The following is a 57,671-nucleotide window of genomic DNA, read 5'->3' as shown; positions in this document are numbered from 1 at the left end:
GGCAGGCGGGCGGAGACTGCGGCCACGGCGGGGTGCTCACTTTCTCGTACGGGCAGAAAAGCACATCGGTCCTGTACGGCGGGCGCGCCGTACAGGACCGGGTTGCCGGATCAGTGACCGGCGTTGATGTCGGCCGGAAGGCCGGCGACGAACGGGTGGTCGCGCTCGATCAGACCGAGCTTGGAAGCACCACCGGGCGAGCCGAGCTCGTCGAAGAACTCGACGTTCGCCTTGTAGTAGTCCTTCCACTCCTCCGGAGTGTCGTCCTCGTAGAAGATCGCCTCGACGGGGCAGACCGGCTCACAGGCACCGCAGTCGACGCATTCGTCCGGGTGGATGTACAGCGACCGCTGACCCTCGTAGATGCAGTCGACGGGGCACTCTTCGATACAGGCCTTGTCCTTGACGTCGACACAAGGCTCCGCGATGACGTAGGTCACGCTCTCGTTCCTCCTCGGTAGGGCTGTCCATATCGCGCGGGAGCGCGGCGTCGTCGATGCCCGCACCTAGTATCTCCGTTCCCGGGCACGATCCGAACAGGAGGGGCGCACAGAGCTGTGGAAATCACTGCCGGCGGACGGTTTGAAGTACGTATCACCCCGGCTGACGTGGGAAAACGCGTATCGGTTCGACGCCTCAGCCCCGAGCGGGACGGCACCGGTACCTTTACTGACACGGTCGGGGTTCTCGCATCCTGGGACGAAGGTGTGCTCGTGATCACACGACGAACCGGGGAAACCGTCCACATCGCGGAATCGACGCTGGTAGCGGGCAAGATTGTGCCCCCTGCCCCGGCCCGGCGGCGCGGTCCGGCAGCGACTTTCGAGGAACTCGCGAGGGCCTCTGCGCGCGCCTGGCAGCCCGTGGAGGCCGAACCGCTGGGCGAGTGGCAACTGCGCGCCGCCGCCGGATTCACCCGCCGGGCCAACTCCGTCCTGCCGCTCGGCGATCCGGGGATACCCCTCGACGATGCACTCGCGCGGGTGACGGCCTGGTACGCGGAACGAGGGCTTCCGGCGTACGTGCAGGCGGCGACCGGCGCCGCGGGCACCCAGGAGGTGCTGTGCGCAGAGCTGGAGCGGCGCGGCTGGGTCCGGGAGGTGTCGGCGGAGGTGCGGATCGCGGCGCTGGCGCCGATCGCGGACGTGGCGGCGGACCTCTCCGCGGTGCGGCTGTCGCGGACCGCGGACGCGTCCTGGATGGGCCGCTACCAGCGGTCCGGCGAGCCGGCGCCCGAGGTGGCGCAGGTGCTCGCGGCCGGTCCGTCGGTGTGGTTCGCGTCGGTGGTCGAAGGCGGCGAGGGCGGCGGGGCCGGTGAGGTGCTGGCCATCGGGCGGTGCGTGGTGGACGGCCGCTGGGCCGGGTTCATGGCCGTGGAGGTGGCGCCCGAGCAGCGGCGGCGCGGGCTGGCGACCGCGGTGATGGCAGCGCTGTCCCGGCAGGCGCTGGCGGAGGGCGCGTCGGCCGCCTGGCTGCAGGTCGAGACCGACAACGGCGGCGCGCAGGGCCTCTACGAGGGCCTCGGCTTCGCCGCGCACCACGCCTACCACCACTTCCGGGCACCGTCCGGCGACGCCTCCGGGACCGCGCCGTGAGCCGGTGGCGGGAGGAGTTCGCCTCAGCGGCCCGCGAGGAGCGGCCCGACCTCGCACGGCTGTGCCTGCTGCTGGCCGCGGAGCTGGACCCGGGCGACCCCGGTCTGGACGAGCGGGGCATCGACGAGGCCGAGATCGAGCTCGACCGGCTCGCCGGGGAGCTCCCGTACGGCACGCACGACGCCCGTGGCTGGGCCTCGGCGCTGGCGGAGCTGCTCGGCGGCCGGTACGGCTTCCAGGGCGTGCCGGTGGACTACCAGCGGCTGGAGTCCTCGCTGCTGCACGAGGTGCTGCGGCGCCGCCGCGGGCTGCCGATCATGCTCTCGGTGGTGTGGATGGAGGTGGCCCGGCGGGCGGGCGCGCCGGTGTACGGCGTGGCGCTGCCCGGGCACTTCGTGGTCGGCTTCGGGGACCCTGCGGAGCGGGTGCTGGCCGACCCGTTCGCCGGCGGGCGGCCGCTGACCGGTACGGACGCCGAGCTGCTGGTGGTCGGCGCCACGGGCAGCCCGCTGGACCCCTCGCACCTCGAGCCGGCCCCGCCGCTGGCGATCGTGCAGCGGATCCTGGGCAACATCCGCGCCTGGGCCGCGGCCCGGCCTGAGCAGTCGGGGGTCCAGCTGGCGGCGCTGGAGCTGGCGCTGCGGATGCCCTCGCACCCGGCCCGGCTGCGGTACGAGAGGGCGCAGCTCCTGGTGCAGCGGGGCGAGTTCCTGCGCGGGGCCGCGGAGCTGGATTCCTACGCCGCGATCGTGACGGCGTACGACCCGCCGGGCGCGGACCGCATCCGCGCGGAGGCGGCGGCGGCGCGGGCGATGCTGAACTGAGGGTGGGTGGGGGCCGGGTCGGGGACCGGCGCGGCCCCCACCCACCCCCTAGCCCGCGTCCATGGGGCACTTGTGCTTGCTGGTGGGACCGCCGCCCCAGGTGGCGGGGTTGTTCAGGCCGGTCGGCCGGTCGGGCAGCAGGCCGCACGCGAGCAGTGTCCGCACGCTCCCGTCCGTCTGCGGCTCCATGACGTAGACCGCCTTGTTCGGCGGGTACCTGTGGCCGCTGTCCAGCGACAGCATGCCCGAGGTGCCGGAGAAGTTCCGGACGCCGTTCGACAGCTGCTGGAGAACGTCCCCCGGCCGGACGCTCGCACCGCCACCCTGCGACGACTTGTTCAGCCCGTAGATCGAGGTGATCGACTCGGACGTCAGTCGGAGCGCGTCGTAGGCCCCCGCCGCGTTCCCCTCCGGCACCGGGACGGGCCCGAAGACCTTCCGGAAGCGGGAGATGAATTCGGAATACCGGCTGCCGGGCCTCGTCGCGCCGTTCGAGTTGTTCAGCGTGACGTAGAACGGCTTCAGATGGGGGTGCTCCCGGAGCGTGCCCGCAGGGTCCTGCAGGTACCTCGCGGCCACGCTTTCGGCGAAGACGGCGACCGGTTTCCCGTCCTCCTTGTTGCAGTCCGGGCCCTTGTCGAGCGTGTCGAACAGCTCCGGCATCTCGCCCGAGCGGCCGGCATACAGGATGAACCCCCCGGAGGCCCGGACCTTGCCGCAGATCTCCTGTGCCACGGCCTTGACGTCCTGGTTGCGGTGCTCGTAGTAGGAGACGGTCACCACCTTGCCGCCCTTGTAGTACTCGGCGAACTTGCTCCGGAGGTCGGAGCTGAAGAACTCGTCGTAGGGGTCGTAGACCACCACGGCCGTCCGGCCGCCGTCCTTCGGCGTCGTCAACTCGGCGAGCTCCTCGGACTGCGCGGCGAACTCGGCCATCACCTGGCCGATCCGGTCGTTCGAGGGGGACACCTGGAAGTAGGTGGGCGGGTGCCGCTCGTCCACCATCCTGCTGCCCGTGACCGAATTGCCGATCACGGGGATGTTCGCGTCCGAGAGTTCCTCCACGGCGGCGAGCGAGGCCGGGCGGCTCTGGGTGATGCCCACCACGGCCACGATGCCGTCCCGGTCCTGCCGTTCGATGATCTGCCGCGCGACGTCGGGTCCCCGGTCGTTGCGCGATCCGTAGGCGAAGTACTGCCCCGCGTTGGCGATCAGCAGGCGGATCTGGACGACGTCGCCCTCGCGGCTGTTGATCTCGGCCTGCGCGGCGAGTGCGCCGCGCAGGCTCTGGATGCTGACCGGGGTGGAGTCGCCGACCTCGGCCGTCAGCGGGGCGAAGAACACCACGGTCCGGTACGGGCGCCCGCTGTGCACCGCCGCGTCGTTCTGCCGTGCCGCGATCTCCTCCAGGGCGAGCAGGTCGGTGTCCCGGCCCGGGACGCCGAAGCGGCATTCGTGTCCGTCGGTGATGCCGACGGTCTCTCCTGTGCTCACCTTGTGGCACGACGGCGCCGTGGTGCGAGTGGAGACGTACAGCCCCCCGGCGACGAGGACGAGCACGACGGCCGGGACCGCCACTACCCACGCGTAGTCCGCCCAGCCGTTCGCTCGTACTGGAACCTTGGGGTTGGTGTCCCACCAGTGGTCGGCCGGGCCGTCGTCGTCGTGCGCGGACAGCGGGACGACGTACACGGCCGAGGAAGAGCGGGCGGTGTAAAGGCCGTGCACCCGGTCGGCGAGGGCGGTCACACTGCGGGAGTCGGCGGCGAGCGTCTGCGCGTACGAGGGCGGCTCGTCCGACAGGGCGCCCAGGATCATCAGCGGCGCGGGCCGCTCGGTCCTCGCGATGTCCGCGTACGTGTCGAGCAGCTGGCGCACGGGGGTGCCCTCCCCGCCGACGTCGGGCAGGAGCAGGACGAAGGGCCAGCGCCGACGAGCCCGATGGACCAGGGGCCAGGACGGCGCCGCGGCTCTGGACAGGTCGTTCAGCAGAGCCATGAGCAGCATGCGCTGGACCAGCGCGTGGTTGCTCCGGGAAGTACCGGTCGGGGTGATGGTCAGCGCCATCTGGAGGAAGTTGGCGCCCTTGGGACGTCGGGAGCCGACCCAGCGCAGGGCGCTCCGCCGGCTGAGCCACAGACCGTAGACACGGCGGGGCAGTCCCACGACCAGGAGCTGGACCAGAGAGCCCCAGATGGCGGCCACGAAGTTGCCGCCGGTTGCTCCCGCCAGTCCCGCCAGTGCGTTGAGCAGCGGGCGCCGGAGCAGGAGCTGGACGTAGAGCGCGTCCCGCAGCCGCCGTCGCCTGGTCGCGGTGGGCCCTGCGCCGACGGGCACGTCGAGGGCGGCGCGACAGGTGTGAAACCGCGGCAGCCTGAGCTCGCCGGTGCCGGGGGGCATGGCGTTCTCAAACTGCTCGACGATGGCGTCCAGCAGCGCGACGTGCTGTCCGGGCCCACCGCCGTCCTCCTGCCCGGGCACGGCGTCCCATGGACCGGCGTCTCCGTCCTCGATCAGTGCGTGCGGTACGAGATCGACCGCAGAGCCCTGCTCCGTATCCCGCAGGCGCTCCCGGTACTCGAGGATGACCGCGCGTCCGGTTGATGCATGGGTGCGCCAGGACTCGGCGGGGTCCCGCTTCAACAGCACCACGGGTAACCGACGACTCCTGCCCGGGTTGCCCGCGAACGTGTCGAACTGCTCGATGAGGTATTCGATCCCTTGGGGAAGCGGCCGCGCCACGCTGCTCCTCTGCTCGTCAGGGTGGCGGCCAGCGAAGCCGTCCGCCTCCGGGCACACGGCAGCACGGCAGGGCGAGGCGGGATCACGCCCGGCGGCCGCGTGCGACCGCTCGCCCCCCGGCGGCAGTGAGTTCGGTCACAGTAGCGCTACGGACGGTCATGCCAAAGGAAAATGCCCGAGATTCCGGGGCCGGACGCCCCCTAGAGAGCTTGGCGGGACTCCGGCAGGTCCCCCTTGTGGCGCTCGTAGTAGCGGGCCACGCGGGCGCGGTTGCCGCAGACGGAGGGGACGCACCAGCGGCGGCGGGGGTGGGCGGGCAGGAAGAGCAGCACGCAGTCGTGGCCCTCGCACTGGCGGACCCGGTCCAGCCGGGGGTCGGTCAGGAGGTCGGCCACGGCTTCGGCGAGTTCGGCCGCCAGCCGGTCGGCGAGCGGGGCGGGGCGCCGGACGCCGGCGGTGAAGCCGTCCTCGCCCCAGCCCAGTTCGCGGTGGGCGGGGGCGGCCGCCAGGTGGCCGTTGAGGCGGTGCAGGGCGTCCGGCGGGGGCGCCTGGCCCGCGCGGGCGGGCGCGATGAGGCGGGCGGCGGTGTCGCGCACCGCGTGCACGGCGGCCAGTTCGGGCGCGCCGACCTCCGGGACCGGGCCGGGTACGGCGGCCAGCCGGCCGGCCTGGGCCGTCAGCCAGTCCGCCAGCGCCTCGGGGGTGCCGAGGAGGTCCACCGTGCCGTCCAGGACGCGGGTGTTGACCAGGTCCAGGGCGAGGGGCTCGCCGGTGAGCGGGAACGATGCGGTCATGCCCCTAATGCTAACTCAGGCGGTTGACACGTTAGCCGTGATCGGCGAATCTAATGCCACCACACCCCAAGGAGGCATGTGATGAGCTCGGCCCTGATCACCCACCGCCACCTCGACGTCGACGGCGTCCGCGTCTTCTACCGCGAGACGGGCCCCGCGGACGCCCCCGTGCTGCTGCTCCTGCACGGCTTCCCGTCCGGCTCCCACCAGTACCGGCGGCTGATGGCGGAGCTCGGGGGCGAGTTCCGGCTCGTCGCCCCCGACTACCCCGGCTTCGGGCGCACCGAGGCGCCGGCGGACTTCACGTACACCTTCGACGCGCTGGCCGACGTCACGGAGGGCTTCGTGACCGCCCTCGGCCTCGACCGCTTCTCCCTCTACGTCTTCGACTTCGGCGCGCCCGTCGGGTTCCGGATCGCCGCCCGGCACCCGGAGTGGATCGAGGGCCTGATCGTCCAGAACGGCAACGCGTACGAGGACGGACTGTCCGACGCGGCACGGGAGTTCATCGCGCTGCGGCGCGAGAACCCGGGGGACGTCGAGCAGATCGAGGGCCTGCTCACGCTCGACGGCACGCGGTTCCAGTACGAGACCGGCGTCGCCGACCCGGCCCTGCTCGACCCCGACAGCTGGACCCTCGACCAGCACTTCCTGGACCTGCCCGGCCGCACGGCGGCCCAGGTCGACCTCGCCCTCGACTACCGCTCCAACGTGGCCCTGTACCCCGCCTGGCAGGAGTGGCTGCGCGCCCACACCCCGCCGGCGCTGGTCGTGTGGGGCACGGGTGACCCGTTCTTCACCGAGCCGGGTGCGCGGGCGTACCTGCGCGACCTCCCGGAGGCCGAGCTGCACCTGCTCCCCACCGGCCACTTCGCCCTGGAGGACCAGCTGCCGCGGATCGCCCCGCTGGTAGCGGACTTCCTGCGCGCCCGCGCCAAGGACGCCGACCGGGCCGACGCCTAGGAGGCCTCAGAGCCAGCCCTTCTCGCGGGCCATGCGCACCGCCTCGGCCCGGTTGCGCACGGCGAGCTTCTGGATCGCCGTCGACAGGTAGTTGCGCACCGTGCCCTGCGACAGGTGCAGGGCCGCGGCGAGCTCCGCGTTGCTCGCCCCGGCGCCGGCCGCCCGCAGCACCTCGCGCTCGCGGTCGGTCAGGGGGTTCGCGCCCTCCGCGAGGGCGGCCGCGGCCAGGGTCGGGTCGATGACCCGCTCCCCCGCCAGGACCTTGCGCACGGCGTCCGCGAGCTGGGCGGCCGGGGCGTCCTTGACGAGGAACGCCGAGGCCCCCGCCTCCATCGCGCCGCGCAGGTAGCCGGGGCGCCCGAAGGTCGTCAGGACCACGATCTTCAGCCCCGGCAGCGCGGCGTGCAGCTCGGCGGCCGCCTCGATGCCGGTGCGGCCCGGCATCTCGATGTCGAGCAGTGCCACGTTCACGTCGTGGCCGCGGGCCGCCGCCAGCACCTCGTCGCCGCGCGCCACCTGGGCCACGACCTCGATGTCGGGCTCCAGCCCGAGCAGGGCGGCCAGCGCCTCGCGCACCATCGACTGGTCCTCGGCCAGGAGGACGCGGATCGGGGTGGTGCCGGTCATGCGTCCGATCCTAGGGGCTGCGGCAGCGGGACCCGCGCCGAGAGGGTGAACCCACCGGCCGTCGGGCCCGCCGACAGCCGGCCTCCGACCGCCGCCAGACGCTCCGTCAGGCCGTTCAGGCCGTTGCCGGGCTGCACCGGTCCACCGCCGGCGCCGTCGTCGCGCACCGACAGCTCCACCTCGGGGCCGTCGAGGGTCTGGCGGGCGCCCAGCCCGACGGTGCAGCGGCGCGCGCCGCTGTGCCGTACGACGTTCGTGACGGCCTCCCGCAGCGCCCACGCGAGGGCCGACTCCGCCTCCTCGGGCAGCTCGGGCAGCGTCGGGTCCAGGGGCACCGCGGCCGCGATGCCGGCCGCCGTCAGTGCCGTACGGGCGCCCGCGAGCTCGGCGGTCAGGGTCGGCCGCCGGTAGCCGCTGACGGCCTCCCGCACGTCGACCAGCGCCTGCCGGCTGACCTTCTCGATGTCGGCCACCTGCTGGGCGGCCTTCTCCGGGTGGTCGGGCAGCATGCGGCCGGCCAGCTCGCTCTTGAGCGTGATGAGCGAGAGCGAGTGGCCGAGCAGGTCGTGCAGGTCGCGGGCCAGCCGCAGCCGCTCCTCGTTGGCCGCGAGCGCGGCGACCGTGGCCCGGGCCTCCCGGAGTTCGACCGTGGTCTGGATCATCTTCCGGATGCCGACCATCGCGAACCCGCCGAGCAGCGCCGGCACCACCAGTCCGACCAGGTACGCGACGCCGCCGGGCACCGCCGTCGCGGTGACGGCGAGCAGGGCGGTGGCACCGGGCACCGTCCACCGGGAGTACCGCGGGGGCAGCGCGGCGCCGGAGGCGATGGCCACGTACACGAAGAGCACCAGCCACTCACGGCCGAGGGCCAGGGACAGCACGCCGGCCTGCACGGCCATGACGGCGAGCGAGAGCAGGACCCGCCGCGGCGCGAACTGCCGCACGGTACGGAACACCAGCACCAGGTACCAGGCGACGAAGGCCGCCAGGCCGAGCGCCCCGAGCGCCACCGCCCCGGGCCCGTGGCCCCCGCTGATCAGGTCGTCGACCGGCGCGCTGAGGTACAGCAGCCAGACGCCGATCCACAGGGACTTCACGATCGTCTGCCGTCGTCCCACGGGCCGTTCTCCGATGCGGACGAGGCCGTCGCCCTCGAGGGCGCCGGCCCGGTCCCGTGCGGTGTCCACCGTCATGCCTTCAGTGTGTCCTTGCGGTAGAGCCATGCGGCGCCACCGGCGAAGAGGACGAAGTAGACGGCGAGGATCGCGACGTCCTTGGCGTGCGGGGCGTCGCCGAGCTCGATCGCCTGGCCGAGCGCGGCGTAGGCGTGCGTGGGCAGCCACTCGGCGATGTCCTGGAGCCACTGCGGGTAGACCGTGGTGGGCATCCACAGGCCGCCGAGGATCGACAGGCCGAAGTAGATGATCATCGTGACGGGGCGGGCGGTGTCGCCGCTGACCAGGTAGCCGATGGCCACGCCGAGGGCGGCGAAGACCAGGCTGCCGGCCCAGATGGCGCCGGTGAGGGCGAACCACTGCCAGGCGTCGAAGCGGACGTCCTTGACGGCGGCCGCCACGACGAAGACCACCACGATGGACGGCAGGCTCACCACGGCCGCACTGGCGATCTTCGCCAGGACGTAGCCGCGACCGGGCAGGGCGGTCAGCCGCAGCTGGCGGACCCAGCCCTTCTCGCGCTCCTTGGCGATGCGCTCGCTGTTGCCCATCAGGACCGCGGTCAGCGCGCCGAAGGAGGCCATGGCGACCATGTAGAAGGCGGCCATGGTCAGCTCGGTGCCGAAGACCGGGATCTTGCCGTTCTGGGTGCCGCCGATCATCAGGAACAGCGCCGCCGGGTAGATGACGGTGAAGAACAGGAACTTCTTGTTGCGCAGCGCCCGGGTGATCTCCAGGCGGACCAGTGCGGTGCTCATGAGCGGGCCTCCTCGGCCTCGGTGAGGGCGATGAAGGCCTGCTCCAGGCCCAGCCCGGCGACTTCCAGGTTGCGGGGGTAGAGGCCGGCCGCGTAGACCGCGTGCACGGTCGCGTCCGCGTCGGCGGACTGCAGGCGGACCGTACGGCCGTTGACCTCGAGCCGCGTGAGGAACGGCAGCCCGTGCAGGGCGTCCTCGTCGACGGGGTCGGACAGGTCGAAGGAGATCCGGCGGGCGCCGGCGCGGGCCTTGATCTCGGCGGCGGTGCCGTCCGCGAGGAGCCGACCGCGGTGCAGCACCAGGACGCGGTCGGCGATCGCGTCCGCCTCCTCGAGGTAGTGGGTGGCGAAGAGGACCGTGCGCCCCTGGTCGGCCTGCTCCCGCATGGTGGCCCAGAAGGCCTGCCGGGAGGTGACGTCCATGCCCGTGGTCGGCTCGTCGAGCACGATCAGGTCGTTGGCCCCGGCGGTGGCGAGGGCGAAGCGGACCCGCTGCTCCTGGCCGCCGGAGAGCTTGTCCACCCGGCGGTCGGCGATCTCGGTGATGCCGGCCCGGGCGAGCACCTCGTCGACCGGGTGCGCCTTCGGGTGCAGCGAGCAGCCGAGGGAGACCAGTTCGCGGACGGTGACCTCCTCCATGAGGCCGCCGCTCTGCAGCATGGCGCCGACCCGGCCGCCGGAGATGGCCTGCTGGGGGGTGCCGCCGAAGAGGCGGACGGTGCCGGAGTCGGGGGTGCGCAGGCCCAGCAGCAGGTCCAGGGTGGAGGACTTGCCCGCGCCGTTGGGGCCGAGCAGGGCGACGGTCTCCCCTGCGTGGAGTTCGAGGGAGAGGCCGTCGACCGCGCGGACGGGGCCGTAACTCTTGGTCACGTTCTCGAAGTGCACCACGGAGGTGGCGGTGCTCTTCACGGTCGTCGTCGTCATGGCCCAAGACTCGCCCGCGAGCGGGTCCCGGCGGCAGTGTCGGGCGTCGTCGGTGCGGCATGACAGATGTCATGCGGGCGGGGTGACGGCCGGCCGGGACGCACGGCGGAGCCCCCGCCGGACGGGTGCCGGCGGAGGCTCTGTCGTACGGTGCGCGGCCGTGGCCTCGGCTCACGGGTCGTGGCCGTGGGCCGTGGCCGCGGGTCAGCTCGGGTCGGTCTCGATGACGCCGACCCGCTCCGCGGTGGTCTTGCCGTGCAGGGCCTTGCGGAGCGCCATCACCACGTCCTGCGGGGTGACCGGGGTCTTCCCTTCGGCGCGGGTGACCAGGACGCCGTCGAAGGTGTCCCCGTACAGCTCCTTGAGGGCCTCGAGGTCGTACGTCTCCTCAAGGTGCCCGTCCACGACCTTGACGCCGAGGATCTTGGGCAGGGAGCGGGCGGGGCCGAACGGGATGGACTTCGGGCCCGCCTTGATGACGACCTGGGCGGACATGGCGGGCTTGGCGAACGCCTCCATCATCCGGTCCAGCTCGGCCTGGTCGACGACCGGCTCCCTGGTGGTGACGGGCAGCTCCACGGCGGGGGCCCTGCCGGTCTCCAGCTGGGTCCGGAACGCCGCCTTGACGGCCGCGGTCGACTTGTCGACGTCGAGGGTCGTGCCGGCCTTGCCGGGGACCGGCGTCACCTTGTTCGGCTCGAACTTGATCGTGCCCTCGACGACGGAACCGGCCGAGCCAGCGAGGTCGGTGAGGGCGGCCAGCAGCTTCTCGTCGTCGACCGGCAGGACCGGGTCGGACACGCGGTCGTTGCCGAACAGCGAGCCGATGACGGACAGCGGGTTGTAGTCGCTGCCCTCGGCGTTGCGGACGGTGGTCTGCGCGTCGAGCGTCAGGCCGGCCCGCTCGGGCCGGAGCTCGACCTGCTTGCCGCCGACCGTGAGCTGGATCGGGGTGGTGGCACGGGTGCCGAAGGCCTCGTCGAGACGGCCGAGCGCCTCCTCCTTGGTGCCGCCGATGTCGACGCCGAGCACCGTGGTGCCCTTGGGCACGTCGGAGTGGTTGAGCAGCAGGCCGGCGCCGTACGCGACGCCGAGCAGGGCCACCACGCCGGAGCAGATCAGCACCACCTTGGAGCCGCCCTTGCGGGCCGCCGCCGCCTTCTTGGCCTTGGGCATGGGGCGCCGGGGCGGCTGCCCGGGCGTGGTCAGCGCGGGGTTGTCCACGTCGGGACCGGACTGCGGGACCGCCTGCGGAACCCCCGGCCGGGGTGCCTGCGGTCCCGGCGGCGGGACCGTCGGGAGGGCGCTGGTGGGCGCGTCGTCGGCGAACTCCGAGCCGGGCCACTGCGAGCCGTACGCCGCGGCCTCGTCCTCGACGCGGGGAGCGACCGGCATGGTGCCGTACCCGGGGCCCGTGGTGGGGCCGACGGGTCCGGGGACGCCGTTCAGCGAGGCGCCGGCGCCGCGGGCGGGACCGAAGTCGCCGCCGGGACCGAAGTCGGCACCGGGACCGGCCGGGGCGCTCGGGGCACCCGGCATTCCCGGAGCACCGGGGCCACCGGGTACGAAGCCACCCGGACCGCCGGGGGCACCGGGGGCACCCGGACCACCCGGCATGCCCGGACCACCCGGGACCCCGGGAGCACCCGGGCCGCCGGGGCCGAAGTTGCCGCCGGGCTGGGGCATGCCCGCAGCGGGGCCGCCGGGGGCGAAGTCGTTGCCGGGAGCCGCGGGAGCGCCCGGGCCCGCCGGGGCGCCGGGACGGCCGCCCGCGCCGAGGCGTCCGGGGGCGGCGCCACCGCGCGCGCCGGGGCCCGCGGCCGGGCCGCCGGGGCCGCGGACGGGCAGTCGGCCCGCCGGCGCGCCGGGGCCGGGTGCGCCGGGACCCGGTGCGCCGGGTGCGAAGCCGTTGCCCGCGGCGCCCGCCGGGCCCGCTGCGGTGCCCGCTCCGGGGCTGCCCGCGCCGAAGCCGCCGGCCGCGCCCGCCCGGGGCGCCCCGGGCGCGCCGGTGCGCCCGACAGGGCGCTGCGGCAGGCTCGCGCGCGGGGCGCCGGGGCGTTGGCCGCCCGGTGCCGATCCGTTCATGTCCTCTCCCCCGTTGTCAGCGCCCCCCGCAGGGGGCGTGGCAGCGGGGCCGGCGCCCGGGCCCGGGAGGGCGGGGCGCCGCACCGGGGCCTGGCCCAGGTTCTTGCGCGGGGCGAACCAGCCGCTGGCCTCGGCCTTCGGCTCGGTGGCCGGGGTCGGGGCCGCGGTGGACTCCTCGGGCATGGACGCGTCAGAGGCCGCGGCCGGTTCCGGGTCCGTGGTGGAGGAATCGGACGGGACGGGCTTGCGGACCACCACGGGCGGGATCGGGCGCGAACCCGGGATGTTGATGCGGATCCGGGTGGTCAGCGTGGTCTCGGTCTTGGGCTCGTCCGCGTCCTGGGAGGACGGCGCGGGCTTCGAAGTCATCGTTTACTCCTCCGGATCGTGGAATCCGGTGTCCGTGGACGCGTACTGGCGGGATCCGTACGGCGGCGTACCCGACGGGTAGCCGGCTCCGCCACGCCCCGGGGGCCCGGAGGACGAACTGTCAGTTTCACGACTCAAGGCAGGTTCTCCCGGTTTGCTCCGCCGCCCGTCATACCGTGCGCGGGCAGCTCGGCGGCGCGGTCCACCATACTGGCCGCTGCGCGAACGCAACTGACCCCTGGGTGAAGCCCGGTTCCGCTTGGTGGCCCGCGGGGCGCACGGGGGCGCGCTCCGCAACCCCCGCACGCGGACCCGGCGTCGGCCCGAACGGCACGTCATCTGCCGGTTCGGACGGCTCAAACCCGACGGCGGACCGCACCGCGCAGGGTGGCGCAGATCACAGCGGCGACGATTCCACCCAGCATGTAGACATACGTACTGATTCCGGCGACGAACACGGCGTCACCCTCCGCGCGGGGCGCGGACAGCCACATGAACGCGATCAGCCATCCCGTGGCCGCCGCGCCGACGCCGAGCGCACCGCCGGTGGCGATCCGGGCGCCCATGAAGCAGCCGAGGCTGGCGAGCAGGGCGAGCACCAGGCCGCCGGGGGGCCAGGCCTCGACGACGAGGGCGCCGGCGATCCCGACGAGCGCGCCCAGGACGAGCAGCCCCAGGGCGAGGAGGATGCGGACGGGGCCGACGGGCGCCGCCCAGCCCTGACCGCCCGTCCGGGACCCGCCGGACGGGCCCGCGGCGCCGGCCGTGCCGCTGCCCGCCCGCGCCCGCCCGCCGCCGCTCACGCGTCCACCCCCGCGAACAGGTCGTGCTCCCGCTCGCCCGCCGGCGCGCCGGGGCGCCCGACGGCGAGCTCGTAGAACTCGGTGGTGAACAGCGGCTGGAGCAGGTCGTTGGAGAGCGCGAAGAAGGGGACGTCGACGGCGATCTGAGTGCCGTGGGCGCGCATGGCGGCCGCCTTGGCGGCACCGTACTTCTCGCCGCCGATCTCGGCCGTGATCCGGTCGTCGTCGACGACTCCCGGCACGTCCTCCACGGCCGCGATGCCCGGCACGGGGGATTCCTGGCCCTTTGCCCGCAACCGCTCGAAGCCGGCCTCGACCACGGAGCGCGGAATGCGGTTCCAGTAGATCTTGGAGATCTCGTGCGCCTCGCCCAGGTCGCGCCGGAACGCCTGCTCGGCGGCGAGTTCCGCCGCGCGCATGGCGACCCGGTGCGCCTGGATGTGGTCGGGGTGGCCGTAGCCGCCGTGGGGGTCGTACGTGACGAGCACCTGGGGGCGGATCCGGCGGATCACCTCGACGAGGTACGGGGCGGCGTCGTCCACGTCGGTGTTCCAGAACGCGCCGGAGCGCCGGTTCTGCGCGACGCCCATCATCCCGGAGTCGCGGAAGCGGCCCGGCCCGCCCAGGAAGCCGTGGTCGGTGACGCCGAGTTCGGCCATGGCCGCGGCCAGCTCGCCGACCCGGTGCGCGCCGAGCGTGTCGTCCCGGTCGGCCGCCAGGTGGGCCAGCTCGGCCGGGATGACCTCGCCCTCCTCGCCCAGGGTGCAGGTCACCAGCGCGACGTGCGCGCCTTCGGCCGCGTACTTGGCCATGGTGACGCCGTTGTTGATCGACTCGTCGTCGGGGTGCGCGTGCACCAGCAGCAAGCGCCGGGCGGGAAGACCGTTCATGGAGAACAGCCTACGAGGCGGACCTCAGAACTTCAGGCCGCTGATCATGCCCGCCACGTTCGTGGTGAGTTCACGGACGGTCGGGGCGATGGTGGAGCTGGCGAGGTAGAACCCGAGGAGCATGCAGACGAATGCGTGACCCGCCTTCAGGCCCGACTTGCGGACCAGCAGGAAGACGATGATCGCCAGCAGCACCACCGCCGAAATCGAGAGTGCCACGGCGGTTCACCTCCACATCTGTTCACGGACCCGGACAGCGTTCATGACGCGCGGCGGCTCGCCACGGGTGCACGAGCCGCCCGCGGAAGTCGCACGTGGCGGAGTCATACCCACCATGCGCTACGGATCATAGCTATCCGTGGCCGGACATCCGTCGGAGCACGGGTGCACGAGGGGGCGCATGGCGCTGGAGCGGAGGGGGCGCGCGGTTGCGGACGGCGGCGCGCGGATGGCCGACCGGGCGGTTCGCACCTCCCGGTCGGCCGACGGCACCCGCACGGCCGTACGCTGTCCAGGTTGGCCGGTCCGTATATCGGTGTTGCGACAGTCAAGTTGCCTGCGTGTTAACGAACTTCATGGGTATTTATCGCCCATGTCCGCATGGCCTGACGCCCCGTCAAGCACATTACGGCGGCGATCGGAGCACCCTTTCCTCAAGTTGTGGCGTTCGCCACACGCAACCTGTCCGTCCCCCTTGACTGGCCCGCTCCGCGTGAAGAGAGTTCCGCTCAATTCCCACACCGACCGCGGGGAGCCGCCGGCGATGTCGAGTCCTTCCCAAGCCTTACCCGGAGCGTCCTCGACGCCTCCACAGGATCCGCTCGCGCCCGTCGATCCCGCGGGGGCCCGGGAGCTCGCCGGGCGCTCGCCCGGGCAGCTCATGTGGCGGCGGTTCCGCCGCGACCGCACCGGCGTCGTCTCGGCGTACGTGGTGCTGTTCTTCTTCGCCGTCGGCCTGCTGGCGCCGGTCATCTCCGCGCTGTACGGCAAGGACCCGTACACCGTCTGGGCCGACGAGCGGATGGACCTGTTCGACAGCGCCGGCACCCCGATCGGGCCCAACGGGGGGATCAGCTCCGAGTTCTGGTTCGGGCTCGAACCCGGCAACGGCTACGACGTGTTCACCAAGCTGCTCTACGGGATCCGCACCTCGCTGATGATCTCGCTGGCGGTGACCGTGGCCACCGTGCTCACCGGCATCCTGCTCGGCGTGGCCGCCGGCTACCTCGGCGGCCGCACGGACTACTGGATCGGCCGCACGATCGACCTGCTGCTGGCCTTCCCGGCGCAGCTGTTCTTCATCGCGTCCATGCCGGTCGTGGTCTCGCTCTTCGTCGACCCGCGCGACGAGACGCCGACGTACGTGCGCGTGGTCGCGCTCATCGCCGTGCAGTGGTTCCTCGGCTGGATGGGCCTGGCCCGGCTGCTGCGGGGCACGACGCTCACCCTGCGCGAGCGGGAGTTCATCGAGGCCGCCAAGGTCAGCGGGGCCTCGCCCTGGCGGATCATCCGCAAGGAGATCCTGCCGAACCTCGTCACACCGATCCTCGTCCAGGGCACCTTCATGCTGCCCAACTTCGTCACCGCGGAGGCGGGCCTGTCCTTCCTCGGCGTCGGGGTGGTCGAACCCACCCCGGACTGGGGCGCGATGTTCGCCAAGGCGGCGTCCGTCTACGAGGTCGACCTGACGTACATGTTCTTCCCCGGCGTCGCGATGATCGTCTTCATCGTGGCCTTCAACCTGCTCGGCGACTCGGTCCGGGACGCCTTCGATCCCAAGGCCGCGCGCTAGCCGGCGCCGGGCGCCGGCCCGACCGCCGGACGGGCGTCCGCCCGCCCCGGGACCGGGTCGGCCCACGTCACACGCACACCCCTAGATCCCTCGACGACGACGGACGGACAGGTGGAACCAGTGACCCCTCAAGGTGGACGCAGGGCGTACGCCGCCCTCACGGTGATCGCCGCCGGAGCGCTCGCGCTCACGGCCTGCGGCGGCAGCGGCGGCGGGGACGACGGCGACGACGGCGCGAAGGACAAGGACAACGCGCAGCGCCAGCAGGCCCAGATCAAGTTCGGCACCGCGGCCGACTCCACGGGCCCGGCCGCCGCGGTCGCGGGCGCCAAGACGGGCGGCAAGCTGAGAGTGTTCCAGCGCGACAGCTTCGCGCACCTCGACCCGGGCCAGATCTACGTGTCCGACGAGATGGTGCTGTCCCAGCTGATCCACCGCGGTCTGACGGGCTACAAGGCCGACGCGACCGGCAAGGGCCACACCGTCGTCGGCGACCTGGCCACCGACAGCGGCACGCCCTCCGACGGCGGCCGGACGTGGAAGTACACCCTCAAGGACGGCATCAAGTTCGCCGACGGCACGCCCATCACCGCCAAGGACGTCCGCCACACCTTCGAGCGGCTGTTCTCCCAGGTCATCACCGAGGGCCCGACGTACGTCCAGCAGTGGATGGCCGACAAGCCGGGCGCCGAGTACCGCAAGCTGCTGCCGGACGGCCCGTACAAGGGGGCCCACCTGCCCGCGTCCGTCCTGGACACCCCGGACGGCAAGACGATCGTCTTCCACTTCGCCAAGCCCAAGGGCGACCTGCCGTACGCGCTGGCGATGGCCGGCTACAGCGTCGTCTCGATGAAGGGCGACACGCAGAAGGCGTACGACAAGGCCCCCGTCACCACCGGCCCGTACAAGATCAAGGAATTCAAGGCCGACAAGTCCATGACGCTCGTGCGCAACGAGAACTGGGACCCGAAGACGGACCCGATCCGCAACGCGTACGCGGACGAGTTCGACATCACCTTCAACCACCAGTACGAGGACTCCAGCCGCCGCCTCATCGCGGACACCGGCGAGAACCGCACCGCCCTCAGCTTCACCAACCAGGTGGACGCCACCAACCTGGCCAAGCTGCACGCGGACGCCAAGCTCAAGGCCCGCTCGGTGGACGGCTTCCAGCCGTACGTCGGCCAGATGAACATCAACACGAGCAAGCCGGAGCTCAAGGACGTCCGGGTGCGCAGGGCCATCGCCTACGCGCTGCCGGTCTCGCCCTTCGTCCGCGCGTACGGCGGCGAGGACGCCATGGCCATCGCGGGCGGCCTGATCTCGCCGACCGTCAGCGGGTACGCCGAGTCCGACCCGTTCGGCAAGAAGAAGAAGCCGGCCGGTGACCCGGCGAAGGCCAAGAAGCTCCTGGAGGAGGCCGGCAAGTCCGGGCTGAAGCTGACCTTCGGCTACATCAACACCCCCGAGGGCCAGCAGTACTCCAACGCGATGGCCGAGGGCCTGAAGAAGGCCGGCTTCGACGTCCAGCGCCAGGAGATCCCGAAGGACACGTACTACGACGTCATCAGCAAGGTGAACAACAAGTACGACATCTTCCACACCGCCTGGGGCGCGGACTGGCCCTCGGCCTCCACCGTCATCCCGCCGCTGTACGACGGCCGCCAGATCCAGGACGGCGCGCAGAACTACTCGCAGGTCAACGACCCCAAGGTGAACGCGGACATCGACCGGATCAACGGGATCACGGACGCCGTCCAGGCCGCCAAGGAGTGGAACAAGGTCAACGAGTACCTGCTCTCCGACGTGGTCAACGTCGTGCCGACCGGCTACTACAAGCAGGTGCAGATCGCCGGCTCGGGCGTCGGCGGCGTCGTCTACGACGACGTCATCGGCGGCATCGACCCGCGCAGGCTCTTCCTGAAGTAAGGCTCCCGGCGGGGTGGCCGCCCCGGCCACCCCGCCACCTCCTCCGCCCACCGCCGCCGCCGGGAGCTGCCGACCACCATGCTGCGCTTCCTCCTCCGCCGGACCCTCGGCTCCGTCGTGATCCTGCTGCTGATCAGCGTCTTCACCTTCTACCTCTTCTTCGCCATCCCGCACGACCCGGCCCTGCTCGCCTGCGGCAAGACCTGCACGCCGGACGCGCTGGCGGTGATCCACAAGAACCTCGGCATCGACGAGCCCGTCCCGGTCCAGTACTGGGAGTTCCTCAAGGGCCTGTTCGTCGGCCGCGACTTCGACCTCGGGCCGTGCCCCGCACCCTGTTTCGGCTACTCCTTCGCCAAGAGCGAGCCGGTCTGGGACCTGCTGCTGGACCGGTTCCCCGTCACCCTGTCGCTGACCGTGGGCTCCTCGGTGTGCTTCCTGCTCGTGGGCCTGGGCACCGGGATGGTCTCGGCCTGGCGCCGCGGCACCCTCACCGACAAGGTCTTCAGCGGCGGCTCGCTCGTCCTGAGCTCGATGCAGATCTACTTCCTCGGCCCGATGGCGCTCGCGGTCCTGGTCTTCCAGACCGAGCTGCTGCCGGAGCCCAAGTACACGGACTTCACCGAGAACCCGGTGGCCTGGTTCACCGGCCTGCTGCTGCCCTGGGTGATCCTCTCCACCATCTTCACCGGCAACTACACCCGCATGGCGCGCTCCACGATGGTCGAGCAGCTCCAGGAGGAGCACGTGAAGACCGCCCGCGCGAAGGGCATGTCCGGCCGGTACGTGTTCTTCCGCTACGCCTGGCGCGGCTCACTCGTACCGATCATCACCATCTTCGGCATCGACCTGGGCGGACTGCTCGGCGGCGCGATCATCACCGAGTACACCTTCGGCCTCACGGGCCTGGGCAACCTCTCGGTGCACGCCGTGACCGACTCCGACCTGCCGCTGCTGCTGGGCGTGATGCTCTTCGGCGCCGCCATGATCCTGCTCTTCAACATCATCGTGGACGCCCTGTACGCGTTCATCGACCCGCGCGTGCGGCTGGCCTAGGGGACGCCGAAGTGACCACTCTGACCAAGGAAGCGGGCGGCGGCGCCGCGGGAGGTACGGGCGCCTTCCTCTCGGTGCGCGACCTGTACGTGCGCTTCTCGACCGAGGACGGCGTCGTCAAGGCCGTCGACGGGCTGTCGTTCGAGCTGGAGCGCGGCCGGACCCTCGGCATCGTCGGCGAGTCCGGCTCCGGCAAGTCCGTGACGAACCTGACCGTGCTCGGGCTGCACAACCCGCAGTTCACGGAGGTCGCCGGGGAGATCGTGCTCGACGGGCAGGAGCTGACCGGCGCCCCGGAACGGACGCTGGAGAAGCTGCGCGGGAACAAGATGGCGATGATCTTCCAGGACGCGCTCACCGCCCTCTCGCCGTACTACACGATCGGCCGCCAGATCGCCGAGCCGTACATGAAGCACACCGGCGCCTCCCGCCGCGAGGCCTGGGCGCGGGCGGTGGAGATGCTCGCGAAGGTCGGCATCCCGCAGCCGGCGCTGCGGGCCAAGGACTACCCGCACCAGTTCTCCGGGGGCATGCGGCAGCGCGCGATGATCGCGATGGCCCTGGTCTGCAACCCCGACCTGCTGATCGCGGACGAGCCGACCACCGCCCTGGACGTCACCGTCCAGGCGCAGATCCTCGACCTGTTGCGCGACCTCCAGCAGGAGTTCGGCAGCGCGATCATCTTCATCACCCACGACCTCGGGGTGATCGCCAACACCGCCGACGACATCCTCGTGATGTACGGGGGCCGGGCGGTCGAGCGCGGCCCGGTGCGCGAGGTGCTGCGGGCGCCCCGGCACCCGTACACGTGGGGCCTGCTCGGTTCGATGCCCCGGCTCGGCTCGGACGTCGACACCGCGCTGAGCCCGATCCCGGGCAGTCCGCCCAGCCTGCTCGACCCGCCCCCGGGCTGCGCCTTCCACCCCCGCTGCGGCTTCACCGCGCAGGTGGGCGGGGGCCGGTGCGCGAGCGAGCGGCCGGTGCTGGCCGACGGGCGGGCGGGCGCCTGCCACCTGACCGACGAGCAGCAGCGGACCCTGTTCACCGAGCAGATCCTGCCCCGGCTCGGCCGGGCACCGAGGAGCCGGAAGCCATGAGCGAAGAGACCACCCTGCCCGCGCAGCGGGAACCGGCCGGAGCGGAGCCGGCCGCGGCGGGGGCGCCGGCCGCGCCCGCCGCGGGTGAGCCGCTGCTGGTGGCCCGGGGCCTGACCAAGCACTTCCCGATCATGGGCGGCTTCCCCTTCAAGCGCCGGATCGGCGCCGTCCGGGCCGTGGACGGGATCGACCTGACCGTGCACGCGGGCGAGAGCTTCGGCCTGGTCGGCGAGTCCGGGTGCGGGAAGTCGACGACGGGCCGGCTGCTGACCCGGCTGCTGGAGCCGACCGCCGGTTCGCTCTCGTACCGCGGCCGGGACATCACGCACGCCGGGCGCCGCCACCTGGCCCCCATCCGCTCCGAGATCCAGATGATCTTCCAGGATCCGTACTCGTCGCTGAACCCGCGCCAGACGGTCGGGACCATCATCCGCGGCCCGATGGAGATCAACGGGATCGAGCCGCCGGGCGGGCGCGAACGGCGGGTCCGGGAGCTGCTGGAGACGGTGGGGCTCAACCCCGAGCACTACAACCGTTTCCCGCACGAGTTCTCCGGCGGCCAGCGCCAGCGGATCGGGGTGGCCCGGGCCCTGGCCCTGGAACCGCGGCTGATCGTGGCCGACGAGCCGGTCTCGGCGCTCGACGTCTCCATCCAGGCGCAGGTGGTCAACCTGCTCCAGGAGCTGCGGCGGGAGCTGGGCATCGCCTTCGTGTTCATCGCCCACGACCTGGCGGTCGTACGGCACTTCTCGCAGCGGCTGGCCGTGATGTACCTCGGGAAGATCATCGAGGTGGGCGACCGGGACTCGATCTACCTGCGGCCGCGGCACCCGTACACGCACGCGCTGCTCTCGGCGGTCCCCGAGGCCGCGCTGACCGACGACGAGGAGCACGCGGCCCGGGAGCGGATCCGTCTGGCCGGGGACGTGCCCTCGCCGGTGGACCCGCCCTCGGGCTGCCGGTTCCGCACCCGCTGCTGGAAGGCGCGGGAGAAGTGCGCGGCCGAGGAACCGCCGCTGGTGCGGATCGAGGGCAACCGGGAAGGGCACCTGACGGCGTGCCACTTCCCGGAGGAACCGACGACCGCGGCCGGGGCGCGCGGCGAGGCGATCGTCCTCGACCCCGCGCTGGCCGCGCTGGAGGACTCCGCCGCGGACACCCCGTAGCGCAGCACCGCGGTGGTGCCCGTGCGTTCCGGGGAGCGCACGAGCGCGCCGCGCCGGCACCGTCGAGGAGGGCGACCTCCGCCCGGGGCCCTGTCCCTCCCCTCCGGCGGAGGCCCCCTACGCCCGGTCCGCGCCCCGGGCCAGGGCGGTGGCCGCCGTGTCGCAGCGGGCGGCGAGGGTGGTGACGCGGGCGCGGAGGGCGTCGGCGTCCGGGCCGGTCCAGGCGAGGGAGGCGACGGCCGCGCGGAGGCGGTCGGCCTGGGTCCGCAGGGACTCGGCGTGGGCGAGCAGGGAGGTGCCCGGCGGCAGGTGGCCGCCGGGGGCCGTCCCGCCCTGCGCGGTCGGGGCCCCGGTGCGCGGGCCCGGGAACGTGGTCACAGGCCCCTCCAGGGGGAGAAGGCGTTGTCGACGCCGGCCAGGGCCGGGCCGAGCTCCGGGTGGTGCCGCAGCAGGACGGTGACCATGGTGTTGCGGTCGATCCACTCCAGCCCCTCGGGGGTGTAGACCTCGGGCCGGTAGTCGGTGGTGAAGAACCGGTCGCTCTTGAGCCGGCGGCTGGCCATCAGGATGAAGATGCGGAAGAGGCTGTCGCTGAAGCCGAAGCCGGCCGGCCGTGGCTCGGCCAGGTTGCCGACCAGGGTGTCGACCCGGTCGAGCCGGCCCTCGTAGACCTCCCTCAGCAGCGGGGTGTCCCCGGGGTGTCCGCCGGTGAGCTCCTCGAAGGAGGTGACCGGCCGCTTGCGGAGCATGCGCCGGTAGGCGTTGTAGCGGGGGATGCCGCGCTCGCGGTCGCGCAGGACGTCGACCGTGGCCAGGTCGACGTGCTCGCCGGAGAGCCGGGCCAGGTTCCGCAGGGCGTCGGGGTGGTTGTGCAGGACCAGCGCGCCGGGGTGCTCGGTGCCGAAGGTGTAGAGGAGGTCGCTCGTGCCGTGGTCGTCGACGGCGGTGCGGGTGGCGGCGCCCTGCACCGCGTCGAAGCCGACGGTCTTGAGCACGCCGCCGGCCCGGTGGTCGCGGAGGGTGATCTCGTCGGGGATCAGCGGGTGCAGCCGGTAGGCGGAGACGAACTCCTCGGTCATGGAGAACGGCGCCGCGTGGTGGTCGGTCGGGGAGCCGAGGATGCCGCTGAGCATCTCCCCCGCGCCGATCCGGCCGAACTGCCGGGTGACCCAGCGGGGCAGTACGCCGTACCAGTTGGCGTTCATCGCGCGGCGCAGCACGGGCGTGTCGAGGATGCCGGGGGTCCACTCCACCGTGTGGATCTTCGCCATCAGGGCGGTGTTGACCAGTCGGGCGGTGTGGAAGGTCCGCTCGTCGTCCCAGGTGGGGTGCTGGGCGGCGAGCAGGTCGCAGATCGCGTTGTGCTCCTTGGCGAAGAGGGTGTGGAGCAGCGAGAGGCCGACCCAGTAGTCGCTGTTGAAGCCGGTGGCGTCCAGGCAGTCCAGGCCCGGGCGGGGGTCGGCCGGCAGCCGGCCGTCGACGAGGATCAGCTTGCCGCGCTCGCCGGTGCGCAGGGAGCGGCAGCGGGCCTCGTCGCTGCCGTAGACCTGGGAGCCGTCCCACCAGTGCGTGACGGTGTTCTCGTACGTCGGCGGGGCGTCGGGCGTGGTGTGGGCGACGGGGTCGGGGCGGGTGCGGCGGATCCGCATCGGGCACTCCCCCGCCCAGTCGTCGTCCGCGGCGAGCGGGACGGTGAAGGGCTCGGCCTCCTCGTTGTCGCCGTGGTTGGCCCAGCCGTGGTTCTGGAACTGGATCCAGGCGGCGGCCAGCAGGTTGAGGGTGGGCGCCGGGGTGAAGGAGCGGCGGGCGAGCAGCTGCCGGCTGATCTCGCGCGGGCTCGGGTCCATCAGGTCGCCGTCGTCGTCCGGGTGGGAGAGGGCGAGGGGGGCGTTGCGGTCCAGCCGGGTGCCTGCCCGGCCCATGTCCTCGTCGTGCGGGTCGTAGCCCGATCCGTCGTACGAGCGGTACGGGGCGAGGCGCCGGGGGGCGCGGCGGGGGCGTTCGCCGCCGGCGCCGTAGGTGTCGTACAGGTTCTCGCGGCGCAGGTCGTCGCGGAGCACGCGGAGGTTCAGCAGGGCGAGCGGGCCGGGCAGCTCCCACCACTCGCGGGTGCGGTTGACGCGGGCGAAGGCGGCGGAGCCGAACCGCTCCAGCGGGCCGGGCGGCGGGTACGGGGGCGGGGTGGGGGCACCGGAGGCCGGGGTGCGTGGGCCGGGGACGGCGGAGCGGGCGTCGGCGGCGGACCGGTCCGCGGCTTCGTCCGCGGGTGCTGCGTCGGGGGTGGCGGTCATGGGCGATGTCCTCAGCGGGTCGGGGGCGGCGGAGGGGGCGGTCGGAGGAGCGACGGAGGGGCGGTCGGGGTGGGCCCGCCGGCTCAGCGGTCGTGCAGGGTGAAGAAGCGGGCGGCGGCCGGGCGGCCGCGGTAGGCGGCGAGCTCCTTGTCGACCCGGGCGGCCACGTCGGGGACGTCGTGGCGGAGGTTGTGCGCGTACCGCTCCGCCGCGTGGCACAGCGGGAAGGCGTGGGTGTCGTCGGTCCAGGTGAACTCGGTGAAGCAGGCGGGCAGTCCGTACGGCGAGACGGCCGACCGGCCCTCCAGGCTCGGCACGATGTCGTGCTCGTTGACCAGGGAGAACACCCGGGTCGCAGGGTCGGCCGGGCGCTTGTGGTCGATCGGCGAGCCGACCGCGACCACGTGCGTGACGGTGTAGACGGCCGTGAAGTCCCGGCTGCCGGCGAGGTTCATGGCGGTGATGCCGCCCTGGCTGTGGCCGACGAGGGCGAGCTCGGCGCCGGAGGGGACGCTCTGGCGCAGCGCCTTGGTGACGGCCCGGGTGTAGGGGGTCTCGGTGGCGCCGACGGCGTCGATGGCGCCGATGAGGTCCTGGGGGCTGTCGTGGTTGGGCTTGCCGGGGGCCATGCCGGCGAGTTGGACGACGTACCGGCGCACCCCGTCGGGGCCGGTGACGGGCTGGACCAGGAGCAGCCCTCCGGTGCCGATGAGGCCGATGTTGCGGACGTAGCCGGTGATGGTGCCGGAGGTGTCGACCCGGTCGCGCAGGGCGGCGTCGGGGCGGTGCGGTTCGGCGCGGCCGGGACCGCGGTCCAGGCGGGACCAGACGGGGGCGGCCACGCCGAGCAGGGGCTCGGAGGTGAGCGGGCGGCCGGTGGCGATCTGCCAGCCGGCGCGGTCGTTGAAGGGGTTCTCGTCGGTGAGCGCGTTCCAGGCGAGCACGTCGGTGAACGACGGCGCGAGGATCGCGAGGGCGTACTCCGCCCCGCGCTCGGTCATGAGCCGGCGGAAGTGGCCGGCGGCCTCGGTCTGCCGGTCGGCCTCGATGGCGCGCAGCACCTTGGCGGCGGTGCCGTGGTCGAGGAGTTCGGGGTGCGAGACGGCCGCGGCCCGGATGCGGGCCTTGAGGCCGGTGACGGCGAGCGAGACGGCCAGCGACTCGCGGCTGGTGAGCACCCCGGCCAGCCAGCCGGCCCGGGCCAGGAGTCCGCGGCCGCGCCAGGCCCAGCCGAGCCCTTCGGGGTCGGTGAGGGCGCGCAGCAGGGCCCGGCGGGCGGGGGCGGGCAGTCGCCCGCCCCCGGCCGCCGGGCCGCCGAGGGCGAGTCCGGAGGCGTGCGCCGCGGCCTCCCCGACGGCCTCGGCGGCCTCGGCCAGGACCCGGCAGAGGTGGTGCAGGGAGGCCACGTCCGGCTCGCGGGCGGCCGCGGCGGTGGCGTCGGAGGTCACGGCTTCGGGCATGAGGGGGCGGGCTCTCCTGGTGGGGTCCGGCTGCGGGTACGGGTACGGGACGGGTTCGGGTACGGGACCGGTCGGGCGGGCCGGGGCGGGGGAACGGCCCGCCCGACCGGAGCGGAACGGCCGCCGGGACGGGCGGCGGACCGTGGGGGCCGTGGCGGACGGCCGGTGGCGGACGGCCGGTGGCGGATGGCCGGTGGTGGATGGCCGGTGGTGGATGCCGCGGCGTGCGCGGCGACGTGACCGGCGCGCCGGGCCCGGCCTCCGGTGGGGCTCGCCCGGCGGTGGGCGGCGGGGACCCTCAGCGCGGGCGGAGGGTCAGCCGGATCGCCGGGGTGTCCACCGCCCCCGGCAGCGGCCCGACCGGGTCGAGGCGCGGCCGGGCGCCGGTGATCCGGTGGTCGCGCAGCACCCGCGCGCAGACCGCGGCGGTGAGCAGCAGTCCGAGCTGGTCGCCCGGGCAGCGGCCGCCGCCGTGGCTGAACGGGGCCGTCGCGGTGTCCCGGTCGGCCTCGGGGCGCAGCCACCGACCGGGTACGAACAGGTCGGCGCCCGCGACGTGCGCGGGGTCGCGCTGGTGGAACCCGATGGGCACCAGGACCGTGGTGCCGGGCGGATGGTGCACCCCGCGCCACTCCGTCTCGGCGCGGGTGACCCGTACCAGGTCCGGGACGAGCGGGTAGAGCCGCAGGGACTCCTGGACGCAGGCCCGCAGCCGGTCCATGTCCTGCGGCTCGGCGTCGGCCGGGACCAGCGCGGCCGCCTCCTGCTCGGCCGGGTGCGCGGCCAGCAGCATCAGGGTGCGGGCTGCGACCGGGGCGCAGGCGTCGAGGGCGGCCAGCCAGTGGTGGGTCTGGGCCAGCGGGTCCGTGCCCGGCGGGTTGTCCGTCCGCAGTGCCCGGGCGGCCAGGGTGTGGGCGGGGGCGTCCGCGGCGTACTCGGCGATCCGGGCGGACGCGCGCTCGTACAGCGCACGGGTCGCGGCCCGGCGGCCCGTGCGCAGCCCCATCCAGTTGCCCTCGGCCCGCAGCGCGGTGAGCCAGCCGCCGAACTCCTCGTCGCCGGCCGCCCGGTCGCCGAGCACGAGCCGGCGGGAGATCCGGGTCAGGACCCGCTGGATGCGCCCGTACGGCAGGGTCCCGCCGTGGGTGAGGGAGGCGCACTCCTCCTCGACCACCGCGAGGTACTCCGCGCAGGACGGGTGCACCGGCTGGTCCCAGCCGAGCACCTCGTCGTTGACCCGGCGCAGCCGCTCGCGCAGTTCGCCGTGGGTGCACAGGACCCCGTCGGGCTCGAAGGCCGAGAACGCCCGCTTCTTGTCGTCGGCGTCCATGGCCAGGACGGGCACCGGCAGGGCGAAGAACGTCCGGACGTCGGCCGGGTCGAGGAGCACCAGCACCTCGCCCGACAGGCCCCGCACCCGTACGGGCGCCCCGCCGTGCCGGGCGCGCAGGGCGCGCAGGGTGGCGGCCGACCAGGCCGCCTGGTCGAGCGCGGCGTACGCGGCCAGCACCGGCGGGCGGGGGCTGACGACTCCGCGCACGAAGGCGGGCAGGGTGTGGGTGGCGACGAAGCGCAGGGTCTCGGTGCGGGAGGCCCGGGCGGTCCGCGGGATGGGGAGGCGGGCCCGGGGGGCGGTGGTCCCACCGGTGTCGGGGCCGGCGTCGGGGCCGGAGCCGGGGCCGGGGCCGGGGCCGGAGCCGGAGCCGGTGACCGGGCAGCCCGCAGGGATGGCGGCGGGGGACGCGGGTGCCGCGTCCGCGGCGGCGGGATCCGTGGAGGCGGTCACGCGAACACCACCTTGCCCGGGTTGAGCAGGTTCTTCGGGTCGAAGAGCCGCTTGAGGCCGCGCTGGAGCTCCAGCGACGCGGGGTCGAGTTCGCGGGTGAGCCAGTCGCGCTTGAGGGTGCCGATGCCGTGCTCGCCGGTGGTGGTGCCGCCCAGCGCCAGGCCGGCCGCCATGATCTCGTCGTACGCCGTCCTGGCCCGCTGCGTCTCCGCGGGGTCGGACTCGTCGAAGACGACGGTGGGGTGGAGGTTGCCGTCCCCGGCGTGTCCGAGGGTGAAGATCCGCAGCCGGTGGCGGCGGGCGATCTCCTCGATGGTGCCGATGAACTTGGCCAGTTCGGAGCGGGGCACGGCCACGTCCTCGATGAACGCGGTCGGCGTGCCGGGCAGTTCCGCCGCGCACCGGGCGAGCGCCGGGCTGACCAGCCGGCGGGCCTCGATGACGCGCCGGGACTCCTCGGGGGTGGTGGCGCTGACCACGTGGTCGGCACCGGCCTCCTTGCAGAGCAGGGCCATCGCGTCCAGGTCGGCGGCCGGTCGGGCGCTGTCGCTCTCCACGATCAGGGTGGCCGCGCTGTCGCCGCGCAGCAGCGGGTGGCCGTGGTCGGCGACGGCCCGGGTGGTGGCCCGGTCGAGGAGCTCGAGGGCGGAGGGGGTGTGGCCGGCGGCGATGACGGCGGCCACCGCGTCCCCGGCCGAGGTCAGGGTCGGGAACTGGGCGAGCAGCGAGAGGGCGGGCGGACGCAGCGGGCGCAGCGCCAGGGTCGCGCCCACGACCACGGCGAGGGTGCCCTCGGAGCCGACGACGAGGCGGGTGAGGTCGTAGCCGGCCACGCCCTTGGCGGTGTCCCGGCCCGTGCGCATGCGCCGTCCGTCGGGCAGGACGAGGTCGAGGCCGAGGACGTAGTCGGCGGTGACCCCGTACTTGACGCAGCAGATGCCGCCGGCGCCGGTGGCGATGTTGCCGCCGATGGTGCAGCGCTCCCAGGACGCGGGGTCGGGCGGATAGGTCAGGCCGTGCGAGGCGACCGCCTCGTTGAGGTGCTTGGTGACGACCCCGGGCTCGCAGCGGACGAGGCGGTTGGCGGGGTCGACGGCGAGGATGCGGTCCATGCGGGCGGTGGACAGCAGCACGCAGCCGTCGACGGCGTTGGCGGCACCGGCCAGGCCGGTGCGGGCGCCCTGGGGAACGACGGGGACGCCGAGTCCGTACGTGGTGGCGAGGATGTGCTGGACCTGCTCGGGGGTGCTGGGCAGGGCCAGGGCAGCGGGGGTGCCGCAGTCGGAGAAGGGGGCCGAGTCGCGGGCGTGGGCGGCGAGCTGGACCGGGTCGGTGATCAGGGCGTCGGCGGGGAGGTGGGCGAGGAGCTGGTCGACGAGCTCGGGGTGGGGCATGCCGGTGCCTTCCGGACGGTACGCGGGACAGGGGAGGGGCGCGCTGCGGGGGCGGGGGCTCGGGGGACTCCCGCCGAGGGCCTTCAGAGGGAGGGGAGTTCCGTCGTGACCGGTACGTCGATGAGCACGGGGCCGTCCTGCTGGGCGGCGGACTCGCGGACGAGCTTGGCGAGTTCGCCGGCGCCGGTGGCGCGGTGGGCGCGGACGCCGTAGCCGGTGGCGACGGAGGCGATGTCGAGGCCGGGGATGTCGAGGCCGGGGGCGCCGGCGGCCCGCTCGACCTGGGCGAACCAGTGGAGGATGGCGTACCGCTGGTTGCTGAGCACCACGTACGTGACCGGGATCTTGTAGGCGGCGGCGGTCCACAGGGCCTGGACGGCGTAGTGCATCGAGCCGTCGCCGATGACGGCGACCACGGGTCGGTCCGGGCGGCCGAGCTGGGCGCCGACGGCGGCGGCCGCGCCGTAGCCGAGCCCGCCGCCGGCGGTGAAGAAGAACGAGTGCGGGCGGCTGATGCGGGTCGCCTCGTGGAACTGCGGGAGGTTCGACGGCGACTCGTTGACCCAGAGCGTGTCGGCGGGGGCGCCCTGGGCGACGGCGGTGAGGGCGGCGAGCGGAGTGAGCGCGCCGTCGTCGGTCACGGCCTCGGGGGTGTCGGTGCCGGCGTTCGCCGGTGCCGCCACGCCGTCGCGCGCTTCCGCCGTGCGGCCGCCCGCTTCCGCCACGCCGTCGTCGCCCGCTTCCGCCCCGCGGCCGCCCGCCTGCCGTCCGCGCTCCCCCAGTTCCCGGACGAGCTCGCGCACCGTCGGCGCGAGGTCGGCCACGAGCGCGTCGCCGACGGGGGCCCGGGCCGCCTCGTCGGCGTCGCGGGTGAGCAGGACGAGCGCGGCGCCCTCGGGCAGGTAGTCGCCGGGCAGGTAGGGGTAGTAGCAGAAGACCGGTGCGCCGACGACGAGGACGAGGTCGTGGCCCGCCAGGCAGCGGGCGAGCGGGGCGATGGCCGGGGGCAGGGTGCCGCGGTAGCGGGGGTGGGTCTTCGGGAAGGAGACCCGGCCCTCGGTGGGCGCGGACCAGACGGGCAGGCCGGCGCGTTCGGCGAGCGCGACGACGGCGTCCCAGGCGCCGGGCGCGGCGTCCACGTCGTTGCCGACGACGAGGACGGGGTCGGCGGCGCGGGCGATCCGGTCGGCCAGGTCGCGTACGGCGTCCGGGGCGGGGCGGGTCGCGTGGCGGACCCGGCGGGCGGCGGTGGTGCGCGCGGCCCGGTCCTCGTCCTCGTCCAGGGGCGCGTCGAGGTCGTCCATGGGGAGGGAGAGGAACACCGGTCCCTGGGGCGGGGTTTCGGCGATCTGGACGGCCCGGGCCAGGGCGGTGGCCGCGTCCGCGGGGCGGGGCGGCTCGTACGCCCACTTCACGGCGGGCTGCGGCAGCAGGGTGGGCTGCGGGTTGGTGAGCAGGGCCTCCATGGTGAGCATGGGACGCACCTGCTGGCCGGCGGTGACCACCATGGGCGTGCGGTTGGCGCGGGCGTTGAGGATCGCCCCCATCGCGTTGCCGGTGCCGGGGGCGGTGTGCAGGTTGACCAGGGCGGTGGTGCCGGTGGCCATCGCGAAGCCGTCGGCCATGCCGGCGACCACGGCCTCCTGGAGGCCGAGCACGTAACGGAAGTCGTCGGGGAAGTCCTTGAGCATCGGCAGCTCGGTGGAGCCGGGGTTGCCGAAGACCGTGGTCATCCCCCGGGTCCGCAGAACGTCGAGCACGGCTTCGCGAACGGTGCGCATGTGATCCCCTCGGCGCAGGCGACACTGTCGGTGATCAATCCAGCACGCTCCGTGGATCTTGGCAAAATCCCCACGCTCTGCACTCGCGCCTGGTATATGCGCCCCCGCACCCCGTACGTCCCAAGGCGCGCGCCCCCCACCCCCGTCCACCCCCGGCCCCGCGGATCCCCCGCAGGGGTGAGCGTTCATACGAGCCCACGATCGACGGACCGCCAGGAAGGCACCGGGGCCGGCCCGGACGGCCGACGGGGCGCGCACCACCCACCGGTTCTGCGAGCTCCCCGACCCGGCGGTCCTCGACCACGTCCCGGTCGACGACGCCGAGGACCCCGCCGCCACCGTCCGCGGCGCGTGCGGACACCGCTGCCCGCAAAAGGGTTTGCCGGGGGCGGGCGGGGCCGTCGAGAGTGGGGCGATGCTGACCGTACGGCCCGCGGGGCCCAGTGACGCCGCCGACATCTGCGGCCTGATGAACGCCGTCGACGTCATCGAGCTCGGCCACCCCGAGACCGACCTGGGCGAGGTGGAGTCCGACCTCCTGCACCCCGAGATGGACCTGGCCCGCGACTCGTGGCTGGCCCTCGAGGACGGCAAGGTGGTCGCGTACGCCTGCCTGTGGTGCGACGGCGATCCCGAGCGGATCGACTCCGACCACTACGTGCTGCCGGACCACCAGGCGGCCGGCGAGCGGCTGCTCGCACTGCTGGAGGCGCGGGCGCTGGAGCGGGCCCGGGAGGGCGGCGGCGCGCGGGCCGTGGTGCACCTGCAGCTGAACTCGGCGCCGACCACCGACACCGCTGTCCTGGGCGGCCGCGGCTGGCGCACGGTCCGCCGCTACTACGTGATGACCCGCGCGGTGTCCCGTACGGCCGATCTGCCGCCCGCCCCGCCCGAGGGGCTCGCGCTGCGCGACTGCACGGACGAGGCGGACCGGCGGGTGGCGCACGCCCTCCTGATGGAGAGCTTCGCGGACCACTTCGACCACCAGCCGCGGACGTACGAGCAGTGGCTCGCCGACATAGGGGCGGTGCGCGGCGAGGTCGACTGGTCCCTGGTGTGGATCGCCCGGCTCGCGGACCACGGCGACGTCGCGGTGTGCATCAGCCGCGACAACCGGGCCGCCATGGGCTGGGTGCGCAGCCTCGGCGTGCGCAAGGACGTACGCGGCCGGGGCATCGGCGGCCACCTGCTCCGGCACGCCTTCGCCGTGTACGCCGCCCGGGGTCGGGACACGCTGGGCCTGGGCGTGGACACGCAGAACGCGAGCGGGGCCCTGGCGCTGTACGAGGCGCACGGGATGAGTCCCCGGTACTCGGTCGACACCTGGGAGGTCACCCTGTCCTGACCCGCCGCGGGAGCGAGGCCCGCCGGCCGGCCCCGCCCGGGTGACGGCCGGTCGGCTGAACGGCGGGTGACGCCCGGTCGCGGACGGGCGCGCATAATGTGCGTGACCCACCTGTTTGGGGTGATATTGGCGCCTAAGTGAGTCCTGGGAGCCAATAGGAGGCACTCCATGCGCGGAGCCACCCACGCCAAGTGGGCCGCATGTGCGGTGGCCGTAGCCCTCGCGGCGACGGCATGCGGCGGAGGAAGCGACAGCGGCGGCGGGGGCGACGGCATCGTCAGTTCCTCCTGGGGCGACCCCCAGAACCCGTTGGAGCCGGCGAACACGAACGAGGTCCAGGGCGGCAAGGTCCTCGACATGATCTTCCGGGGTCTGAAGCGGTACGACCCCAAGACCGGCGCGGCCGACAACATGGTCGCCCAGTCGATCGACACCACCGACCAGCAGAACTTCACGGTCACGCTCAAGAACGGCTGGAAGTTCAGCAACGACGAGCCGGTGACCGCGAGCTCCTTCGTCGACGCCTGGAACTACGCCGCCGACGTGCGCAACAAGCAGAACAACGCGCCGTTCTTCTCCAACATCGTCGGCTACGACGACCTCCACCCGGAGAGCGGCGAGCCCAAGGCCAAGACCATGAGCGGCCTGGTCGTGAAGAACGACACGACCTTCACCGTCGCCCTGAAGGACAAGTTCTCCACCTGGCCCGACACCCTCGGCTACCAGGCCTTCTCCCCGCTCCCGAAGGCCTTCTTCACCGACCACGCCGGCTGGCTGAACAAGCCCGTCGGCAACGGCCCGTACACCGTGGACTCGTACACCAAGGGCACCGGCATGAACCTGCGCGCGTGGACCGGCTACACCGGCCCCGACAAGGCGCAGAACGGCGGCGTGGACCTGAAGGTCTACACGGACAACAACACCGCCTACACCGACCTCCTGGCCGGCAACCTCGACCTCGTCGACGACGTGCCCGCGTCACAGCTCAAGAACGTCAAGAGCGACCTCGGCGACCGCTACATCAACCAGCCGGCGCTCATCATCCAGACCCTCACCTTCCCGCTGTACGACCCCCAGTGGGGCAAGCCGGGCATGGAGAAGGTCCGCCAGGGCATCTCCCGCGCGATCAACCGCCCGGAGATCACCAAGCAGATCTTCCAGGACACCCGCAGCCCCGCCCAGGACTGGACCTCCTCGGCCCTGGGCGAGAAGGGCGGCTTCGCGAACATCTGCGGCGACCTCTGCACGTACGACCCGGCGGCGGCCAAGCAGCTCATCCAGGAGGGCGGCGGCCTGCCCGGCGGCAAGATGACGATCACCTCGAACGTCGACACCGGCTCGCACCGCGTCTGGATGGACGCCGTCTGCAACAGCATCAACAACGTCCTCGGCCAGGGCGCGGTCTGCACCGTCAACCCGGTCGGCACCTTCGCGGACTTCCGCAACCAGCAGAGCTCCTTCAAGCTCACCGGCCCCTTCCGGTCCGGCTGGCAGGGCGACTACCCGCTGATCCAGAACTTCCTGCAGCCGCTGTACTACACCGGCGCCTCCTCCAACTACGGGAAGTTCAGCAACCCCGACTTCGACAAGCTCGTCGACCAGGCCAACCAGGAGAGCGACACCGCCGCGGCGATCGCGAAGTTCCAGGACGCCGAGAAGATCCTGGCGGCGCAGATGCCGTCGATCCCGCTCTGGTACCAGAACGGCAGCGCGGGCTACTCGGAGCGGCTGTCGAACGTCTCGCTCAACCAGTTCAGCGTCCCGGTCTACGACCAGATCAAGGTCAGCTGACCCACCCGACCCCGCACTGGGCACACCGGCGGCGGCGCGTACGCCCTCGCGCCCCGCGCCGCCGCCGGCGCACCCACCCGGACCCTGGAGCCGTCCATGGGACGCTACGTCATCCGGCGGCTGCTGCAGATGATCCCGGTCTTCATCGGCAGCACCTTCCTGATCTTCGTCATGGTGTACGCGCTGGGCGACCCGGTCGCGGCCCTCTTCGGCGACAAGGCCCCCGACCCCGCCACCGCCGCCCGCATCCGCAAGGACCTCTACCTCGACCAGCCCCTGTGGAAGCAGTACCTGCACTACATGGGCCAGATCTTCCAAGGCGACTTCGGCACCGCCTTCAACGGCCAGCCGGTCACCGAACTGATGGCCTCGGCCTTCCCCGTCACGCTGCGCCTGACGATCATCGCGATCCTCATCGAGATCATCGTCGGCATCACCTTCGGCGTGATCAGCGGCCTGCGCCGCGGGCGGGCCGTCGACACGACGCTGCTGGTCCTCACCCTCGTCGTCATCTCCGTCCCGACCTTCGTGACCGGCTACCTCCTCCAGTACGTCCTCGGCGTGAAATGGGGCTGGGTGTCGCCCACCGTCTCCTCCGACGCACCGTTCAACGAGCTGATCCTGCCCGGCATCGTGCTGGCCCTGGTGTCCCTCGCGTACGTCACCCGGCTGACCCGCACCTCCATCGCCGAGAACACCAAGGCCGACTACGTCCGCACGGCCACCGCCAAGGGCCTGCCCCGCCACCGGGTCATCACCCGGCACCTGCTGCGCAACTCCCTGATCCCGGTGGTCACCTTCATCGGCACCGACATCGGCGCCCTGATGGGCGGTGCCATCGTCACCGAGCGGATCTTCAACATCCACGGCGTCGGCTACCAGCTCTACCAGGGCATCCTGCGCAACAACTCCCCCACGGTCGTGGGCTTCGTGACCATCCTCGTCATCGTCTTCCTGCTCGCGAACCTGCTCGTCGACCTGCTCTACGCGGTCCTGGACCCGAGGATCCGTTATGCCTGAGCCCGACCCCGAGCGCCCCCCGACCGAGCCGGACGTCCCCGAACGCACCGAGCAGCCCGGCGTCCCCGGGCACTACGACCCCCTGCGACCCGGACGCCGGGAAGCGATCGCCCCCACCGGACAGGGCGGACCCATGGACCTCGCACTCGACGAGGCCGAGAGCCTGGAGAAGTCCCTCGACAACGAGGGCGGCTCCGGGCCGGCTCAGAAGCCCCGCAGCCTGTGGTCGGACGCCTGGCACCAGCTGCGCCGCAACCCGGTCTTCATCATCTCCTCACTGCTGATCCTGTTCCTGGTCGTCATCGCCATCTGGCCCCAGCTGATCGCCTCCGGCGACCCCCTCCAGTGCGACCTGTCCAAGTCCCAGCAGGGTTCCGAGCCCGGCCACCCGTTCGGGTACGACACCCAGGGCTGCGACGTGTACACCCGGACGGTCTACGGCGCGCGGGCCTCCATCACGGTCGGCATCTGCGCGACCGTCGGCGCGGCCCTGCTCGGCTCGTTCCTCGGCGGGCTGGCCGGGTTCTTCGGCGGCTGGTACGACTCGGTGCTCTCGCGGGTCGCCGACATCTTCTTCGGCATCCCCGTCGTCCTCGGCGGCCTGGTGTTCCTGTCCGTGGTCACCAGCACCACCGTGTGGCCGGTGGTCGGCTTCATCGTGCTGCTCGGCTGGCCGCAGATCGCCCGCATCGGCCGCGGCTCCGTCATCACCGCCAAGCAGAACGACTACGTGCAGGCCGCCCGCGCCCTCGGCGCCGGCAACGGGCGCATGCTGCTGCGGCACGTCGCCCCCAACGCCGTGGCCCCGGTCATCGTCGTCGCGACGATCGCCCTGGGCACGTACATCGCCCTGGAGGCCACCCTGTCCTTCCTCGGCGTCGGGCTGCGCCCGCCCACCGTCTCGTGGGGCATCGACATCTCCAACGCCGCCCCGCAGATCCGCAACGCCCCGCACATGCTGCTGTGGCCCGCGGGCGCGCTGAGCATCACGGTGCTCGCGTTCATCATGCTCGGCGACGCGGTGCGCGACGCCCTCGACCCCAAGCTGCGCTGAGGCGCGCCCTTCCAAGGAGATCCGAGGAGAGTCGGAAGATGCTGCTCGAAGTCCGCGATCTGCACGTGGAGTTCAAGACCAGGGACGGGGTCGCCAAGGCCGTCAACGGGGTCAACTACTCGGTCGAGGAGGGCGAGACCCTGGCCGTGCTGGGCGAGTCCGGCTCCGGCAAGTCCGTCACCGCGCAGGCCGTCATGGGCATCCTCGACGTGCCCCCCGGCCGGATCGCCGGCGGCGAGATCCTCTTCAAGGGCGAGGACCTCCTGAAGATGAAGGAGGACCAGCGGCGCAAGGTCCGGGGCGCCGGGATGGCGATGATCTTCCAGGACGCGCTGTCCTCCCTCAACCCCGTGCTGACCGTGGGCGCCCAGCTCGGCGAGATGTTCCAGGTGCACCGCGGGATGTCCCGCAAGGACGCCAGGGCCAGGGCCGTGGAACTGATGGACCGGGTGAAGATCCCGGCCGCCGCGCAGCGGGTGACGGACTACCCGCACCAGTTCTCCGGCGGCATGCGCCAGCGCATCATGATCGCCATGGCGCTGGCCCTGGAGCCCTCGCTGATCATCGCCGACGAGCCGACCACCGCCCTGGACGTGACCGTCCAGGCGCAGGTGATGGACCTGCTCGCGGAGCTCCAGCGGGAGCTCAACATGGGCCTGATCCTCATCACCCACGACCTCGGCGTCGTCGCCGACGTCGCCGACAAGATCGCGGTCATGTACGCCGGCCGGATCGTGGAGCAGGCGCCCGTCCACGAGATCTACAAGGCGCCGGCCCACCCGTACACGCGGGGCCTGCTGGACTCGATCCCGCGGCTGGACCAGAAGGGCCAGGAGCTGTACGCCATCAAGGGCCTGCCGCCGAACCTGCTGGCCATCCCGTCCGGCTGCGCCTTCCACCCGCGCTGCCCGATGGCCCAGCCGGTGTGCCGGACCGACGTGCCACCGCTGTACCCCGTCACCGAGTCGCCCGTACCCCGCGCGAGCGCCTGCCACTTCTGGAAGGAGTGCCTCCATGCCTGAGGCGACGACCGCGACGGCGGCGACGGCCAGGGGGACCGGAGCCCTCCTGGAGGTCCGCGACCTGGTCAAGCACTTCCCGCTGACCCAGGGCATCCTCTTCAAGAAGCAGATCGGCGCGGTCAAGGCCGTCGACGGCGTCTCGTTCGACCTGCGCGAGGGGGAGACCCTCGGCATCGTGGGCGAGTCCGGCTGCGGCAAGTCCACCGTCGCGAAGATGCTGGTCAACCTGGAGCGGCCGACGGCCGGCTCGATCTCGTACAAGGGCGAGGACATCACCAAGCTGTCCGGCCGGGCGCTGAAGGCCGTCCGCCGCAACATCCAGATGGTGTTCCAGGACCCGTACACCTCGCTCAACCCCCGCATGACGGTGGGCGACATCATCGGCGAGCCGTACGAGATCCACCCCGAGGCGGCACCCAAGGGCGACCGGCGGCGCCGGGTGCAGGACCTGCTCGACGTCGTCGGCCTGAACCCGGAGTACGTCAACCGCTACCCGCACCAGTTCTCGGGCGGCCAGCGCCAGCGCATCGGCATCGCCCGCGGCCTCGCGCTCAACCCCGAGATCATCATCTGCGACGAGCCGGTCTCCGCCCTCGACGTCTCGGTGCAGGCCCAGGTGGTCAACCTGCTGGAGCGGCTGCAGGACGAGTTCAGGCTCTCCTACGTCTTCATCGCCCACGACCTGTCGATCGTCCGGCACATCTCCGACCGGGTCGGGGTCATGTACCTCGGCCGCATCGTCGAGACCGGCACCGACGCGCAGATCTACGACCACCCCACCCACCCGTACACCCAGGCGCTGCTCTCGGCGGTGCCGGTCCCGGACCCCGCGGCGCGCGAGCACCGCGAGCGGATCATCCTCACCGGCGACGTGCCCTCCCCGGCGAACGTGCCCTCCGGCTGCCGGTTCCGCACCCGCTGCTGGAAGGCGCAGGAGCGGTGCACGATCGAAGTCCCGCTGCTGGCCGTGCCGGAGGCGTTCCGGGCCGCGGGGGGCCCGGCGGCCCACCCCTCCGCCTGTCACTTCGCCGCCGAGAAGACGGTGGTCCCGCCCGAGGGCCACCTCCCCCCGCCCCCGCCACCACCCCCGCCGACGGGCACCGACGCCTAGGGACGGTCCGGCGGACACCCCCTTCCGGTCCGGACGGGGCCGGCGGCGAGACCCGCGTCACGCCCGCCGGACCCGCGATCATGGAACCGAACGCTCCGGTCAGCCCGTCTGGGCTCACGTCCCCAAGAACCGGAGAACCCCTCGACCATGGCAACACCGCACCAACCGACCAACCCCGCTCCCGCAGCCGGTGGTTACCCGCAGCCACCCGCCAACTCCGCTCCCATGCCCGGCGGTTACGCACCCCACGCTCCCGACGGTCACGCCGCCCCGGGCGGTTACGCCGCACCGGCCCCCGGCGGTTACGCCGCCCCACCCCCCGGCGGCCACGCCGGACCCGTGCCGGCCGGGCAGGCCGGCACCGGCCCGGTCTACTTCGTGCCGCCGACCACGTGCCGCGCGTGCGGCGGCCAGGCCGTCGCGTACACCAAGGTGCGGGCCCACGTGGGCTTCCTCGTCGTCATGCGGTTCGAGCACCTGGACGGACCGTTCTGCCGGACCTGCGGCCTGTCCGTCGTCCGCCAGATGACGACCAGGGCGCTGATGCTGGGCTGGTGGGGGCCGCTCTCCCTGGTGATCTTCAACCCGTTCACGCTGCTGTGGAACCTGCGCGCCCACCTCACGTACCGCAAGCTGCCCCCGTGCCCGCCGGCCCCGGGACGCGTCCAGCTGGAGCCGGGCCTGCCCGTGCTGAAGCGGCCGCAGGCCTACGCGGCGCTCATCCCCCTGGCCTGGGCGATCTGGGTCGTGACCCAGATCGTGGCGCACGCCTGACCCCGGCCCGACCCCGGCCGGAAACGCCACAGGGCGCCCGGGCCGCTCGGAAGCGGCTCGGGCGCCCTGGGGACGTACCGGGAGGATCAGACGACGCCGAGGACGTCCTTGTCCTCCGCGAAGTGGCAGGCCGACTCGTGCGCGGCCGGGGAGTCCGAGCCCTTGAAGCGCTCGGGGATCGCCAGCACGGGCACCTCCTCGGCGCACTTGTCCTGGGCCTTCCAGCAGCGGGTGCGGAAGCGGCAGCCCGACGGCGGGTTGGCCGGCGAGGGGACGTCACCGGTGAGGATGATCCGCTCGCGGTGCTCGCGCGCGTCCGGGTCCGGGACCGGGACGGCGGAGAGCAGCGCCTGGGTGTAGGGGTGCGTCGGGTGGTCGTAGATCTGCACGTCGGTGCCGATCTCGGCCATCTTGCCGAGGTACATCACGCCCACGCGGTCCGAGATGTGCCGGACGATCGACAGGTCGTGCGCGATGAAGACGTAGGAGAGGTTGAACTCGTCCTGCAGCTTCTCCATCAGGTTGACGACCTGCGCCTGGACGGACACGTCCAGGGCGGAGACCGGCTCGTCGCAGATGATGATCTCGGGGTTGAGCGCGAGGCCGCGGGCGATGCCGATGCGCTGCCGCTGACCGCCCGAGAACTGGTGCGGGTAGCGGTTGATGTACTCCGGGTTCAGGCCGACGACGTCGAGGAGCTCCTGCACCTTGCGGCGCCGGTCGCCCTTCGGGGCCACCTCGGGGTGGATCTCGAAGGTCTCGCCGATGATGTCGCCCACCGTCATACGGGGGTTGAGCGAGGTGTACGGGTCCTGGAACACCATCTGGATGTTGCGGCGGACGGCCTTGAGGGCGCGACCCGACAGCTTGGTGATGTCCTGGCCCTTGTAGAAGACCTCGCCCGCGGTGGCGCGCTCCAGGTTCATCAGCAGCTTGGCGACCGTGGACTTGCCACAGCCGGACTCGCCGACGATGCCCAGGGTCTCGCCCTGGTACAGGTCGAACGAGACGCCGTCGACGGCCTTGACGGCGCCGACCTGCTTCTTGAACAGGATGCCCTGGGTCAGCGGGAAGTGCTTGACCAGGTTGCGCACCTGCAGGATCGGCTCGCCCTTGGCGACGGGCGCGCTGATCGCGGCCTCGACGGCCTCGGCGGAGACGGCTTCCTCGGCAGCCCCGTCGTTCTTGCTGAGCTCAGCCATGGATCGTCTCCTTCCAGAAGTGGCAGGCGCTCTTGCGGCCCGGCAGCTCGCTGCCGTCCTGCTCGGTCACCAGCTGCAGCGCCGGGACCTCGGTCCGGCACACGTCCTGGACCGCGGTGCAGCGCGGGTTGAACGAGCAACCGCTCGGGAGGTTGAGCAGGTTGGGCGGCAGGCCCTTGATCGCGAAGAGCTCCGAGCCCTTCTGGTCGAGCCGCGGGATCGAGTCCAGCAGGCCCTTGGTGTACGGGTGCGCCGGGCGCTTGTAGATCTCGTGGACCGGGGCGGTCTCGACGATCCGGCCGGCGTACATGACCGCGATCTTGTCCGCGACGTCGGCGACGACGCCGAGGTCGTGGGTGATCAGGATCAGGCCCATGTTCATCTCGCGCTGGAGCTCCGCCAGCAGGTCCATGACCTGCGCCTGGACGGTCACGTCCAGGGCGGTGGTGGGCTCGTCGGCGATGATCAGGTCCGGCTCGAGGGCCAGGGCCATGGCGATCATGATGCGCTGGCGCATACCGCCGGAGAACTGGTGCGGGTAGTCGTTGACCCGGGCCTTGGCGGCGGGGATCTTCACCCGGTCCATCAGCTCGATGGCCTTGGCCTTGGCGTCCTTGGCGGACATGCCCTCGTGGACGCGGAACATCTCGCCCAGCTGGTAGCCCACGTTGAGCACGGGGTTCAGGGAGGACAGCGCGTCCTGGAAGATCATGGCGATCTTCCGGCCACGGATCTTCCGGCGCTCCTCGTTGCTCATCTTGAGCATGTCCTGGCCGCGGAAGACGATCTCGCCCTTCGGGATGCGGCCGGGGGGCATGTCGAGGATGCCCATGATCGCCTGCGCGGTGACGGACTTGCCGGAGCCGGACTCGCCCAGCACGGCCAGCGTCTCGCCGGCGTCGACGGAGTAGTTGACGCCGTTGACGGCCTTGGCGACACCCTCACGGGTGTGGAACTCCACGTGCAGGTCTCGGACTTCGAGCAGCGAGCCCTGGTAGTCCTTCTCCCCGTTGCGCGGGGCCGGGACCGTCGCGGTCTTGTCGGTGGTGGTCACGTACGCCCTCCTCAGCGCAGCTTGGGGTCGAGGGCGTCGCGCACTGCGTCGCCGAGCATGATGAACGCCAGCACGGTGAGGCTCAGCATGCCTGCGGGGAAGAACAGCGCGTGCGGGGCCGTGCGGATCACGCGCTGGGCCGACGAGATGTCGATGCCCCAGCTGATGGTCGGGTCCTGCAGACCGATACCCAGGTAGCTCAGGGTCGCCTCGGCGCCGATGTAGCCGCCGAGCGCGATGGTCGCGACGACGATCACGGGCGCGATGGCGTTCGGCACGATGTGGCGGAGCATGATCCGCCAGGTGCCGGCGCCCAGCGCGCGGGCGGCGGTGACGTAGTCCGCCTCCTTGGCGATGATCACCGCACCGCGCATGACGCGGGTCATCTGGGTCCAGCCGAGGAACGTCATCGCGAAGACCACGGTCCAGATGGTGCGGTCGGCGAAGGCGTTCAGGATGACCAGCGAACCCAGCAGCAGCGGGATGCCGAAGAAGATGTCGGTGATGCGGGAGACGACGGTGTCGACCCAGCCGCCGAAGTAGCCGGCGATCAGACCGGTGATGCCACCGATGATCGTGACGGCGGCGGTGACGCAGATGCCGACGGTGATCGAGGCGCGGGCGCCGTAGATCATGCGGGCGTAGATGGAGCGGCCCTGGCCGTCGTAACCGAACCAGTCGGGCTGGAACAGGTGGCCCCAGCTCGGCGTGGTCAGGTAGTGGTTGCGCAGGTCGCCGGCGCGCGGGTCCACCGAGGTGAACAGGCCGGGCGCGATGGCGATGGCGATGAGCAGGACGATCAGCGCGAGCGAGAGGACGAAGACCGGGCGGCGGCGCAGGTCGCCCCACGCGTCCGACCAGAGGCTGCGGGCCTTGTCGTCCTTCTTGGCCGGCGCCGCGGCGGCGGCAGCGGTCTGCTCGGTCACGGCCTCGGCCGTCTGGATGGTGTCAGGCATACCGGATCCTCGGGTCCAGGACGGCGTAGAGCAGGTCGACGATCAGGCTGGAGAGCAGGTAGACGACGACGAGCACGGTCACGAAACCGACCACCGTCGCACCCTCCTTGCCGTTGATCGCTCGGTAGAGCGCGTTGCCCACGCCCTGCACGTTGAAGATGCCCTCGGTGACGATGGCGCCGCCCATGAGGGCGCCCAGGTCGGTACCGAGGAAGGTGACCACGGGGATCATCGAGTTGCGCAGCAGGTGGCGGCCGATGATCCGGCGGCGGGGCAGGCCCTTGGCCACCGCGGTGCGGATGTAGTCCGAGCGCATGTTCTCGACGATCGAGGTACGCGTCAGACGGGCGACGTACGCCAGGGACAGCGAGCCGAGGACGATGGCCGGCAGCATCAGCTGCTGGAGGTCCATCGAGTCCTGGACGGTCGGGGTGACCCAGCCGAGGCCGTCGGAGAAGACGGCCTGCAGGACGTACGCGAGAACGAAGATCGGCATGGAGATCACCAGCAGGGTGACGACCAGCACGAGCTTGTCCATGAGCTTGTTGCGGCGCAGACCCGCGAGAACGCCGAGCAGGATGCCCAGGACGAGCTCGATGCCGAAAGCCAGCAGGGCGAGGCGGACGGTGACGGGGAGGGCCTCACCCATCACGTCCGTGACCTCACGGCCGGACATCGTCTTGCCGAAGTCGAACTGAACCAGGTTGGTGATGTAGTCCAGGTACTGCTTCCACAGCGGCTGGTCCAGGCCCAGTTCGTGCTTGATGGACGCGAGCTGGGCGGGGTCTGCCGCCTTGTCGCCCCACATGGCTCGGACGGGGTCGCCCGGGAGGGCGTACACCATCAGGAAGATGAGCAAAGTGGTCCCGAGGAATACCGGGATCATCTGGAGCAGTCGCCTCGCGACATAGCGCCCCATGGTGCCTCCATTGGTGGTCGGCGCGACAGCGGCCGGACCGCTCCCCCAGAGTGGGGGGAGCGTCCGGCCGTGTCGTCAAACTGCCTGCTCCGCGCCTCGCGGAGCGTGAGGGGTGGGCCGGTTGCCGACCAGTTACTTCTTCTTGACCTCGACCTGGGTGAACACCGGGTCGCCGAAGGAGTCGTACGTCACGTTCTGGACGTTGTTCGACCAGCCCGCGTTCGTCTTGTAGTACCAGAGCGGGATGGAGGGCATGTCCTTGGCGAGGACGGCCTCGGCCTCCTGGTACAGCTCGGTGGTCTTGTCGACCGAGGTGGCCTTGTCGGCCTCCTTCGCGAGCTTGTCGAACTCGGGGGAGGAGTACAGCGAGTCGTTCGCGGAAGCGCCGGTGCCGTAGATGTCACGGAGGAAGTTGGCGTTCAGCGGGTAGTCCTGCTGCCAGGCCGAGCGCATGATGCTCTTGACCTTGTGGCCGTCGATGATGTCGCGGGCCGTCTTGAAGTCGGCCTTCGGCTCACCGGAGCACTCGACACCGGTGGACTGACGGATGGAGTTGCAGACCGCGTCCACCCACTCCTTGTGACCGCCATCGGCGTTGTACAGGATGGTGACCTTGTTGCCGGGGACGCCGCCGCCGGCCTTGATCAGGTCCTTGGCCTTGGTCGCGTCGAACTTGCAGGCCTCGCCGCAGGCGCCGGACTTGTAGCCGGCGACACCCGGGGCGACCCAGGAGTCGGCGGGCTGACGGGAGCCCTGGAGCACGGTCTTGGTGATCGTGTCGCGGTCGATCGCCATCGACAGACCCTTGCGGACCTGGGCCTTGTTCACGCCCTGCCAGTCCTTGTTGTACATGGCGAAGGCGATGGAGGTGATGCCACCCATGGCCTGGTCCACGGCGCGGTCGCCGAGGTCCGCCTTGTACTTGGGCAGGTCGGTCGGGTCGACCTGGTCCAGGACGTCCAGCGTGTCGGAGGTGAGCTCCTTGTACGCGGCCTCGGCCTGGGTGTAGTTCTTGAAGACGATGCCGCCGTTCTTCGGCTTGTCGTCGCCCTTGTAACCGTCGTACGCGGTCAGCGTGACGGCCTTGTTGTGCTCCCAGCTGACGAACTTGTACGGGCCGTTGCCGATGGGGGCCTGGCCGTACTTCTTCGGGTCACCGAAGAACGCCTTCGGCAGCGGCGAGAAGGCCGTGTAGCCGAGCTTGTACTGGAAGTAGGAGACCGGCTGGACCAGGTCGATGGTGAACTCGGTGTCCGAGACGACCTTCAGACCGGACATCTTCTCGGTCTTGCCGTTGCCCTTCTCCGGGTGCACGTCGGTGTAACCGACGATGTCGGAGAACCAGTTCGAGTTGATCTGGTTGTTCTTGGTGGTCGCGGACCAGTTCCACGAGTCCACGAAGGACGCAGCCGTGACGGGGGTGCCGTCGTGGAAGGTCCAGCCCTTCTTCAGGGTGACCTTGTAGTGCTGGGCGTCAGTGGTCTCGATCTTCTCGGCCATCTGGTTGCGCAGCTTGCCGGTCGCCGGGTCGTAGTCGAGCAGACCGCGGAACAGGTTCTTGATGATGCGGCCGCCACCGACCTCCATGGCGTTCGCCGGCTGGAGCGGGTTCTGCGGCTCGCTGCTCTGGTAGCTGTAGACGCCCTTCGGGTCAACGGCACCCTTGGCCGAGCCGGTGTTGCCGTCGTTGCCACCACAGGCCGTGGCCGCCAGGGCGACGACGATCGCGCCCGTTACCAGCTTGGCGCTCTTGGCACCGCGCATGGGATTCCTCCTCATGAGTCCACTGATCAACATGAGGGACACAAGTAAGCAGCCGACACCCCTGACGGCTGCGAGACAGTGCCCCGAGTGTGCTCGTGAGTCGGCGCTCCCCACAGCGCGTGACCCATTGACCCGAGCTCAATGCAGACATCCTCAAGGACAGCACTGTCCGTTAACCACACTTAAAGGGTCTCGTTTTCACAACATCAACAGCTCTCAAAACCCGAAATACGGACAAAGGGAGCACAGACAGACACGTGCGAAACGGACTGTTAGCGCACGTTCCGGAGTGTGACGGTCGGAATCCGGACACCGGAGTGCAACAATCCGGTTGACAAACCGTCGGACAACGCACACAGCCCGGCCCCCACGAGTCCGTGGGGGCCGGGCTGTCGTCATCCGTCGCGCCTGCCGCAGTGTGCGTCACGGCACACTGCGGCGGCCAGTGCGGAGCGGCCTCTTTTACCAGGCCTTGTGACTCTGCTTACTACTCGGCGGCCGTACGCCCTACTTGGCGGCCTTGGCGCGCGACGCGGTGCGCGAGCGCTCCTTCTGGTCCAGGACGACCTTGCGGATGCGCACGGCCTCCGGGGTCACCTCGACGCACTCGTCGTCGCGGCAGAACTCCAGGGACTGCTCCAGGGAGAGCTTGCGCGGCGGGACGATCGCCTCGAAGGAGTCGGCGGAGGCGGAGCGCATGTTGGTGAGCTTCTTCTCCTTGGTGATGTTCACGTCCATGTCGTCGGAGCGGGAGTTCTCGCCGACGATCATGCCCTCGTACACCTCGGTGCCGGGGTCGGTGAACAGCACGCCGCGCTCCTGGAGGTTGGTCATCGCGAACGCGGTGACCGCACCGGCGCGGTCGGCGACCAGGGAGCCGTTGTTGCGGGTCTGCAGCGCGCCGAACCACGGCTCGTGGCCCTCGTGGATGGAGTGGCCGATGCCGGTGCCGCGGGTCTGGGTCAGGAACTCCGTACGGAAGCCGATCAGGCCGCGGGACGGGACGACGAACTCCATGCGGACCCAGCCGGAGCCGTGGTTCGACATGTTGTCCATGCGGCCCTTGCGGACGCCCATGAGCTGGGTGACGGCGCCCATGTGCTCCTCGGGCACGTCGATCGTCATGCGCTCGACGGGCTCGTGGGTCTTGCCGTCGACCTCCTTGGTGACGACCTGGGGCTTGCCGATGGTCAGCTCGAAGCCCTCGCGGCGCATCTGCTCGACCAGGATGGCCAGCGCCAGCTCACCACGGCCCTGCACCTCCCAGGCGTCGGGACGCTCGGTGTCCAGGACGCGCAGCGAGACGTTACCGATCAGCTCGCGGTCCAGACGGTCCTTGACCTGGCGCGCGGTGACCTTGCGGTCCTTGACCGCGGCCTTCGCGTCCGCGCCCTTGCCGGAGCCGCCGCGGCCGACCATCGGGGAGGTGTTGGTGCCGATGACCATGGAGATGGCCGGCTCGTCCACCGTGATGAGCGGCAGCGCGATCGGGTTCTCCGGGTCGGCCAGGGTCTCACCGATCATGATCTCGGGGATACCGGCGACCGCACAGATGTCACCGGGGCCGGCGACCTCGGCGGGCTTGCGGGTGAGCGCCTCGGTCATCATCAGCTCGGTGATGCGGACGTTGGCGATCGTGCCGTCACGCTTGATCCACGCGACCGTCTGGCCCTTGCGCAGCTCGCCCTGCTCGACGCGGAGCAGCGCGATGCGGCCGAGGAAGTTGTCGGCGTCGAGGTTGGTGACGTGGGCCTGGAGCGGCGCGTCCTCCTCGAACGTCGGGGCCGGGACGTGCTCCAGGATCGTGGAGAAGAACGGCTCCAGGTTGGTGGAGTCCGCCGGGACGGTGCCGTCCTCCGGCTTGGTCAGCGAGGCGATGCCGTCACGGCCGCAGGCGTAGACGATCGGGAACTCGATCTGGTCCTCGTCGGCGTCCAGGTCCAGGAACAGGTCGTACGTCTCGTTGACGACCTCGTCGATCCGGGAGTCCGGGCGGTCCGTCTTGTTGATGCAGAGGATGACCGGCTTGCGCTGCTGGAGGGCCTTGCGGAGCACGAAGCGGGTCTGCGGCAGCGGACCCTCGGAGGCGTCCACCAGGAGGACGACGGCGTCCACCATCGACAGACCGCGCTCGACCTCGCCACCGAAGTCGGCGTGGCCGGGGGTGTCGATGATGTTGATCGTGATCGGGGCCCCGCCGTCCTTGGGGTGGTACTTCACCGCCGTGTTCTTGGCGAGGATCGTGATGCCCTTCTCACGCTCCAGGTCGTTCGAGTCCATCATGCGGTCGTCGAGCTGCTGGTGGGCCGCGAACGCGCCGGCCTGCTTGAGCATGGCGTCGACGATGGTCGTCTTGCCGTGGTCGACGTGGGCGACGATGGCGACGTTACGAATATCGTGGCGCGTGGGCATACTTCGGCGCTTCTCCCGGATCGTGGATTGGCGTCGCGTACGGTCCGGCACGCGAGCCCGCCGGGCGGAAAACCTGCCACGGCCTTACCCCATGGTACTTCGCGCAGCGCGGGGCGCATGCCGGGGGTATGTCAAGAGCCCGGAGGGAGGAGCTTTCGGGGGTGGCCGAGTCCGTACGGTCGTGGGGACCGGACTGCGGCCGGCGGGGCCGGGGCGATGGGGCACGGGGGCCGGGTCAAGGGCCGGGTCGAACGGTGCGGGGCCGGGTCAACGGGTGCGTACGACCTTGCCCGCCGGGCGCACCGGCGGGCAAGGAAATTGAGGCACATCTGAGGTTGCGGCCCCCGGTCTCCACAGGATCTCCAGGGGCCCGCCCCGCGGGCTCGGCCCCCGGGGCGGGCAGTGTTCCCGGAACCGCTACCCCTTGTTCTTCGGGGCGCCGGCCGCGCCGGCCTTCTTCCAGCCGATGTCCTGGTAGTGCGGCGCGCCGAGGCCGAAGGCGCCGGCGTTGACCACACCCGCCTTGACCGCGACCAGCTCCGGCCGCTGGAAGAGCGGGATCGATCCGGCGGCCGCCCAGATCCGGGCGTCGGCCTTCTTCATCAGCTCGCGGGCCGCGTCCTCGTCCAGCTCACCCAGGGCCTGATCGAACAACTGGTCGATGTGGTCGGTGCCGACCCGGGTGTAATTCTGTTCGATCAGCAGCGAGCCGTCCGCCGCCGGCTCCGGCTTGGCGAAGATCGGCCGGGCGTCGGTGGCGGGGAAGGCGGTCGCGGGCCACGAGTACAGGGCCAGGTCGTACTGGCCGGAGGCGACGTGGTCCTTGAAGAAGCTGTCGTCCGCCACCTTGGTCACCTCGGTGCTGATGCCGATCTTCAGCAGCATCTGCGCGATCCGGTCGCCCACCGCCCGCAGCTGCTCCGAGCCCGGGCCCGAGGGCAGGACGAACCGCAGCGAGAGGGTCCGGCCGTCCTTGGCGAGCAGGTTCCCCGAGGTACGGGCCTGATTGGCGGGGGCCGGGGCCGGAGTGCCCTGCGGGGCGTAGGCACCGGCCTGCGGCTCGCGGTCCACCACGCGGGCCCCGGCCGCGGGGTCCTTGCCGTCCGCGGGGGCGGCCGGCTCCTCCTCGGCCCGCTTCTTGCCGTCGTCGCGGACGCCGGCCGCGTCCGCCTGGGCCGCGGCCTCGGCCTGGGCGACCAGCGAGGCGCCCTGCAGGGCCGCCAGCGGGGCCGGGGCCATCAGTGCGGGGCCGCCCCGCAGCTCGCCGGCGGTGTCCGCGTCGACGACCTCGCCGTCCGGCCGGCTCCGGTAGCCGCCCTCCGGGAGCGCCGCGCGCCCCGGATCGGCCGCGCTGCCGTGGCCGGTCCCGTGGGCGAGGGCGGGAGCGCCGAAGACGCGGTACTGGGTGGCGGCGCGGGCCGGGTTCTTCGGGTCGGCGGCCTTGCCCCCGGGGTTCGTGCCGTCGGGGTTCCCGCCACCGGTGTTCTTGTCGTCGCCGACGATGTACAGCCCGTCGTTGCCGGTACCGTCACCGCGCGCGGTCTTCCCGTCGTCCTTCTTGTCGTGCTCCTCCCCCGCGGCCTGGCTGCCGGCCCGGGCGCCGTCCGTCCGGTCGCTCAGCGGGGCCCCGCGCCGCCAGCCCGCGTCGGCCAGCAGCGCCTGGGCCGCCTTGGGGTCCTGGCCGCCGAGCGCGTCGCTGTTGTCTTCGTACGCGCGCTGCCCGGCCAGCGCCAGGTGGCTGCCGACCGGCTTCGCGGGCAGCCCAAGGGGCCGCAGCACCAGGTCGGCCAGGTCCTGCCGGTCCAGGGCCCGGGCCACGGCCCGGCGCACGCGCTCGTCGGCGAGCGGGCCGGCGGAGCCGTTCAGGGCGAGCTGGGTCCAGACAGGCTCCAGGGAGCGGCGGACCCGGTACCCGGCCAGCGCCCGCCGCTGGGCGTCGTCCGGACGGGCGGCCCGCGAGGTCGTGGTCCGGGCAGCGGGCGCCCCGTGGGCGGGCGTGCCGGGCGCCCCGCCGGTGGCGTCCCCGGCGGCGAGCGTGATCCGCTCGGCCCCGGCCCGGTCGATCTCGGCGATGTCCAGCTTCCCGGCGGCCAGCGCGGCCGCCCGCTCCGCCCGCGGCACGGCGGTGAGCACGAGGGTGTCGAGCTTGGCCGGCTTGCCCCACCAGCGCGGGTTGCGGGACAGCGTGACCGTGCGGGCGCCCTTGTCGATCGCGCCGAGGGTGAAGGGGCCCGCGGTGACCTTGAGCGCGCCGCGGGCGCCCTCGTTGAAGGCGTCCGGCGTGCCGGTGACCTGCTTGGGGTAGAGCGGGGAGAACAGCGAGCGCCAGTCCGCGTACGGCTTGGCGAAGGTGACCTTGACCTCCAGGTCGTTCGCCCCGCGCTCGATCTTCTCGATGCGGTCGTAGCCGGCGTTGCGGGCGGTCCAGAAGGCGGAGTCGCGGCCGCTCAGGGCCCGCCACTGGGACACGAAGTCGGCCGCGCCGATCTCCCGCCCGTCGCTCCACACGGCCTGCTGGTTGAGCTTGTAGACCACGACCTGCTTGGGCTCGCGGCCGGTGACCTCGGCCTTCTCCAGGTAGTCCGGATTGGCCACGGGCCGGCCGCGGTCGTCGAGGGTGAAGAGGGCGGGCAGCACCGCGCCCGCGATCCGGCCGGTCGTGGCGTCCGCGTCCGCCTGGTAGGCGTTGAGGGTGTCCGGCAGGGAGTCCACCGCCCACCGCATCACGCCACCGTCCGCGACCAGGTCCCGGACGGTGGCCTGGATGTCCGGCGGGGACGCGGCCGGGCCGCCGCCGTCGGAGGCGCTGCAGCCTGCCAGCAGGGGCAGAGCGAGGACGCCCGAGGTCAGGAACGCCAAGGAGCCGCGCCTTCGCTGGGACATGGGGGTACCTCCGGAACGGGACGGAACGGGCGGGGACGGCCGTGAACGATCACTTTCGGCGGTATATGGAGCTGATCACACCGGTGTCGGAACCCACTGAAATCGACCGCCCGCCGCGACCCCCTCAGCCGGGCCCCGCCACGCCGCGAACCCCACCCGCTCGGACCAACGCGAGTTGCGGGTCGGCAGCGCCTTCCCTCCCGGGAGGGACGAGAATGGACACAGGAGGGGGCGCACAGATCGCGCCTGCGCGCCCGTAATCGCCGCACGTCCCTTCACAAGGGGGGACGGGAGGCGCGACACTCGCAGGCGCACATGAGCGTTGCCACCGCAACCTGCGGAAGTGAGGGCAAGTCATGTCCCTGCAGGACGATTTGAACGCCGTACGCCGCAACCTGGACGAGCTCACCCGGAAGGTCGAGCAACTGGAGCGGAAGGCCGCCGGGCAGCCGCCCGCCGCCGGCCGGGACACGCCGCCGGGCCCGTCGGGCATGGTCAGCATCCCGGACACGCCGTACGACTCCGCCCTGTGGTCCGACTCGGACGACGAGGGCCTCGGCGCCCGCGACCGCCGGGCCCCGTAGCTCCCCCGGCTCCCCCAGGCCCCGGGCCCCCACCGGCCACGGGCCACCGGCGCACGCTCCGGCGCCGTCCGGGCCCCCGCGTTCCCGCGGCGGCCCGGTGCGGCGCCGTCGCGTTCCCGCCCCCACGGCCGCGCCGCGCCGCACACCGGCGGCTCGGCCGCACACCCCTCGCCCACTCCACCCGGAGTCCCTCTTGGCCACAGGCACCCAACCACCGCCCCACCGGCTGACCGGCGTCCACGACCCCTCCCGGGCCGCGATCCCGGCCCGGCACCTGCGCACCGACCGCTGGTGGCTGGCCCCCGCCGCCACCGCGGCCGGCCTGCTCGCCTTCATCGCGTACTCGACCTGGCGGGCCTTCGCGAACGCCCACTACTACGCGGCGCCCTACGTCTCGCCCTTCTACTCGCCCTGCCTGGCGGAGAACTGCGCGCCCATGCACGGCGGCCCCAACTGGGCCCTGTTCGGCAGCTGGTGGGGCCTGTCCCCCGCCCTGCTGATCCTGGTCTTCCCGCTCGGCTTCCGACTGACCTGCTACTACTACCGCAAGGCCTACTACCGCGGCTTCTGGGCCTCGCCGCCCGCCTGCGCGGTGGCCGAGCCGCACGCGGGGTACACCGGGGAGACCCGCTTCCCGCTGATCCTGCAGAACCTGCACCGGTACTTCTTCTACGCGGCGCTTCCGGTCGCCGGCATCCTCACGTACGACACCGTGCTGACCTTCCGCGACGAGCACTACGCCTGGGGCCACATGGGCCTGGGCAGCCTGGTCTTCCTCGCGAACATCGTGCTGATCTGGGCGTACACGCTGTCCTGCCATTCCTGCCGGCACATCATCGGCGGCCGCCTGAAGCACTTCTCCAAGCACCCGGTGCGCTACCGGATGTGGGGCTGGGTGGGGAAGCTCAACGCCCGCCACATGCTGCTGGCCTGGTCCTCCCTGGTCAGCGTCGCCGCGTGCGACCTGTACGTGTACCTGCTGGCCACCGGCGCCTTCGAGGATCCGCGCTTCTTCTAGCTCCCCAGGGAAAGGTGCTGCACGAGATGGCTCAAGTCGACCGGCAGGAGTGGGACGTGGTCGTGGTCGGCGCCGGTGGCGCCGGGCTGCGGGCCGCGATCGAGGCCCGCGAACGGGGCGCCCGTACCGCGGTGATCTGCAAGTCCCTCTTCGGCAAGGCCCACACGGTGATGGCCGAGGGCGGCATCGCCGCCTCCATGGGCAACGTGAACGAGCACGACAATTGGCAGGTGCACTTCCGCGACACCATGCGCGGCGGGAAGTTCCTCAACCAGTGGCGGATGGCCGAACTGCACGCCAAGGAGGCCCCCGACCGGGTCTGGGAGCTGGAGACCTGGGGCGCCCTCTTCGACCGCACCCCGGACGGGCGGATCTCGCAGCGCAACTTCGGCGGCCACGAGTACCCGCGACTGGCGCACGTCGGCGACCGCACCGGCCTCGAACTGATCCGCACGCTCCAGCAGAAGATCGTCCAGCTGCAGCAGCAGGACCACGCGGAGACCGGGGACTACGAGTCCGGCCTCAAGGTCTTCCAGGAGTGCACCGTCACCCGCGTCGTGAAGGACGCCGGCGGCGCGGTCGCCGGCGTCTTCTGCTACGAGCGCGAATCCGGCCGCTTCTTCGTCCTGGAGGCCCCGGCGGTCGTCCTGGCCACGGGGGGCATCGGCAAGTCCTTCAAGACGACGTCCAACTCGTGGGAGTACACCGGCGACGGGCACGCGCTGGCCCTGCTGGCCGGGGCGCCGCTGCTGAACATGGAGTTCGTCCAGTTCCACCCCACCGGCATGGTCTGGCCGCCGTCGGTGAAGGGCATCCTCGTCACCGAGTCGGTGCGCGGCGACGGCGGGGTGCTGCGCAACTCCGAGGGAAAGCGCTTCATGTTCGACTACGTCCCGGACGTCTTCAAGGAGAAGTACGCCGAGACGGAGGAGGAGGGCGACCGCTGGTACGAGGACCCGGACCACAACCGGCGCCCGCCCGAACTGCTGCCCCGCGACGAGGTGGCCCGGGCCATCAACTCCGAGGTCAAGGCCGGGCGCGGATCCCCGCACGGCGGGGTCTTCCTGGACGTGTCCACCCGCATGCCGGCGGAGCGGATCAAGCGGCGACTGCCCTCCATGTACCACCAGTTCAAGGAACTGGCCGACGTCGACATCACCGCCGAGCCCATGGAGGTCGGCCCGACCTGCCACTACGTGATGGGCGGCATCGCCGTCGACTCCGAGACCGCCGCGACCGTGGGCGTACCCGGCCTGTACGCGGCCGGCGAGGTGGCCGGCGGCATGCACGGCTCGAACCGGCTGGGCGGCAACTCGCTGTCCGACCTGCTGGTCTTCGGCCGCCGGGCCGGCCTGCACGCATCCGAGTACGCGGCCGGGCGGATCGGGGCCGGCACGCGGCCGACGGTGGCGCAGGCCCGGATCGACGAGGCGGCGGCGGAGGCGCTGGCGCCGTTCCACGCCGACGAGGGCGCCGAGAACCCGTACACGCTCCACCAGGAGCTCCAGCAGACCATGAACGACCTGGTGGGCATCATCCGCCGGGAGGGCGAGATGCGCGAGGCCCTGGAACGGCTCTCCGCCCTGCGCGCGCGGGCGGCCCGGGCCGGGGTCGAGGGCCACCGGCAGTTCAACCCCGGCTGGCACCTGGCACTGGACCTGCGGAACATGCTGCTGGTCAGCGAGTGCGTGGCGAAGGCCGCCCTGGAGCGCACCGAGAGCCGCGGCGGGCACACCCGGGAGGACCGCCCCGCGATGGAGCGCACCTGGCGGCCGGTGAACCTGCTGTGCCGCCCCGTCGACCCCGCCCCCGCGGACCCGGCCGCCGACCGCATCGAGCTGGTCCGCACCCGCACCGACCCCATCCGCCCCGACCTGCTCGCGCTGTTCGAGAAGGAAGAGCTGGTCAAGTACCTCGCCGAAGAGGAGCTCTACGAGTGACGACCTACGACGCACGCTTCCGGGTCTGGCGGGGCGACGCGGAGGGCGGGGACCTGGCCGACTTCACCGTCGAGGTCAACGACGGGGAGGTGGTGCTGGACATCATCCACCGGCTGCAGGCCACGCAGGCCTCGGACCTGGCGGTGCGGTGGAACTGCAAGGCGGGCAAGTGCGGTTCGTGCAGCGCCGAGATCAACGGGCGGCCACGGCTGATGTGCATGACGCGCATGTCGGTCTTCGACCCCTCCGAGACCGTCACGGTCACCCCGCTGCGGGCCTTCCCCGTCATCCGCGACCTCGTCACGGACGTGGGCTTCAACTACGCGAAGGCGCGCGAGGTCCCGGCCTTCGTACCGCCGCCGGGGGTGGCCGCGGGCGAGTACCGGATGCAGCAGGTGGACGTGGACCGCTCGCAGGAGTTCCGCAAGTGCATCGAGTGCTTCCTGTGCCAGGACACGTGCCATGTGGTGCGCGACCACGAGGAGAACAAGCCCGCCTTCGCCGGGCCGCGCTTCCTGATGCGGGTCGCCGAGCTGGACATGCACCCGCTGGACGCGGCCGAGTCCCAGGGCCTCGACCGCAAGCGGACCGCCCAGGAGGACCACGGCCTGGGCTACTGCAACATCACCAAGTGCTGCACGGAGGTCTGCCCCGAGGGCATCCGCATCACGGACAACGCCCTGATCCCCCTGAAGGAACGCGCCGTCGACCGCAAGTACGACCCCTTGGTCTGGCTCGGCAACCGCATCCGCCGCCGGGGGGAGTGACCTCGGGTTCCTTCCGAGGCTCCGCCCCGGATCCCTCGCCTCGCCGGCGGGGCTGGATCTCCAGCTCCGCCGGCGATCGAGGCGAACCCGGCACGGGAGGCCATTCCAGCCCCGCCGGCGTTTGAGGCGAACCCGGCGCGGGAGGCCATTCCAGCCCCGCCGGCGTTTGAGGCGAACCCGGCGCGCAGCGCCAGGGTCTTCCGGGCGGAGCCCGGTGGAGGCGGCGTCCGTGGTCGCAAGCCACGGTTGCGGGAAGGGGCGGGGAGGGGACATCGCCCCGCAGGGCCCACCGGCCGGAGGCCGGCCCGCGGCCGCGCCGACGCACACCGGCGGCTCCGGTCGCGAGGGGGACGAACCCCCCATACGCTCCCAGATGTGACGCCGCCGAGGAGGAGACGCAGCCGCGCCGGCACGGCCGCCCGCGCATCCCTCGCGCTCGCCGCGGTCGGCCTCACGGGCTTCGCCCTGACGCAGGCCCTGTCACAGGGCCCCGGCGCCGTCGAGCCGGCCCCGTCCGCCCGGGCGGACCGTCCCGCACCGCACGCCGCCCGCCCCCCGGAGCACGCCGCCCGCGCGGCCACCGGGCACCTCGACGGCCTGGGCGCCGACCCCGCCCGCCGGACCGCGCCGGGGGCCGCCGAGGCGGACGTACCGCACGCGCAGCCGGCGGTGCCGGCGCGGGCCCCCGCCGACGAGCCCATCGCGCTGGACCGGCAGGGCCAGATCACCGACCGGGTCGGCGCCGTCACGGGCCGGCGGGCGGAGGTCGCGCGGGCCCTGGACCGGCTGTACGACAGCCGCCGCGTGCAGCTGTTCGTCGCGTACGTGGACGGCTTCTCCGGACGCTCGCCCCAGAGCTGGGCCGACGCCACCGCCGAGCGCAACGGCCTCGGCCGGGACGACGTCCTGCTCGCGATCGCCACCGGCGACCGCCAGTACGCGTACTCCGCCGCCACCGACTCCGGCTTCACCCAGCAGCAGCTGGACGACGTGGCCCGGACGGCCGTCGAGCCCGCCCTGCGGCAGAACGACTGGGCCGGCGCGGCCATCGGCGCGGCGAACGGCTACGACGCGGTGCTCGGCGGCCTGCCCGTACCGACCCCCACGATCACCCCCGGCGACCCCGACCCGGGAGGCGGCAGCCGCACGGCCGCCGAGGACGACGGGTTCAGCGCCGGGGACTACGTGCTGCCCGTCGTCGCGGTCGGTGCCGCCGGCGCCCTCGGCGTGCTCGCGTACACCCGCAGCCGCCGCCGCACGGGCGCGAAGGCCGGCACGACCACGCCCGCGCCGCCCGGCTGGGGCACCCCCGCCGCCCCGCCCGGCCAGGTCCCGCTGCCCGAGCTCGACGCCCACGCGAAGGCCCTGCTGGTCGAGACCGACGACGCCGTCCGCACCAGCACCGAGGAACTCGGCTTCGCCGCGGCCCAGTTCGGCGACGCGGCGGCCCAGCCGTTCACCGAGGCCCTGGCCCGCGCCACGGACGAGCTGACCGCCGCCTTCCGGCTGCGCCAGCAACTCGACGACGCCTACCCCGAGGACGACCCCACCCGGCGCCGCATGCTCGACGAGATCATCGCCCGCTGCACCGAGGCCAACGCCGGTCTCGACGCCGAGACGGAGGCCTTCGACCGGCTGCGCGACCTGCAGAAGAACGCCCCGCAGGCGCTGGCGGCCGTCGAGGCCCGCTTCCGCGAGCTGACCGGCCGGACCACCATCGCCCGGGCCACCCTGACCGCACTGCGCACCCGGTACGCCGACTCCGCCTCCGCCCCGGTCGCGGGCAGCGTCGAACAGGCCGAGGACCGGCTGCTGTTCGCCACCACCAGCCTGGGCGAGGCCCGCACGGCCCTCGACGCCGCGGACAACGCCCGCGCCGCCGTCCACGTCCGGGCCGCGGAGGGCGCCGTCGACCAGGCCGCCACCCTCGTGGACGCCGTGGAGCGGCGGGCCCAGGACCTCGCCGAGGCGGCCGGCCGGCTCGACGGCGCGCTCACCGAGACCGAGACCGACCTCGCCGACGCGCGCGGACTCCTCACGGGCACCACCGACGGGGTGTCCACCGCGGACCTGCGCGGCCGCATCGCCCGGGCGGAGTCGGTGGTCGCCGACGTACGGCGGGAGCAGGCCGCCGGCCGGTACGACCCGATCGACGCGCTGCGCCGGACCGAGGAGGCCGACGCAGTGCTGGACGAGGCGCTCGCCGGCGCCCGGGAGCGGGAGACCTCGAACCAGCGGGCCCGGGCCCTGCTGGACCAGGCCCTGCTGACCGCGCGCAGCACGATCGGAGCGGCCGCGGACTACGTCACGACCTCGCGCGGAGCGGTCGGCAGCCGGGCCCGCACCCGGCTGGCGGAGGCGCAGCGGCACCTGGAGCGGGCCCGGGAGCTGGCCGGCTCGGACGCGTCGGGCGCGCTGGCGGAGGCGCAGCGGGCGGACGCGCTGGCGCGCGAGGCGCAGCAGCTGGCCGAGCAGGACGTGGGGGGCTTCCTGTCCCCGTACGGCGGGGGTGGGGGCGGGGGCACGGGTTCCGGCGGGCGGGGCGGGGCCGTGCTGGGCGGGATCATCCTCGGCGAGATCCTGCGCGGGGCGGGGCGCGGGGGTGGTGGGGGTGGCAGCCGCTCCCGCGGTGGGGGCTTCGGGGGTGGGGGGTTCGGTCCCGGGCCCGGGTCGTTCGGGGGTGGGGGGACACGGGGGCGGATGGGGGGTGGTGGTCGGTTCTGAGGCGGGGGCGGGGGCCGTCGGGTGGGGCGGGGCGCCGTCGGGTGGGGCGGGGCCGTCGGGTGACACGTACGCATTGATCCGAGAGAGCGAGCACCATGACCAAGCAGACCATCCTCGGCCGGGTCGCCCAGTTGGCGAAGGCGAACATCAACGCCCTGCTGGACCAGGCGGAGGACCCGCAGAAGATGCTGGACCAGCTGATCCGCGACTACACGAACAACATCTCCGAGGCGGAGCAGGCCGTGGCGACCACGATCGGCAACCTGCGGATGCTGGAGCAGGACCACCAGGAGGACGTGGCCGCGGCGGCGGAGTGGGGCGGCAAGGCGCTGGCGGCCAGCCGGAAGGCCGACGAGCTGCGGGCGGCCGGACAGACCGCGGACGCGGACCGGTTCGACAACCTCGCCAAGGTCGCACTGGGGCGGCAGTTGCAGTCGGAGAAGGAGGCCGCGACCGCGGAGCCGACGATCGCCGCGCAGACGGAGGTCGTGGACCGGCTCAAGGCCGGGCTGGACTCCATGAAGGCCAAGCTGGGCGAACTACAGGCCAAGCGGGACGAGTTGGTGGCGCGGGCGAAGACGGCGCAGGCGCAGAACACGATGCTCGACGCGGTCAAGAGCATCGACGTCCTGGACCCGACCAGCGAGCTGAGCCGCTTCGAGGACAAGGTCCGGCGCGAGGAGGCGCGGGCGATGGGCCGGGAGGAGCTGGCCGCCTCGTCCCTGGACGCGCAGTTCGAGGCCCTCGACGACCTGGGGCGGCAGTCGGAGGTCGAGGCGCGGTTGGCTGCGCTGAAGGCCAAGGCCGCCTGAGGCGCAGGTGCTTCAGGCGCAGGTGCTCGAGGCCCGGGTGCGGAGGGCACCGTGCCCGCGTGGCCTGTGTCGGGGTGGGCTCGCTTCGAGGGCCGCCCCGTGGTGTGCGGGTCCCCCCGGCGCTTGACCCGGTAGGGCCTGCAGGCCCTGCGGCAGGCCCACCCCTGGGGCTTCGGGGGCTCCGCCCCTGGCCTGCGGCCACCCCAGGCCCGGGCC

At 72.5% G+C, this 57,671-nt stretch carries 46 protein-coding genes (1 of these 46 running past the window's edge); 21 read left to right on the top strand and 25 right to left on the bottom strand.

Annotated elements, in window-relative coordinates; translation table 11 throughout:
• Together dapC and fdxA are read right to left on the bottom strand one after the other, a co-directional pair.
• Window positions 1-26 carry the beginning of a succinyldiaminopimelate transaminase gene (gene dapC, locus ACIQCH_RS26475; RefSeq protein WP_402584799.1) on the bottom strand. 1,075 nt of this gene lie to the left of the window's left edge, so the window shows 26 of its 1,101 coding nt (coding positions 1-26); its start codon is at window positions 24-26; its stop codon lies beyond the left edge, outside the window.
• Between the two features lie 84 nt (window positions 27-110).
• Window positions 111-440, bottom strand: a complete 330-nt coding sequence (fdxA, locus tag ACIQCH_RS26470) for a ferredoxin (protein ID WP_030203941.1) — start codon at window positions 438-440, stop codon at window positions 111-113.
• 117 nt (window positions 441-557) lie between these two features.
• Between fdxA and ACIQCH_RS26465 the strand changes: the two genes are divergently transcribed.
• Both ACIQCH_RS26465 and ACIQCH_RS26460 read left to right on the top strand, forming a co-directional pair.
• A complete protein-coding gene (locus tag ACIQCH_RS26465) occupies window positions 558-1,595 on the top strand; it encodes a GNAT family N-acetyltransferase (protein ID WP_402584797.1) in 1,038 nt (345 codons plus the stop codon).
• A complete protein-coding gene (locus tag ACIQCH_RS26460; RefSeq protein WP_402584795.1) occupies window positions 1,592-2,419 on the top strand; it encodes a transglutaminase-like domain-containing protein in 828 nt (275 codons plus the stop codon). The genes ACIQCH_RS26465 and ACIQCH_RS26460 overlap by 4 nt, the downstream gene beginning before the upstream one ends.
• A gap of 48 nt (window positions 2,420-2,467) precedes the next feature.
• Here ACIQCH_RS26460 and ACIQCH_RS26455 read toward each other — a convergent pair whose 3' ends face one another.
• Entirely contained in the window at window positions 2,468-5,071 is a 2,604-nt protein-coding gene (locus ACIQCH_RS26455; protein WP_402584793.1) for an ABC transporter substrate-binding protein, read from the bottom strand.
• A 290-nt stretch (window positions 5,072-5,361) separates the two neighbouring features.
• Window positions 5,362-5,955 carry a CGNR zinc finger domain-containing protein gene (locus ACIQCH_RS26450; RefSeq protein ID WP_402584791.1) on the bottom strand — a complete coding sequence of 198 codons (594 nt, stop codon included), beginning with the start codon at window positions 5,953-5,955 and terminating at the stop codon, window positions 5,362-5,364.
• Between the two features lie 81 nt (window positions 5,956-6,036).
• On the opposite strand from ACIQCH_RS26450, the gene ACIQCH_RS26445 reads away from it, so the two are divergent.
• Window positions 6,037-6,918 carry an alpha/beta fold hydrolase gene (locus ACIQCH_RS26445; RefSeq protein WP_402584789.1) on the top strand — a complete coding sequence of 294 codons (882 nt, stop codon included), beginning with the start codon at window positions 6,037-6,039 and terminating at the stop codon, window positions 6,916-6,918.
• Between the two features lie 6 nt (window positions 6,919-6,924).
• On the opposite strand, the gene ACIQCH_RS26440 is transcribed toward ACIQCH_RS26445, so the two are convergent.
• The 8 genes from ACIQCH_RS26440 to ACIQCH_RS26405 form a co-directional block, all read right to left on the bottom strand.
• Window positions 6,925-7,545 (bottom strand): response regulator, encoded by a 621-nt coding sequence (locus ACIQCH_RS26440; RefSeq protein ID WP_402584787.1) that lies wholly within the window; start codon window positions 7,543-7,545, stop codon window positions 6,925-6,927.
• Window positions 7,542-8,741, bottom strand: a complete 1,200-nt coding sequence (locus tag ACIQCH_RS26435) for a sensor histidine kinase (protein ID WP_402584785.1) — start codon at window positions 8,739-8,741, stop codon at window positions 7,542-7,544. Before ACIQCH_RS26435 ends, ACIQCH_RS26440 begins: the two co-directional genes overlap by 4 nt.
• On the bottom strand, window positions 8,738-9,481 hold the full coding sequence (locus ACIQCH_RS26430) for an ABC transporter permease (RefSeq protein ID WP_402584783.1): 744 nt from the start codon (window positions 9,479-9,481) through the stop codon (window positions 8,738-8,740). Before ACIQCH_RS26430 ends, ACIQCH_RS26435 begins: the two co-directional genes overlap by 4 nt.
• Complete coding sequence (locus ACIQCH_RS26425) at window positions 9,478-10,404, bottom strand: ABC transporter ATP-binding protein (protein ID WP_402584782.1); 927 nt, start codon at window positions 10,402-10,404, stop codon at window positions 9,478-9,480. The genes ACIQCH_RS26430 and ACIQCH_RS26425 overlap by 4 nt, the downstream gene beginning before the upstream one ends.
• Window positions 10,405-10,608: 204 nt before the next feature.
• The gene (locus tag ACIQCH_RS26420; RefSeq protein WP_402584780.1) at window positions 10,609-12,858 is read right to left on the bottom strand and encodes a hypothetical protein; all 2,250 of its coding nucleotides are present in this window, start codon (window positions 12,856-12,858) and stop codon (window positions 10,609-10,611) included.
• 356 nt (window positions 12,859-13,214) lie between these two features.
• A complete protein-coding gene (locus tag ACIQCH_RS26415) occupies window positions 13,215-13,661 on the bottom strand; it encodes a DUF6113 family protein (protein WP_402584778.1) in 447 nt (148 codons plus the stop codon).
• Window positions 13,658-14,551: an N-acetyl-1-D-myo-inositol-2-amino-2-deoxy-alpha-D-glucopyranoside deacetylase gene (mshB, locus tag ACIQCH_RS26410; RefSeq protein ID WP_402584776.1), complete on the bottom strand. Its 894-nt coding sequence runs from the start codon at window positions 14,549-14,551 to the stop codon at window positions 13,658-13,660. The genes ACIQCH_RS26415 and mshB overlap by 4 nt, the downstream gene beginning before the upstream one ends.
• A 24-nt stretch (window positions 14,552-14,575) precedes the next feature.
• A complete protein-coding gene (locus tag ACIQCH_RS26405; protein WP_030203903.1) occupies window positions 14,576-14,770 on the bottom strand; it encodes a hypothetical protein in 195 nt (64 codons plus the stop codon).
• A 544-nt stretch (window positions 14,771-15,314) separates the two neighbouring features.
• Between ACIQCH_RS26405 and ACIQCH_RS26400 the strand changes: the two genes are divergently transcribed.
• From ACIQCH_RS26400 to ACIQCH_RS26380, 5 genes are all read left to right on the top strand, one after another.
• Window positions 15,315-16,343, top strand: a complete 1,029-nt coding sequence (locus ACIQCH_RS26400) for an ABC transporter permease (protein WP_402584774.1) — start codon at window positions 15,315-15,317, stop codon at window positions 16,341-16,343.
• 120 nt (window positions 16,344-16,463) lie between these two features.
• Window positions 16,464-18,272: an ABC transporter substrate-binding protein gene (locus tag ACIQCH_RS26395; protein WP_402584772.1), complete on the top strand. Its 1,809-nt coding sequence runs from the start codon at window positions 16,464-16,466 to the stop codon at window positions 18,270-18,272.
• Window positions 18,273-18,350: 78 nt separating this feature from the next.
• The gene (locus ACIQCH_RS26390) at window positions 18,351-19,328 is read left to right on the top strand and encodes an ABC transporter permease (RefSeq protein ID WP_402584770.1); all 978 of its coding nucleotides are present in this window, start codon (window positions 18,351-18,353) and stop codon (window positions 19,326-19,328) included.
• 11 nt (window positions 19,329-19,339) lie between these two features.
• Window positions 19,340-20,425, top strand: a complete 1,086-nt coding sequence (locus ACIQCH_RS26385; RefSeq protein ID WP_402584768.1) for an ABC transporter ATP-binding protein — start codon at window positions 19,340-19,342, stop codon at window positions 20,423-20,425.
• The gene (locus ACIQCH_RS26380; RefSeq protein WP_402584766.1) at window positions 20,422-21,591 is read left to right on the top strand and encodes an ABC transporter ATP-binding protein; all 1,170 of its coding nucleotides are present in this window, start codon (window positions 20,422-20,424) and stop codon (window positions 21,589-21,591) included. Before ACIQCH_RS26385 ends, ACIQCH_RS26380 begins: the two co-directional genes overlap by 4 nt.
• 117 nt (window positions 21,592-21,708) lie before the next feature.
• Here the strand turns inward: ACIQCH_RS26380 and ACIQCH_RS26375 are convergent, their stop codons facing one another.
• The 6 genes from ACIQCH_RS26375 to mdlC all read right to left on the bottom strand — a co-directional run bounded on the left by ACIQCH_RS26375 (window position 21,709) and on the right by mdlC (window position 30,303).
• Window positions 21,709-21,969: a hypothetical protein gene (locus ACIQCH_RS26375; RefSeq protein WP_402584764.1), complete on the bottom strand. Its 261-nt coding sequence runs from the start codon at window positions 21,967-21,969 to the stop codon at window positions 21,709-21,711.
• On the bottom strand, window positions 21,966-23,882 hold the full coding sequence (locus tag ACIQCH_RS26370; protein ID WP_402584762.1) for a peroxidase family protein: 1,917 nt from the start codon (window positions 23,880-23,882) through the stop codon (window positions 21,966-21,968). The genes ACIQCH_RS26375 and ACIQCH_RS26370 overlap by 4 nt, the downstream gene beginning before the upstream one ends.
• Before the next feature lie 83 nt (window positions 23,883-23,965).
• On the bottom strand, window positions 23,966-25,342 hold the full coding sequence (locus ACIQCH_RS26365; RefSeq protein ID WP_402584760.1) for a hypothetical protein: 1,377 nt from the start codon (window positions 25,340-25,342) through the stop codon (window positions 23,966-23,968).
• Window positions 25,343-25,640: 298 nt separating this feature from the next.
• Complete coding sequence (locus tag ACIQCH_RS26360) at window positions 25,641-27,128, bottom strand: cytochrome P450 (protein WP_402584758.1); 1,488 nt, start codon at window positions 27,126-27,128, stop codon at window positions 25,641-25,643.
• Entirely contained in the window at window positions 27,125-28,522 is a 1,398-nt protein-coding gene (locus ACIQCH_RS26355) for an FAD-binding oxidoreductase (protein ID WP_402584756.1), read from the bottom strand. The genes ACIQCH_RS26360 and ACIQCH_RS26355 overlap by 4 nt, the downstream gene beginning before the upstream one ends.
• A gap of 83 nt (window positions 28,523-28,605) precedes the next feature.
• Window positions 28,606-30,303, bottom strand: a complete 1,698-nt coding sequence (gene mdlC, locus ACIQCH_RS26350) for a benzoylformate decarboxylase (protein ID WP_402584754.1) — start codon at window positions 30,301-30,303, stop codon at window positions 28,606-28,608.
• A 415-nt stretch (window positions 30,304-30,718) separates the two neighbouring features.
• On the opposite strand from mdlC, the gene ACIQCH_RS26345 reads away from it, so the two are divergent.
• From ACIQCH_RS26345 to ACIQCH_RS26315, 7 genes are all read left to right on the top strand, one after another.
• Window positions 30,719-31,648 carry a GNAT family N-acetyltransferase gene (locus ACIQCH_RS26345; RefSeq protein WP_402584753.1) on the top strand — a complete coding sequence of 310 codons (930 nt, stop codon included), beginning with the start codon at window positions 30,719-30,721 and terminating at the stop codon, window positions 31,646-31,648.
• Between the two features lie 168 nt (window positions 31,649-31,816).
• Complete coding sequence (locus ACIQCH_RS26340) at window positions 31,817-33,439, top strand: ABC transporter substrate-binding protein (RefSeq protein ID WP_402584751.1); 1,623 nt, start codon at window positions 31,817-31,819, stop codon at window positions 33,437-33,439.
• A 96-nt stretch (window positions 33,440-33,535) separates the two neighbouring features.
• Complete coding sequence (locus ACIQCH_RS26335; protein ID WP_030203873.1) at window positions 33,536-34,459, top strand: ABC transporter permease; 924 nt, start codon at window positions 33,536-33,538, stop codon at window positions 34,457-34,459.
• Window positions 34,460-34,592: 133 nt separating this feature from the next.
• Window positions 34,593-35,513, top strand: a complete 921-nt coding sequence (locus tag ACIQCH_RS26330; protein ID WP_402584847.1) for an ABC transporter permease — start codon at window positions 34,593-34,595, stop codon at window positions 35,511-35,513.
• Window positions 35,514-35,551: 38 nt separating this feature from the next.
• On the top strand, window positions 35,552-36,535 hold the full coding sequence (locus ACIQCH_RS26325) for an ABC transporter ATP-binding protein (protein ID WP_402584749.1): 984 nt from the start codon (window positions 35,552-35,554) through the stop codon (window positions 36,533-36,535).
• Window positions 36,528-37,646 (top strand): ABC transporter ATP-binding protein, encoded by a 1,119-nt coding sequence (locus ACIQCH_RS26320; protein WP_402584747.1) that lies wholly within the window; start codon window positions 36,528-36,530, stop codon window positions 37,644-37,646. Before ACIQCH_RS26325 ends, ACIQCH_RS26320 begins: the two co-directional genes overlap by 8 nt.
• Window positions 37,647-37,793: 147 nt before the next feature.
• Complete coding sequence (locus ACIQCH_RS26315; RefSeq protein ID WP_402584745.1) at window positions 37,794-38,420, top strand: hypothetical protein; 627 nt, start codon at window positions 37,794-37,796, stop codon at window positions 38,418-38,420.
• 86 nt (window positions 38,421-38,506) lie between these two features.
• Here ACIQCH_RS26315 and ACIQCH_RS26310 read toward each other — a convergent pair whose 3' ends face one another.
• The 7 genes from ACIQCH_RS26310 to ACIQCH_RS26280 form a co-directional block, all read right to left on the bottom strand.
• On the bottom strand, window positions 38,507-39,622 hold the full coding sequence (locus ACIQCH_RS26310; protein WP_402584743.1) for an ABC transporter ATP-binding protein: 1,116 nt from the start codon (window positions 39,620-39,622) through the stop codon (window positions 38,507-38,509).
• Complete coding sequence (locus ACIQCH_RS26305; RefSeq protein WP_402584741.1) at window positions 39,615-40,676, bottom strand: ABC transporter ATP-binding protein; 1,062 nt, start codon at window positions 40,674-40,676, stop codon at window positions 39,615-39,617. The genes ACIQCH_RS26310 and ACIQCH_RS26305 overlap by 8 nt, the downstream gene beginning before the upstream one ends.
• Window positions 40,677-40,687: 11 nt before the next feature.
• Window positions 40,688-41,632: an ABC transporter permease gene (locus ACIQCH_RS26300; RefSeq protein ID WP_402584739.1), complete on the bottom strand. Its 945-nt coding sequence runs from the start codon at window positions 41,630-41,632 to the stop codon at window positions 40,688-40,690.
• Complete coding sequence (locus ACIQCH_RS26295) at window positions 41,625-42,551, bottom strand: ABC transporter permease (protein WP_402584737.1); 927 nt, start codon at window positions 42,549-42,551, stop codon at window positions 41,625-41,627. The genes ACIQCH_RS26300 and ACIQCH_RS26295 overlap by 8 nt, the downstream gene beginning before the upstream one ends.
• A 132-nt stretch (window positions 42,552-42,683) precedes the next feature.
• A complete protein-coding gene (locus ACIQCH_RS26290) occupies window positions 42,684-44,315 on the bottom strand; it encodes an ABC transporter substrate-binding protein (RefSeq protein WP_402584735.1) in 1,632 nt (543 codons plus the stop codon).
• Window positions 44,316-44,822: 507 nt separating this feature from the next.
• Entirely contained in the window at window positions 44,823-46,727 is a 1,905-nt protein-coding gene (gene typA, locus ACIQCH_RS26285; protein WP_402584733.1) for a translational GTPase TypA, read from the bottom strand.
• 417 nt (window positions 46,728-47,144) lie between these two features.
• Window positions 47,145-49,610, bottom strand: coding sequence for an ABC transporter family substrate-binding protein (locus ACIQCH_RS26280; RefSeq protein WP_402584731.1), 2,466 nt, complete (start codon window positions 49,608-49,610; stop codon window positions 47,145-47,147).
• A 356-nt stretch (window positions 49,611-49,966) separates the two neighbouring features.
• Between ACIQCH_RS26280 and ACIQCH_RS26275 the strand changes: the two genes are divergently transcribed.
• From ACIQCH_RS26275 to ACIQCH_RS26250, 6 genes are all read left to right on the top strand, one after another.
• A complete protein-coding gene (locus tag ACIQCH_RS26275; RefSeq protein ID WP_402584729.1) occupies window positions 49,967-50,194 on the top strand; it encodes a hypothetical protein in 228 nt (75 codons plus the stop codon).
• Window positions 50,195-50,387: 193 nt separating this feature from the next.
• On the top strand, window positions 50,388-51,212 hold the full coding sequence (locus ACIQCH_RS26270; protein ID WP_402584728.1) for a hypothetical protein: 825 nt from the start codon (window positions 50,388-50,390) through the stop codon (window positions 51,210-51,212).
• Between the two features lie 26 nt (window positions 51,213-51,238).
• Window positions 51,239-53,152: a fumarate reductase/succinate dehydrogenase flavoprotein subunit gene (locus tag ACIQCH_RS26265; protein ID WP_402584726.1), complete on the top strand. Its 1,914-nt coding sequence runs from the start codon at window positions 51,239-51,241 to the stop codon at window positions 53,150-53,152.
• Window positions 53,149-53,919 (top strand): succinate dehydrogenase/fumarate reductase iron-sulfur subunit, encoded by a 771-nt coding sequence (locus ACIQCH_RS26260; protein WP_402584724.1) that lies wholly within the window; start codon window positions 53,149-53,151, stop codon window positions 53,917-53,919. Before ACIQCH_RS26265 ends, ACIQCH_RS26260 begins: the two co-directional genes overlap by 4 nt.
• A gap of 669 nt (window positions 53,920-54,588) precedes the next feature.
• Window positions 54,589-56,643 (top strand): TPM domain-containing protein, encoded by a 2,055-nt coding sequence (locus ACIQCH_RS26255; RefSeq protein ID WP_402584845.1) that lies wholly within the window; start codon window positions 54,589-54,591, stop codon window positions 56,641-56,643.
• 95 nt (window positions 56,644-56,738) lie between these two features.
• Window positions 56,739-57,455 carry a PspA/IM30 family protein gene (locus ACIQCH_RS26250; protein ID WP_402584722.1) on the top strand — a complete coding sequence of 239 codons (717 nt, stop codon included), beginning with the start codon at window positions 56,739-56,741 and terminating at the stop codon, window positions 57,453-57,455.
• Window positions 57,456-57,671: the final 216 nt, after the last annotated feature.

The organism is Streptomyces sp. NPDC093225, from assembly GCF_044753805.1.
In the GTDB taxonomy this organism is placed as follows: Bacteria; Actinomycetota; Actinomycetes; order Streptomycetales; family Streptomycetaceae; genus Streptomyces.
Note: the sequence above shows the minus strand (reverse complement) of the source record. Positions and strands in the feature narration are given on the sequence as shown.

What these genes read in the sequence shown, in the direction of transcription:
- ACIQCH_RS26450 (WP_402584791.1), bottom strand. Translation starts at nt 5,955, where the DNA reads ATGACCGCATCGTTCCCGCTCACCGGCGAGCCCCTCGCCCTGGACCTG.
- ACIQCH_RS26445 (WP_402584789.1), top strand. Translation starts at nt 6,037, where the DNA reads ATGAGCTCGGCCCTGATCACCCACCGCCACCTCGACGTCGACGGCGTC.
- ACIQCH_RS26440 (WP_402584787.1), bottom strand. Translation starts at nt 7,545, where the DNA reads ATGACCGGCACCACCCCGATCCGCGTCCTCCTGGCCGAGGACCAGTCG.
- ACIQCH_RS26435 (WP_402584785.1), bottom strand. Translation starts at nt 8,741, where the DNA reads ATGACGGTGGACACCGCACGGGACCGGGCCGGCGCCCTCGAGGGCGAC.
- ACIQCH_RS26430 (WP_402584783.1), bottom strand. Translation starts at nt 9,481, where the DNA reads ATGAGCACCGCACTGGTCCGCCTGGAGATCACCCGGGCGCTGCGCAAC.
- ACIQCH_RS26425 (WP_402584782.1), bottom strand. Translation starts at nt 10,404, where the DNA reads ATGACGACGACGACCGTGAAGAGCACCGCCACCTCCGTGGTGCACTTC.
- ACIQCH_RS26420 (WP_402584780.1), bottom strand. Translation starts at nt 12,858, where the DNA reads ATGACTTCGAAGCCCGCGCCGTCCTCCCAGGACGCGGACGAGCCCAAG.
- mshB (WP_402584776.1), bottom strand. Translation starts at nt 14,551, where the DNA reads ATGAACGGTCTTCCCGCCCGGCGCTTGCTGCTGGTGCACGCGCACCCC.
- ACIQCH_RS26400 (WP_402584774.1), top strand. Translation starts at nt 15,315, where the DNA reads ATGTCGAGTCCTTCCCAAGCCTTACCCGGAGCGTCCTCGACGCCTCCA.
- ACIQCH_RS26390 (WP_402584770.1), top strand. Translation starts at nt 18,351, where the DNA reads ATGCTGCGCTTCCTCCTCCGCCGGACCCTCGGCTCCGTCGTGATCCTG.
- ACIQCH_RS26380 (WP_402584766.1), top strand. Translation starts at nt 20,422, where the DNA reads ATGAGCGAAGAGACCACCCTGCCCGCGCAGCGGGAACCGGCCGGAGCG.
- ACIQCH_RS26370 (WP_402584762.1), bottom strand. Translation starts at nt 23,882, where the DNA reads ATGACCGCCACCCCCGACGCAGCACCCGCGGACGAAGCCGCGGACCGG.
- ACIQCH_RS26365 (WP_402584760.1), bottom strand. Translation starts at nt 25,342, where the DNA reads ATGCCCGAAGCCGTGACCTCCGACGCCACCGCCGCGGCCGCCCGCGAG.
- ACIQCH_RS26355 (WP_402584756.1), bottom strand. Translation starts at nt 28,522, where the DNA reads ATGCCCCACCCCGAGCTCGTCGACCAGCTCCTCGCCCACCTCCCCGCC.
- mdlC (WP_402584754.1), bottom strand. Translation starts at nt 30,303, where the DNA reads ATGCGCACCGTTCGCGAAGCCGTGCTCGACGTTCTGCGGACCCGGGGG.
- ACIQCH_RS26345 (WP_402584753.1), top strand. Translation starts at nt 30,719, where the DNA reads ATGCTGACCGTACGGCCCGCGGGGCCCAGTGACGCCGCCGACATCTGC.
- ACIQCH_RS26340 (WP_402584751.1), top strand. Translation starts at nt 31,817, where the DNA reads ATGCGCGGAGCCACCCACGCCAAGTGGGCCGCATGTGCGGTGGCCGTA.
- ACIQCH_RS26335 (WP_030203873.1), top strand. Translation starts at nt 33,536, where the DNA reads ATGGGACGCTACGTCATCCGGCGGCTGCTGCAGATGATCCCGGTCTTC.
- ACIQCH_RS26330 (WP_402584847.1), top strand. Translation starts at nt 34,593, where the DNA reads ATGGACCTCGCACTCGACGAGGCCGAGAGCCTGGAGAAGTCCCTCGAC.
- ACIQCH_RS26325 (WP_402584749.1), top strand. Translation starts at nt 35,552, where the DNA reads ATGCTGCTCGAAGTCCGCGATCTGCACGTGGAGTTCAAGACCAGGGAC.
- ACIQCH_RS26320 (WP_402584747.1), top strand. Translation starts at nt 36,528, where the DNA reads ATGCCTGAGGCGACGACCGCGACGGCGGCGACGGCCAGGGGGACCGGA.
- ACIQCH_RS26315 (WP_402584745.1), top strand. Translation starts at nt 37,794, where the DNA reads ATGGCAACACCGCACCAACCGACCAACCCCGCTCCCGCAGCCGGTGGT.
- ACIQCH_RS26310 (WP_402584743.1), bottom strand. Translation starts at nt 39,622, where the DNA reads ATGGCTGAGCTCAGCAAGAACGACGGGGCTGCCGAGGAAGCCGTCTCC.
- ACIQCH_RS26300 (WP_402584739.1), bottom strand. Translation starts at nt 41,632, where the DNA reads ATGCCTGACACCATCCAGACGGCCGAGGCCGTGACCGAGCAGACCGCT.
- ACIQCH_RS26295 (WP_402584737.1), bottom strand. Translation starts at nt 42,551, where the DNA reads ATGGGGCGCTATGTCGCGAGGCGACTGCTCCAGATGATCCCGGTATTC.
- ACIQCH_RS26290 (WP_402584735.1), bottom strand. Translation starts at nt 44,315, where the DNA reads ATGCGCGGTGCCAAGAGCGCCAAGCTGGTAACGGGCGCGATCGTCGTC.
- typA (WP_402584733.1), bottom strand. Translation starts at nt 46,727, where the DNA reads ATGCCCACGCGCCACGATATTCGTAACGTCGCCATCGTCGCCCACGTC.
- ACIQCH_RS26280 (WP_402584731.1), bottom strand. Translation starts at nt 49,610, where the DNA reads ATGTCCCAGCGAAGGCGCGGCTCCTTGGCGTTCCTGACCTCGGGCGTC.
- ACIQCH_RS26275 (WP_402584729.1), top strand. Translation starts at nt 49,967, where the DNA reads ATGTCCCTGCAGGACGATTTGAACGCCGTACGCCGCAACCTGGACGAG.
- ACIQCH_RS26265 (WP_402584726.1), top strand. Translation starts at nt 51,239, where the DNA reads ATGGCTCAAGTCGACCGGCAGGAGTGGGACGTGGTCGTGGTCGGCGCC.
- ACIQCH_RS26250 (WP_402584722.1), top strand. Translation starts at nt 56,739, where the DNA reads ATGACCAAGCAGACCATCCTCGGCCGGGTCGCCCAGTTGGCGAAGGCG.